Consider the following 56,568-nt stretch of genomic DNA (forward strand, 5'->3'; position numbering starts at 1 on the left):
TCCCAATCCTCGGACGGTCGCCTGTCGCCGGGACTGCGGGCTGTGAAGGGCCCGCAGTCCCGCACCGACAATAACCTCAGAACAACAAACAATCCTCGGGCTTGTCCCGAGGATCCATGACCCTTTGAATTCATTGATAAGGATGGATCCTCGGGACAAGCCCGAGCATGACGGAGCAAGAGTTTCGCTTCCGCACATACCGTCACAGAACTCAACCCGACCCCAGATTTAAACTTTTTAAGAAAAATCCAAAAGTTTCAAACGATTGAAATCATTTCAATCGTTTCAATGAGTTAGCCTGCCATTTTCCTGCCTTGGAACATCTGGTATCCCGAATTTATTGTGCGTTAGGGAGAATGGAAATGACTGAACGTCTTGAAGATATCGCAGTAAAGATGGTTGCCAATGGCAAGGGCCTGCTGGCTGCGGATGAGTCCACCGGCACGATCAAGAAGCGCTTCGACAGCATTGGACTGGAGTCCACCGAGACAACCCGCCGCGATTATCGCGAAATGTTGTTTCGCACCGAAGACGCGATGACGAAGTGCATTTCCGGCGTCATTCTCTATGAAGAGACCCTGTTCCAGAAGGCTGCCGACGGCACGCCTTTCGTTGACATCATCAAGGCTGCGGGCTCCATTCCGGGCATCAAGGTCGATACGGGCGCAAAGCCGCAGGCCTATTTCCCCGGAGAAACCGTCACCGAAGGTCTGGACGGCCTCGCTGAGCGCTTGAAGACATATCATGATGCAGGCGCGCGTTTTGCCAAGTGGCGTGGCGTGATCGCCATCGGTGAAGGCCTGCCGACATGGGGCTCCATCAAGGCGGATTCGCAGGCGCTTGCCCGTTATGCAGCGCTTTGCCAGCAGGCAGGCATCGTACCGATCGTCGAGCCGGAAGTGCTGATGGATGGCGTTCCCGGCACGCACAGCATCGACCGTTGCGCGGAAGTGACCGAATGGGTCCTGCGCACCGTCTTTACCGACCTGTATGATGCCCGCGTCAACCTTGAGGGCATGATCCTCAAGCCGAACATGGTCATCGACGGCAAGAATGCCCGCAAGGCTTCCGTTGCCGAAGTGGCGGAAAAGACGGTCAAGGTTCTCAAAGCCACCGTGCCTTCTGCCGTCCCGGGTGTCGCTTTCCTTTCCGGCGGTCAGTCGGCAGAAGAAGCCACCGCGCATCTCTCCGCCATGAATGCCGGTTACGACTTGCCGTGGGGTCTCACCTACTCCTATGGCCGCGCGCTTCAGGATACGGCGCTCAAGGCATGGGGCGGCAAGCAGGAAAACGTCGCAGCCGGTCAGCGCGCCTTCCGCCATCGTGCCGAAATGAATACGGCGGCAGCTCTTGGCAACTGGACGCAGGAACTCGAAAAGGCTGCCTGAGAGGCCGTTCTATAACCCTGAAAAAGCCGTTCTTCGAGAGCGGCTTTTTTCGTTTGAGATCAAGGCCGAAGAAGCAGTACGGCGCTCCACAAAACAAAGGCGACCACGGCAATCTTCCAGAAATCCGCTCGACGCTTCATCCCCGGCAGGCCCAGCGGACGGATGATTTGTATGCCCATGGCCAGGAGCAGGAAAAGGCCGATCGCCTTCGTCATCTTGAAACCTTCTGGCTGTTTTCCGCGCGATGTGCCGGACACATCGACGAAAGCCCGCAATCTTTAAAGACCATTAGCAATATTCCGCATCCGGTGACATTTTTAATCCCGGATTTGATCGGGGGGCTTGTCGCATCCTCAAGGCAAATGTCAAATTCATTCCGCAACCGTCATAGGGCGGACATTTTTATGTTCACCAATGGCGGCCAACCTGTTCGCGCGCATCCCATCGGGTTTTGATATCGAGACCCGAAAGCATTAGCATGAGAGTGATTTTATGAGCAGAAATATTCTACCCGTATTCGCTCTTCTCACCAGTACGCTGTTCCTCTTCCTTGGCAATGGGCTTCAGGGATTGCTATTGCCCGTTCGCGGCTCGGAGGAAGGTTACTCCAACGAAATCCTCGGCTTTCTTGGTACATCGTGGGCGGCGGGCTTCGTCATCGGCTGCTTCGTGGCACCGGCAATCGTCCGGCGTGCCGGACACATTCGCGCCTTCGGCAGTTTCGTGGCATTGATCTGCCTCACCGTACTCCTCACCGGCCTGTTCATCGATGACGTATCCTGGGTGGCGCTGCGCGCATTGACCGGCTTCTGCACTGCCGGAACGTCGATGATCATCGAAAGCTGGCTGAACGAGCGCGCCACGAACGAAAGCCGTGGCGCAATCTTTTCGCTCTACATTGCCATTACCCTGTTCGGCGTGGTGGCGGGCCAGCTCGTCGTTCCTTTTGGAACGGTCAGCAACACGTCGCTGTTCATGGTATGCGCGATCATCTACTGCGTCGCCATCATGCCCGCCATGCTCTCGAAAGCGGAAAGTCCGCAGCCTTTGAAGAAGGTGAAACTGGACTTGCCGGCGCTTTACCGCAACTCGCCGGTCTCTTTTGTGGGCATCCTGCTGGTCGGCATTGCCAATGGCGCTTACGGTACTCTCGGGGCTGTCTTCGGCGCGCGCGCGGGGCTTGATCCCACCACCATCGCCATCATGGTCAGCGTCACCATCTTTATCGGTGCATTAGCGCAGTTTCCCGCCGGAAAGCTTTCGGACAGGATCGATCGCCGCTTCGTGCTTGCGGGTCTCTCAGGCGTTGCAGCACTCGCCGGACTGGCCGTCACACTTATTCAGCCCACACATATTTATCTCCTGATCGGCATGATCGCGGTCTATGGCGCAGCGGCAAATGCGCTTTACCCGATTGCCGTTGCCCACGCCAACGACTTCGCCTCCTCCGACGATTTCGTCAAAGTCTCTGGCGGCCTTTTGCTGCTCTACGGTATCGGCACCATCATCGGCCCGACACTTGGCGGCCCGATCATGACGTCCTTCGGGCCTTACGCACTGTTTCTCGTCACGGCGGTTTCCCACCTCCTCATCACGGCCTATGCTATGTTCCGCTCAAGGCAGCGCGCAGCGCTCACCACGGAACAGAAAGACAACTTCTCCACCATGGCCACCGCACCCGCGCCGCTACAGACACCTGAGAGCGCGTCGCTCGATCCGCGCGCGCCGCAATACCCGGAAGATGAAGCCGACTTGCAAAAGGGAGCAGGCATATGAGCATTTTCGATGACGACCAGCCAAAGAAATCAGTCTCGACTCACGTCGTAGGCAGCGACCTCAGCCTGCTTTCTGTAGATGACCTGACTGCCCGCATCGATATCCTTCTGACGGAAGTAAAAAGGCTGGAGGAAGAACGGGACAAGAAGTCCGCAGGTCGCAAGGCAGCGGAAAACCTGTTTCGTTCGCGGTGAAGCTTCAAAATTCTGTTAACCTTACGACGCGGGTCAGTTTTTCGTTTACCATTAATAAAAAATTAAGCTTTCTAAGAGATTACTATACATGTTCAGTTCTTCTGGACCTCAGGCAGTTTCTCCTATCGGCGAATTGGTCTGATTTTTCTCCCTGTTTTACCTTGAGAGCCGCTTTTGCGGCTCTTTTTTTGTCTTGCCACAAATTCTTCAAAACTGTGGGTATTAACCTTTCTTTAATAATCAGCTTGCGCATTTGCGCTATTGATATCATCCTGAAAATACAGACAGGCCGGAACAATTAACCCGCTAAGTCCGTTGCCTGATAGTATTGTGCGTGAGCAGGGATTTAAAGAAATGTCGGAACAGGTTCTCAATACAATCAGCTTTGCTGGTCGCGCTGCCGCATCGAACCAATTCAAGACCCTTTATTCCGAAGGCATGGGCCTGGTGGAAGAAACGGCGAGCTATCTCGATGGCTCCGGTCGCGCAGCCTCGAAGGTGCTGCCGCGCATGGCGTCCGTTCTTTACGCAGCAGAGTCCATGCGCCTGACCACCCGCCTGATGCAGATGGCATCGTGGTTGCTGCTCCAGCGCGCCGTCAACAATGGCGAGATGAGCCGTGATCAGGTTCTCAACGAAAAGAACAAGGTCCGCCTCGACAACTTCAATGTTGACCGCAATGCACCGGGCTGGAACGATCTGCCGGAATCCTTCCGCGAACTGGTCGAACGGTCGCTTCGCCTCCAGAACCGCGTTGCCCTGCTCGACCGCGAGATTTACCGCCCTGCGGAAGCCGCGAAGGTGCCGGACAACGAGAACAGCGTTCAGGCCCAGCTCAACCTGCTGCGGACCGCGTTTTCCAGCAACTGAGATTTTCCAGCATTTCGATTTTTTAAAAGCAGGCTTCGGCCTGCTTTTTTGTTTGCGCCCCTCTCCCCTCAATCCTGTCCTTGTCGCAGGAACGAAGCAGAAACCGGTGAAGTCGAAGCCAACGAGGCAAACACCAGACAACAAAAAACCCCGGATCGCTCCGAGGTTCTTTTATTCTCACATATCCAGCAAGGATTAGAGGCCGAGGCCGCCGAAACGCTTGTTGAACTTGGAAACGCGACCGCCACGGTCCATCAGCTGCTGGTTGCCACCAGTCCATGCCGGATGAGAGCTGGGATCGATTTCTAGGTTCATAACTGCGCCCTCGGAACCCCAGGTGGAGCGGGTTTCGTATTCGGTGCCATCGGTCATGACCACTTTGATCATGTGATAGTCTGGATGGATTTCAGCCTTCATGACAAACTTCCTGCGTAAGTGACCTGCGGACCATTTGCCGCAATTGCGTCAACTGAGCCGATTCAATAAATGAAACCCGGCCCGATTGGCCATGGCTTCCCAATTTGATGCGGAGCCTATACATGAAGGGCGCCGAGATAACAAGTGCCTGCCGGTGGATGGCTTCACACTGCGCACGGCGGAATTCATGACATATATCAAAGAAGCGGAATTCTCGTTCGTGATAAAGCTTCGGCTGGTTCATGACGATAAGCAAGGGTATTGAACGTGGCAGAGTTGCAGGAACAGAAATCGGCAGGTCGCAGAACGCTGAAGCCGCTCGGAAGCCTGTTCCCCTATTTGAAGCGCTATCGCGGTCTCGTGGCCGCCGCCCTCTTCGCGCTCATTTTATCTTCGGCCACCACGCTTGCCTTGCCGCTGGCCGTTCGTCGCATCATCGACCATGGCTTCGAGGCAACGGATGGCGCGATGATCAACAGCTATTTCGCCATGCTTTTGGGCATTGCCGTGGTTCTCGCGCTGGCCAGCGCCATGCGCTATTACTATGTCATGACCATTGGCGAGCGCGTCGTGACCGATGTCCGCCGCGATGTTTTCGCACACCTCACGTCGCTATCACAGGCGTTTTTCGATAGCAATCATTCCGGCGAACTCACGTCGCGCCTGACGGCGGACACCGTGCAGATCCGCTCCGCCTTCGGTTCTTCCGCATCTGTTGCGCTGCGCAACATCCTGCTCTGTCTCGGCGCTGTCGTCATGATGGTCTATACCAGCCCCAGCCTTGCAGGCCTTGCGTTGCTTGCCATACCCTTCATCGTTTTCCCGCTTATCGCCTTCGGTCGCTCGGTCCGCTCACGCTCCAGAACCACGCAGGACACACTCGCCGCCTCCTCCGCCTTCGCCACGGAAACGATTTCCGCCAGCCGCACAATCCAGTCTTTCAATGCAGAGCGGCTAGCCAATGCCCGCTACAGCGATGCGGTGGAGAAGGCGTATCGAGGTGCTCGCTCGGCCATCAGCGCCCGCGCAATCCTGACCGCCGTCGCCATCAGCCTGGTCTTCGGCAGCGTCGTCGCAATCCTCTGGTATGGCGCGCACGGCGTTCTGAACGGCACGATTTCCGGCGGCACGCTTAGCCAGTTCGTATTATATGCAGTCATTGCCGCAAGTTCGCTCGGCCAGCTTTCCGAGGTCTGGGGAGAGCTCGCCCAGGCAGGCGGTGCGGCGGAACGCCTTTCCGAACTGCTGGCCGAACAATCGCCGGTCGAGAACCCGGCCGCACCTGTTCCCTTGCCCACTCCGGCCCAGGGCGAAGCCAGCTTCGAGAACGTCGCGTTCCATTATCCTAAAGGTGCGGGAAAGCCGATCATCAGCGACCTCTCCTTCAATATCTCGGCTGGCGAAACCGTCGCCATCGTCGGTCCGTCGGGTGCGGGCAAAAGCACGGTCTTCTCGCTGCTCATGCGCTTCTACGATCCGCAGTCGGGCCGCATCACCGTGGACGGTTGCGATATCCGCTCCGTGACGCTGGAAGATTTACGCTCGCGCCTGTCCATCGTGCCGCAGGATGTGGCAATCTTCGCCTCATCCATTCATGACAACATTGCCTTCGGCAAGCCGGATGCCTCCCGTGAGGACGTCCGCGCCGCAGCCATCGCTGCACAGGCGGACGGTTTCATTGCGAAACTGCCGGAAGGCTACGATACGGTTGTCGGCGAACGCGGCGTGACGCTCTCCGGTGGCCAGCGTCAGCGCATCGCCATTGCCCGTGCCATCCTGCGCAACGCGCCGATCCTGCTTCTCGACGAGGCGACATCGGCCCTGGATGCAGAAAGCGAAACGCTGGTGCAGAAGGCGCTGGACGAGCTCATCTCCAAACGCACCACCATCGTCATCGCCCACCGCCTCGCCACCGTCTTGAAAGCCGACCGGATTCTGGTGATGGACGACGGCCGTATCATCGAGGAAGGCACGCACCAAAGCCTGATCCGTGAAGGCGGGCTCTATGCCAAGCTGGCAAGGCTGCAGTTCGAAACGGCTGATGAAGGTGTGGTACCGCTGGTGAAGAGCGTGTAGTTTTTCCGACTTCCGTTAAAAGTCAATGAAAACCCCTCACTTGCAATTTCTAACACTTAGCTAAAGCTAAGATGTTGAAATTGCTTTCTCTCCCACAAGGGTAGAGATATCCAACCGCAACGTACTGCCCTCTTCAGACGCTTTAGAAATGTGCCTAAGCGGTGCCGCGCATTACCTCTCTCCCTGTGGGAGAGGATAGAAAACCTCGATCTTCGCAAAGCGAAGTCATAGGTTTTCTTGGTGAGGGGTTCAGCTACCGGTTACCCTCACCCACCAACACTCCTCCCCGCCACGCGCCCTGAAAACAGACACCCACCAAGGAACGTCCCCTCCAGCGCGTTGTACCCATGCATGCCACCTCCACCGAAACCGGCAACCTCCCCCGCTGCATAAAGCCCCGGCACCGGCTGCCCCTGCGCATCCAGCACGCGCCCCTGCAAATCCGTATGCAGACCGCCTAGCGTCTTTCGAGTGAGGACATGCAATCGAACCGCAATCAGTGGCCCAGACTCAGGATCGAGCAGACGATGAGGCTTTGCCGTTCGCATCAATTTGTCACCGAGATAGTTGCGCGCACCGCGAATGGCCGTGACCTGAGCGTCCTTGCTGAAACCATTCGTAATTTCCCGGTCCCGCGCTTCGATCTGGTGGCGGATATGTGCGGCATCCAGCCGCCCGTCACCGATCCCGTTCATCGCCTCGACAAGCTCTTCCAAGGTATCGCGCACGACGAAATCCTCGCCCAGATCCATGAATGCCTTCACCGGACCCGGAGGCTCCTTGCCCAGCCGTTTCAAAAGCAGGCGGATGTTCTTGCCCGTCAGATCCGGGTTTTGCTCCGAGCCGGACAGCGCAAACTCCTTCTTGATGATCGCCTTTGTGAGAATGAACCAGCTGTAATCGCTGTTGCGCTGCCGCAGCATCTTGAGTGTGCCAAGTGTATCGAAGCCGGGCATGGCGGGCGGCTCGAGCCGGTTTCCATGCGCATCGCACCAGAAGGATGAAGGCCCGGGCAGGATGCGAATGCCATGGTTGGGCCAGATCGGGTCGTAATTCCTCACGCCCTCGGTATAGTGCCACATGCGGTCTCGGTTGATGACTGCTGCGCCCGCCGCTTCGCTGATACCGATCATCCGCCCGTCCACGTGGGCAGGCACGCCGCATACCATGTCTTCAGGCGGCTGCCCCAACCGGTCCACCGGCCAGTTTTGCCGCACAATATCAAGATTGCCGCCGATCCCGCCAGACGTGACGATGACGGCTGACGCCTCCATGCGAAAATCATCAACCACATCACGGCTACTCTCCTCGCCGCGCTGTATGGAATGCTCCGCCAGCACCGCGCCCGAAATGCCGTTTATCGCGCCGTTCGCCGCTTCCAGCGCATCGACCCTATGGCGAAAGCGAAAGGCGATCTGCCCGCGTTGCTCAAAATCGAGCGCCTTTTTAACGAACGGTTCCAGCACCGCCGGACCCGTTCCCCATGTGACATGGAAGCGCGGCACCGAATTGCCGTGACCATCCGCGTGGCCGCCGCCGCGTTCGGCCCAGCCGACCACGGGAAACCAACGCATGCCGAGACCATGCAGCCAGGCGCGTTTTTCACCGGCCGCAAATTGCAGATAGGCCTCCGCCCATTGCCGAGGCCAGTGATCTTCCGGGCGATCAAAACCAGCGGAACCCATCCAGTCCTGCCGGGCGAGATCGAGACTGTCGCGAATACGCATGAACCGCTGCTCCGGGCTATCGATGAAGAAAAGCCCGCCAAGCGACCAGAACGCCTGCCCGCCTAGATTTTGCTCCCCTTCCTGATCCACCACGCAGACCTTCAGCCCGCGTTCGGCAGCCTCCGTCGCAGCAACCAGCCCAGCCAGACCGGCACCCACGACAATCACGTCAGATCGCTCCATCAATCCCCTCCCGGATTTGTTGGAGTTACTTTTACGCGAAGGTCAATGGCTTGCAATGGTGCCGCGCAACTTAAGCCGCATCACGCGCAACGAAGACGTCACGTTAATGTCGGAAACTCGGTTCACGTTTCGGATATGTCAGAGGTTCGGGAGGCTGGAAATGACGATCACGATAACCGCATTCGAACGTTCACCGGATGGCGGCAGGGGTTTGGCCCGCGATATGCGGGTTCGCTGGGCGCTGGAGGAAGTGGGGCAACCCTACGAGGTTCGCCTCGTCTCGTTCAGGGATATGAAGGAGCCTGCCCACATGGCGCTTCAACCTTTCGGCCAGATTCCCACCTTTCAGGAGGGCGAGCTGTCGATCTTTGAATCCGGCTCCATCATTCTCCACATCGCACAGAATTATCCCGGCCTGCTACCCGCCGACGAGAACGGCAAAGCCCGCGCCATCACATGGATATTCGCCGCACTGAGCACTATTGAACCTCCCATTATCGAATGGGGGATGTCAAAACTCTTCGAGAGCAAGCAAAGCTGGTATGCCGAGCGTATGCCGATGCTGGAGGAACGCGTTCGTGTCAGGCTCCTGCAACTCTCCAACCACCTCGGCGACGCAGAATGGCTGGATGGAGATTTCAGCGCCGGTGATCTTCAGATGATATCGGTGCTGTTGAGGCTGAAGTCTTCGGGCATGCTGGAGGAGTTCCCCAACATTGCCGCCTTTGTAGCGCGAGGAGAGTCAAGACCGGCCTATGCCCGTGCATACGATGCCCAGCGGGCGGTCTTTCTGGCGAGATCGAGCAAAGCCTGAAAATTGTTGCCGACGCAGCAGGTTACCTTTTCTCAACGCGCTGGGGCGTCGAGCGGGCGAGGTCTTGACCTCACCGCTCCGTCAGCTTCAATTCGATGCGCCGGTTCTGTGATCGGGCCTCTGGTGTGTCGCCTTCTGCGAGAGGCTGGTACTCCCCGAAACCGGCAGCAACGAGCCGGTTGGCCGGGACACCCTTGGAGATGAGGAATTTCACCACAGAGGTCGCGCGGGCGGAGGAAAGCTCCCAGTTGTCGCGAAAGCGTCCCGAACCGGATAACTGAACATTGTCGGTGTGACCATCCACCCTCAGCACCCAGTTGATTTCAGCAGGGATTTCCTTGGCAAGGTCGATCAGCGCGGTGGCCAGCTTCGCCATTTCCGCCTGCCCTTCCGGATTCAAGTCGTTTCCGCCAGAAGGGAAAAGCACTTCCGACTGGAAAACGAAGCGGTCTCCGACGATGCGGATGTTCTCGCGATCCGACAGGATCTCGCGCAGACGGCCGAAGAAATCGGAACGATAACGGTTCAGTTCCTGCACACGTTGAGCCAGCGCCACATTGAGGCGGCGCCCAAGGTCGGCGATCTTCACCTGCGAGGATGCATCCTTGGCCTCGGATGCCTGCAAGGCTGCCTCCACCGATGCGATCTGGGCACGGAGTGCGGCGATCTGCTGGTTCAAAAGCTCGATCTGTGCGGATGCCCGCGCACCGGCCTGACGCGCGTCCTCAAGTTCGCCAGACAATTGACCAACCCGCGCCGTGGTCGCGGAATTGTTGCCAGCACCGGCATCCAGCAGCGATTGCAGGCGCGAACGCTCGCTTTCAGAGGCAGCCAGTGTGGATTGCAGGTTGGCGAGGGTATCTTCGATATCCTGCTTGCTGCCCTTTTCCAGCGCGAGCAACTCTGTCAGTTCGGCAATCTGGTTGTTGAGGCGGGTCAACACCTCGTCCTTGCCGGAGATTTCCCGCGAGAGTACGAACTGCGCCAGCACGAAGACGGTGAGCAGGAACATGATGGCCATGAGCAGGGTCGACAGCGCATCGACAAAGCCCGGCCAGTAGTCGACACCGCGCTCGCGGCGGCGGTTGCGCGCCAGCGCCATGGTCACTCGCTCCCGTTATCGGGACGGACGGGACGGTTCGAGGCCTTCTGATCCGCATCGATGCGCGCCGAAAGCCTGTCCAGCGTACGGCGCAGGGACTTCGATTCCTCCTGCTGCGCTTCGATCCAGTCCCGCAGCATCTGCTGTTCGCCGCGCATGTTCTTCACCAGCCCCTGAATGCCTTCTGCAAGGCTGGTCATGGCGGCAAGCGACCGTTCCGTGCTGACGGTGCCGTAGCTGGCGGACTTGCCGTCGACGACGGTCTCCGTGCCGGGATCGGTAACGGAAGACAGCCAGTTTTCCAGCTCCGTGTAGAACCGGTTCTGGGCACGGCCCGCCTGAAGATCGAGAAAACCGAGGATAAGCGAACCGGAAAGACCAAGCAGCGAAGACGAGAACGCCGTACCCATGCCGGAAAGCGGAGCCGTGAGACCGGACTTCAGCGAGGAGAGAATATCATTGCTGTCGCCCGCGGTGGGGTCCAGCCCCTGAATGACATCGCTGATGGAGCCGATGGTGCCGATCAGGCCCCAGAACGTGCCGAGCAGGCCGAGAAAGACCAACAGGCCGATGAGATAACGAGAGGTGTCTCGGGATTCATCCAGCCGGGTTGCGATGGAATCAAGAATGGAGCGTTGCGTGACGGTCGATACACGGACCTCGCCCCGTTTGCCGATAAGCGAGCGCATCGGTGCCAGAAGCTTTGGAGGTCGACCGGCCTTTTCCGCATCACCGGCGGCCCGAAAATTATTGAACCAGCGAACTTCCGGGCGAAGACTGAGTATCTGCGTAAAAACGAGGATGATGCCGATGACCAGAACGCCGAGAATGAAACCATTGAGGCCCGGATTGGTCATGAAGGCGGTCTGCGCCTGCCGGAACAGGATTGCCGCCAGAAACGCCACGATGATGAGGAAGATCACCATCGTCCACAGGAACGGCGTGGGGCTGGACAACTTGTGATGATAGTCTTTCGTCACCGGTTTCTCGACGCCGAGATCGAGCCGTTCCGTATCCGCCATATTGCCTGTTCCTCTGGTGCTGCCACGGCGTCACTCGAAATAATCGAATGCAATCATGGTTCAAACCGGAAGCTAGTAGAAAATTACGACGAATTGAAGTGAAAAGCCGATCAGTCGGCAATGCTTTTTAAGGAAAGCAAAAAGGGGCGCATAACCGCCCCCTTCAATACCACATTTTTAGAAAAATCGGATCAGCGGCCCGGGACAGGTCTGTTGACGACCTCGACCAGCGCCTTCTGGATATACTCGTTACCCGCAATCACGCTTTTGCTGTCGAAGATGTTCTGTGCGCCGCTCATGTCAGAGACGAAACCGCCCGCTTCGCGGATGAGGACCAGACCGGCGGCCATATCCCAAGGGGAAAGTTCGGTCTCCCAGAAACCGTCGAGACGACCGGCAGCCACATAGGCAAGGTCCAGCGCGGCGGCGCCCATGCGGCGGATACCTGCGGTTTCGCTCATGACGTGGCGAAGCTCGACCAGGAACTTGCCGTGGTTGCCGCGGCCCAGATGCGGAACACCACAGCCAACGACGCAATCGGAAAGCTGCTTGCGCGCCGCAACGCGAATACGGCGGTCGTTGAGGAACGCGCCGCCGCCACGCTCGGCAGTGTAAAGCTCATCCGTGGCCGGATTGAAGATGACGCCCGCGACGATTTCGCCGTTTCGCTCCAGCGCGATGGAAACCGCGAACTGCGGAATCCCGTGCAGGAAGTTGGTCGTGCCGTCCAGCGGATCGACGATCCAGCGATGCGCGCCGTCCGTACCTTTTTCCTCGCCACCTTCTTCGCCCAGGAAGTCATAGGTCGGGCGCGCCTTCATCAGCTCGTCACGGACTATCTTTTCCGCCTTGAGATCCGCCTGCGACACGAAATCGCTCGGGCCCTTGACCGATACCTGAAGGTTCTGCACTTCGCCGAAGTCACGCGACAAAGACTTACCCGCCTTGAGCGCGGCCTGAACCATGACATTGAGAAGGGCTGAGCGGGCCATGAAGAAGTTCCTGAAAGGTGGCTGAACCTGCGACAAGACATCGGGCAGGCACGCGAGATTTTGGTTTCTGTCTGAAAGTTTGCGGTTCAAGACCACAAAACGCGCCGGATTTCAAGGCAAAAAGCCCTGAGACCCAGTGGCATATCAGGATGGGCGGAAACGGTTGGCCGCTTCGATGGCCTGACGTTGCTGGTTTTCATCGATACCGAGGTAGAAGTCTTCGAGCGCCATATCCTTAAGTCCGGCGCGGCGGGAAAGCACGTACCACTTTGCAGCCTCCACCGGGTCAGGCTTCGTGCCGAGCGCCTGAATGTAGAGATGCGCCACCTTGTTCTGCGCCACTACATTGCCACGCTGTGCAGCGCCATAGAGCCAGCGGAAGCCTTCTTCCAGATTGCGCTCACCACCGACACCGTTGACCAGCCAGATGCCGAGATCGACCTGCGCCGTATCGAAACCGGCCTTGGCCGCGCGCATCAGCCACTCCCGGGCCTTCGCCTTCTTTTCCGGCGCCACATCGGTCACATTGGCGTAGATTTGCGAAACGGCATATTGCGCATCCGCCACCCCCTTCTCCGCCGATTTCTCATAGAACGGCAGGGCCGCGACGAGACCCTTCGGACCGGGAGCCTGGGAGACGAGGATTTGCGCCCAGTTGAATTCAGCCTCGGCATTTCCAGCCTCGGCGGCGCGGCGCATATAGTCATCGGCCAGCGCCTTGTCGTGCGGCGCAAGCTTGCCCTCCATGACGATCAGCGCATATTTGAACATGGCGACGGGATCGCCACCCTTGGCCGCCTGCCCGTACCAGAACGCAGCGGTTTTCTGATCGCGCGCAATGCCAAGGCCCCTGCTCATCATCTCGGCCACCAGCGTCTGCGCCGGGGCGTCACCGTTCTGGGCGCGCTCCAGAGCCTTGTTCAGCGCCTGCACATATTCGCCACGCTGATAATGCCCGTAAGCCTCATCGACCTTGCCGGTAAATTCTTTTTCTTTTGGCAGAGGCGGAAGCTCCGCGCCCATGCGCTGGTAGACATTCACCCCTTGGGACGGCTGCAAATCCTGCTGCTCGCCACCCGTCACACGGCCTTTGCGAATGGGTTCCGCGCCGCTATCGGCCGGGCGTGACAGCACCTCCGGACCTTCCGTTGGGGCTGCGCCGAAATCCGTGCCCTCTTCTTCCTCACCCTGAGCGTCCGTCGTTTGCGGTTGCAGGCCGGGCAACAGTTCCTGCTGTGGCGGCTGATTTTGTGCAAAACCGGCATGCGGAAACGCAGCCAGCATCAGGGCCAGCGCAGAAAAGGACAGAACAAGGCGGGACGAATAAGCGGTCATTGCCCGTATCAACCGTCAAACCGTGGCGCTTTTTCGTCAAGCAGGGCATTGGCTTCAGCCACCGCCTGCGCGGCCCCGCCCGCATGGGCAAACACAGCCTGGCGCAGCGCCACGAACTCCACGCCGCTTTCGGCGACGACGACGACGGAGGCGACATCCGAACCACCCATGACGATGGCCGGAATTTCGATCATGGACGCCCACCACTCACCCAGCGCGACGTTCTTCGGGTGCGCCTCCGGCTTGATATCGCCATCCAGCTTGCCGAAGAAGATATAGTCGGGGCCGACTTCGCCCAGTTCAAGCGCCTTATGACGATCATCGGCATTACCGCCGCCCACGATCAGCTTCGGCGTGAATTTTTCCAACGCTTCCGCCAGCGGCTCAGGCCCACCAACGATGTGAAGACCGTCTGCCTTTGCACGACCCGCCACACGGGTATCGCCTGCGACCAGCGCGGCAGCTCCCGCCTCCTGTACGATGGAGACCAGCGCTTCCGCCCGCTTCTGAAACGCGCCGTCATCCAGCCCGTATTGCGGGATGATGACAGAGGCGACATCACCGCCACGCAGCGCATCTTCCAGGGACTTCGCCTGTCCGGCAGCATCTTCGTTTTCAGGAACGATCAGAACGAGGCGGCAGCGATCTTCGGGTGCACTCATGGCGTTTCCATTCCTGGCAAGGTTCATTTCATGCAGATGAGGACGTTTCACCGTCAATCTGCACTCGTTTTCGTATCCTATTTCCGATAAACCGGACTGCCCAAAGGATCAACCGTCCATCTCAAGTCTGTGGCCATGCTGCTCGATCTCAATTTCTTTCTCGTCGCCATTCCCGCAGTCGTCCTCGTCGGCCTGTCCAAAGGCGGGCTCGGGGGTGCTCTGGCTTTGATGGGCGTGCCGTTGATGGCGCTTGCCGTACCACCCGTCCAGGCCGCGGCCATCTTCCTGCCGATCCTCATCGTCATGGATCTGGTCGCGCTGTGGGCCTGGCGGCACCATAATCATCGCGAAACCCTGCTTCTGATGTTACCCGGCGCCATCGGCGGCATCGTGCTGGGCTGGGCGACATCGAGCCTGATCTCACCGGATGCGATGCGTCTTGTCGTTGCCTCCGTTACCATCATATTCGTGCTTCGCTATTTCTACGACACGTTCCGGTCGCGAAAAGGGCAGGAAGTCCCCCCAAAGCCACAGAATCCCGCAAAAGCAACGCTCTGGTCCAGCCTGTCCGGCTATGCCAGCTTCGTCGCCCATGCCGGTGGCCCGCCCTTCCAGATTTACGTGCTGCCGCTGAAGCTCGATCCGAAGACCTATACCGGCCTCAGCGTGCGCTTCTTCGCGATCATGAACGCGATCAAGCTCATTCCATATTTCGCGCTCGGAGCTCTGGACGCCACGAATCTGACCACCTCCGCAACGCTGTTGCCCGTCGCGATGCTGGCGACATTTGCAGGAGCAAAGGTGGTGAAATACATGAAGCCTGCCGTGTTTTACCCGCTGATGTATGTGATGGCGTTTTTTGCAGCGCTGAAATTACTCTGGGATGGCTTGCCGGTTTAAGTGATGAGCGTACCCCCGAAAAAGCGAAAGGTTCTGATCGCGTAACGATCAGAACCAGAATTGAAAGCCTGCTCTCAAGCGTTAATGACGCCGGGCGGCTAGGTTATCCGAGAGAATTCAATGTCTCGTCGTGGCTTTAAGCCTTTGCAATTCATCTTTCAGGCGCAGTTTTCTACGTTTGATATCTGCAATTTCCTGATCGTCCGAAGACGGGGAAGCAAGAATGACTTCGAGCTCTTCCTCCAGAGCACCGTGTTTCTTTTCGAGCGATGCAATATGAGCCTGAATGGTCATGCGGCACGTCCTTCCTTGTTGAACCTACCTCCAGCGCTCCATCGCTGGAGTTTCAGGTTTACGACAGCACTGTGACATGGAAAGCCAGTCTTGTCGAAGGCGAAATCTAGGCAATAGTTGGGCAAAATGGTCGCAAGGGAAACTTCCCGTTACCGCCATTTGGTGTTACAGGCACCAAGACCGACAACAAAAAGGCCGGATGGCGGTCCGGTTGCATCAAATGGGGATTAAAGAGATGCCCGATCAGGAAAACGCAGATGTCAGGCTCAGTCTGGCACGGTTGCGGCAGGAGCATGAGGATTACGACGCGGCGATCAACGCGATGATCCAGACCAATTGCGATGCCTTGAGAATACAGCGGATGAAGAAGAAGAAGCTGGTCATCAAGGACAAGATGACCCAGATCGAAGACCAGATCATCCCGGATATCATTGCCTGACACGGAGAGCCGCGTGAGCACCGAAACCCCGCCCGTCGCCATCATCATGGGTAGCCAGTCCGACTGGGAAACCATGAAGAATGCCGCAGATACGCTGGATGCACTCGACATCGAATATGAAGCGCGCATCGTTTCCGCGCATCGTACACCGGAACGGCTGTTCAACTTTGCGACAGGCGCGCGTGGAGAAGGCTTCAAGGTCATCATCGCCGGAGCAGGCGGTGCCGCTCACCTCCCCGGCATGGCCGCCGCCATGACGCCGCTCCCCGTATTCGGCGTTCCGGTCCAGTCGAAAACCATGTCAGGTCAGGACAGCCTCTATTCCATCGTGCAGATGCCCGCCGGAATTCCGGTCGGCACGCTTGCCATCGGCAGGGCAGGCGCCATCAACGCCGCCCTTCTGGCCGCAGCGGTTCTGGCGCTGTCCGACGAAGACCTTGCCGACCGTCTGGATGAATACCGCGCCCGCCAGACGGCCTCCGTTGCCGAATACCCCATGGATAACCCGCAATGACCTCTGGAAAGATGGGGAAATCTGGAACGATCGGCATCATCGGCGGCGGTCAGCTTGGCCGCATGCTGGCCATGGCCGCAGCCCGCCTCAACTTCCGTACCGTGGTGCTGGAACCGCAGGCGGATTGTCCCGCAGCGCAGGTCTGCAACCGCCAGATCGTCGCAGCTTACGATGACGAGAAGGCGCTGGCGGAACTGGCAAGCCTCTGCGATGTCGTGACCTACGAGTTCGAAAACGTCCCCGTGGTTGCCGCAGAAACGCTGGCTGCTTCCGTTCCGGTCTATCCGCCCGCGCAGGCGCTCAGCGCCTCGCAGGATCGCTTGACGGAAAAGCGCTTCCTCAATGATTGCGGCATTCCGACCGCTGACTTTCGCGCCGTCGACGATCAGGCCGGGCTTGAAGCCGCTCTTGCCGATTTCGGTGACAAGGGCGTGCTGAAGACCCGCCGCATGGGATACGATGGTAAAGGCCAGCGTGTTTTCAAGGGCAGCGAGGATCTGAGCGGCGCATTCGAAGCACTCGGCAATGTTCCGCTCATTCTGGAAAGCTTCGTGCCGTTCGAGCGTGAAATTTCCATCATCGCCGCACGCTTTCAGGACGGCACCGTTACCTGTTACGATCCAGCGGAAAACGTGCATCTGAACGGTATTCTGCACACATCCACCGTTCCCGCCCAGCTTTCCGATGCGGCAAGAGCTGTGGCAGTCGAATCGGCTGAAAAGCTGCTGGGCGCGCTGAATTACGTCGGTGTCGTCGGCATCGAGTTCTTCGTGCTGCCGGATGGCTCGCTGGTCGCCAATGAAATGGCCCCCCGGGTTCACAATACAGGTCACTGGACAGAGGCCGCCTGCGTCGTATCGCAGTTCGAACAGCATATCCGCGCCGTTGCCGGTCTCGCACCGGGCAGCACGCAGCGCCATTCGGATTGTGTGATGACCAATCTGATAGGCGACGACATGAACGATGTGCCTGAATGGCTCAGGAAAAACGATTGTCTCGTCCATCTTTACGGCAAGACGGAAGCGCGTGCGGGCCGCAAAATGGGGCACGTCACGCAACTCGTCAACGCCGGAAACCTTAGAGTTTCCCGGCAAAATGACTCTTAGCGTGTTGACAGGCAAGGGCTGACACGGTATCTGCCTGCCAACCGAAAAAGGCGCGCCCCCGTTGCGCGCTTTTGATTGTTTAGATTACGCGTGGCGAAAGCCTCGCCAAACTGCGGACCAGAAAAATGAAGATCAAGAACTCGCTTAAAGCGCTTAAGGCTCGTCACCGCGACAACCGTCTGGTTCGCCGCAAGGGCCGCGTCTACATCATCAACAAGCAGAACCCACGCTTCAAGGCTCGTCAGGGCTGATTGCGGGTTGAATGTCATCTGCTTTACGTGAAGCGGATCACATTGTTGATAGCAGACAAAAATCGATTTCAAAATTGGCGCATGCAGATTATCGTGATCCGCATGCGCCAGTTTCGTTTTTGCACCCTTCTCATCGCGTCACTGATCCCGGCCCCTTTGGCCCTAAGCTCGATAGCGAGCGCGGCTGAGACGGTAACCGAGGCGCCCGCCGCGCCGCAGCAACAGCCGCAAGACACCGTTACCAATCTGTTTTCCAGCCTCAAGAAGGAACGCGACGCCAAAAAGGCACGCGTTATCGCTACCGAAATCGCTGGCGAATGGAGCGATTCCGGCAGCGCCACCATCAATCTTCTCATGAAATGGGCAGAGGAAGCCGCCGAAGAAAAACGCATGGCAGCGGCCTATGATTTTCTCGACCAGGCCATATTCCTGAACCCTGACTACGCTGGCGCATGGTATCGCCGCGCCATGGTTCACTTTGCCGATGGCGATCCCCGCAAGGCCATGGTGGACCTGAACAAGACACTGGAAAAAGAGCCGCGATACTTCCCCGCTCTTGCCAGCCTTGCCAATATTCTGGAAAGCACCGACCGAAACGAACTGGCGATGAAGGTGTGGACACAGTACCTGGCGCTCTATCCCGGTGACACGGATGCGCAAAAGGAAGTCAGCGATCTTTCCGAAAAACTGGCTGGCACCCGCAGTTAAGGCCGAACCGGCTGCGAAGAGCCTGCCCGCAGTCTCGTTCGGTGCGATAGGCCGCGGCTCCTGGAACGCTTCATTGATGCAGATTTGCCACGTTGCCGGTTTTGTCATGCTGACGAGGAACAGGTGAATACCAAATGTCGTTGGCTTGCAATACATCCAAACTCAAGCCATGGTCTGGCATAGGACATCGACAAGAATCGCAGGAGATGACGTCATGAAGTTCAAGACAAGCGCAGCTTTGTTAATGGCCGCAATTGCTGCATCTTCCTGCGCTCCCGCATCGAACGCGCCGCGCCCCATGCCTTCGGTTTCGCAGCGTCCAGCGGTAGACGGTCGCTGGATCGACCGCAACGGTATCGTGTCCACGTTCCAGAGTGGAGCCTTCTCCACGCGGTCCACCGACACCAATACCCTGCTGGCCTCCGGCACCTATGTCGCACTTTCGCCGACGCTGTATGAGATCAACATGACCTCCCTGGTCCGCAACACACAGTCTCGCGTCAACTGCGCCCTGATCTCGCCCGGTCAGCTCAACTGCACGACGGACACGAACAGCCAGTTCACGCTGACACGCCAAGGCTGATATCAGCGAAATCGACTTCTCTTCAACGCGCGCGTGTAGCGCGCGTTTTTTATTGCCTGAACACTGTCATAATTCCACTTGCGGCAGATGCCGTGAGATGAAAACATGTGGCCGGAACGGATGTCATAATTTTCTAATAATGCTTCGGATGGACGAGCCGCGAGCCCGATCGACAGGTAAAACAGGAGAGAAACTACGATGAACAGAGTTTTGAGATTTGGTCTGATGACGGCATCGGCCATGGCACTTTCGGCAGGTGCGGCGCTTGCCGACTATCAACTCAACATTCTCCACATCAACGACCTTCATTCCCGCCTCGAGGCGATCAATAAATCCGATTCGACCTGCTCTTCCGCAGATGCCCAGAAAAACGAGTGCTTCGGTGGCATTGCCCGCGTAAAAAGCGCCATCGACGCGCGCCGCTCCGAGCTCGGCGCGAACGCCAATATTCTGGTTCTCGATGCAGGCGACCAGTTTCAGGGTTCGCTCTTCTACACCCAGTACAAGAGCGGCCCCGTTGCCGAATTCATGAACGGCATAGGCTTCGATGCCATGGCCATCGGCAACCATGAATTCGACGATGGCCCGACAGAACTGCTCAAGCTCATCGAAGCCGCAAAATTCCCGATCATTTCCGGCAACACCAAGGCAGCAGACGGCTCCGAGGTGAAGGACAAGTTCAAGGGCTACATCATCAAGGAAATGGGTGGCCAGAAGGTTGCCGTCGTTTCCGTTCTCGCCACCGACACCAACGAAACGTCCTCGCCCGGCGACAAGATCACCTTCGAGGATGAGGTCGAGTACCTCAATGGCGCGGTCAAGGAAATCCAGGATCAGGGCGTCAACAAGATCGTCGTGCTTTCGCATGTCGGCTATGTCCGCGATCAAGAAATCGCCAAGGCCGTGGACGGCATCGACGTGATCGTTGGCGGCCACAGCCATACGCTGCTTTCCAGCACCGACCCGAAGGCCGCAGGCCCCTACCCGACGCTGGTCAAGAACCCATCGGGCGTCGATGTCCCAATCGTCACCGCCTATGCCTATTCGAAATATGTCGGCGACCTTACCGTCACATTCGATGACAATGGCGTCGTGAAATCCACCAGCGGCGCACCGAAGCTGCTCGACGCTTCCGTTACGCCGGATGAGGCGTTCACCAAGCGCGTGGCTGAACTGGCCGCTCCTTTGGAAGAAATGAAGGCCAAGGAGATCGGCAGCAGCGAGGGCGCCATCGATGGCTCCCGCGAAGTCTGCCGCGCCAAGGAATGCTCCATGGGCAACCTTGTGTCCGACGCGCTTCTCGACCGCGTGAAGGATCAGGGCATCACCATCGCCATCCAGAACGGCGGCGGCTTGCGCGCGTCCATCGATGCAGGTCCGGTCACCATGGGCGAAGTGCTGACGGTGCTGCCGTTCCAGAACTCCATTGCCACCTTCCAGATCAAGGGTGCCGACCTGAAGGCCGCGCTTGAAAACGGCACAAGCCAGATCGAACAGGGCGCGGGCCGCTTCGTTCAGACCGCTGGCCTGAAATACAGCTTCGACCGCTCCAAGCCTGCTGGCAGCCGCATCGTGTCCGTGGAAGTCAAGGAAGGCGACAACTTCGTAGCCCTCGATCCGGAAAAGACCTATGGCGTCGTGACCAACAACTACACGCGCACCGGCGGCGACGGCTTCAAGGTCTTCAACGATAAGGCCATCAATGCCTATGACTTCGGACCAAGCCTCGAAGATGCAGTTGCCGCCTATATCGGCGCAAACAGCCCTTACAAGCCATATACCGATGGCCGCGTAACGGACGTGACGCCTGCCGATTACGTCGCACCGCCAAAGGAAGCGGCCGCACCTGCTGCTGCTCCCGCAGCACCAGCCGCTCCGGCACCAACCGCTCAGGCTCCAGCGCCTGCCCCAGCCGCCCCAACATCGGCAACGCCTGCCCCGGCAACCACCGCTGCTGCGGCTGCGAAATACGTCGTTGCCCGTGGTGACTCGCTCTGGAAAATCGCCGTGGAAAAATATGGCGACGGCCTGCAGTGGAAAAAGATCGCCGAGGCCAACAAGTTGAGCCGCCCGAACCACATCGAAGTGGGTGAAGAACTGAACGTTCCAGCGAACTGATCTTCATCATCTGCATCATCGAGAAGCCGGCTTACATGGTGAGCCGGCTTTTTATTGTGCTCATGCCCCCCAACGCCCGATGCCTGACAAAAAAATCGCCGCAGTTGCGGCGATTTCGTTCAATCCGAATATGGCTTCCCTCATTGAGGAAAAGCGAAATTATTCCATGCCGAGCGCGGCCATATAGGTCTGGAGAATAGTCTCTTCCTCGATACGCTCATTGGCATCCTTCTTGCGCAGACGGATGATGGTGCGGATCGCCTTGGTGTCGTAGCCACGGCCCTTGGCTTCACCCATCACGTCCTTGATATCGCCCTGGATCGCGGCCTTTTCTTCTTCGAGGCGCTCTACACGTTCGATGAACTGGCGCAGTTCGGCGGCGGCTACGGTCTCGGTTGTGGCTGTTTCATCCATCGTTCAATCCTTCGTGGTGGCGGCTCCTGGCAGAGCCCTGTTCGTTTCATGGCGTTATCATCGCCCTGCGGTCCGTTCCGGCCCGCGCAAATTCCCAGCTGGTGAACTGCCCGCCTGCGAGCCTCACGTCAAGCCGATTCAACACAGCGGGCTTATTCCTGCGGACGGTTCCGCTCAAAGGCGGCTTTCTGCGCATCACCCGCTTCGCTTTGATGCAGACGCTTCCAGTCTTCGTAAGGCATTCCATAAACGATTTCGCGGGCCTCGTCCTTGCCGATCGGCCTGCCTGCTTCCTTTGCCGCATCGGCATACCAGTTGGACAGGCAGTTGCGGCAAAAACCGGCCAGATTCATCATGTCGATGTTCTGCACATCCGTCCGTTCACGAAGATGCTTCACAAGCCTGCGGAAAGCGGCGGCTTCGAATTCCATCTGCTGCTGTTCGCTCAATTGCGTCATCCCGCTCTCCACTTTTCAATAGGGCCCTGTTCGCGAGGCAAACTGGTGATAGTCGTGCAGCGTGGGATCGTCATTCATTGCGGCAAAAATGGGAGCGAGACGCTCAGCCCAGCTTTCGATCCCCGCTTCATCCCCGATCAAATCCTGCCGCACCTCCAGAAGCGCGTGGGGAATACCCTTCACCATGCAATGGCGATACATGGTGTCGCCTTTCAGCGCTCCGTCGTAAGGCTCATTATCTCCCACCAGAATGTCACCGCCGGCACGAAGATGCGCAATCAGCGGCAGAACGGCGCGGTGATCGGTATCCCACAGCACCGCAGCGTGCCACGGGCGCGGCACCGTCTTCCAGAACGGCGTGTAGGAATGCAGCGAAAACACCAGCGGCGCTTTTGCAGATGCTTCGGCAGCCTTTGCAAGCACCCTGTCCACAGCCTTGTGATAGGGCCGGTGATAGCTGTTGAGCCGCAAATCCCATTCCTCGGCACTGATCGGATGATTGCCGGGGACGACTGCGCCATCGGAAATCTTCATGATCAGCGTCGGGTCATCCTCGCCACGATTGGGATCGATCAGCAGTCTTGAGAACCGGCTCATCACCGCTGGAACGCCAAGCCGGGCAGCCAGCTTTCGCGTTAGCCCTTCGATACCGATGTCATAAGCGATATGACGGTGAAAAGCGGTTTGCGGAAGACCGAGATTGCCGTAAGCTTGTGGTAGAAGGTTGGTGGCGTGGTCTGCAATAAGAACCATGCCTTTGTCATAATCGCCTTCTATGATTTCGTATGGCTGGAAGTCTGACATATTGGATTTCTGAGGCCGATAAGGGAGAGACGCTTGATGGCATGGCTCGACGCCAGGCGCAAGTTTGGACGCTTAAACAGCCATCGTCAGCACCGCACAAGAGACCCCACCAGAAATATAATCGATTGAAGTCGCGTTGACATTCTTGGGCGTCCGCGCCAAGAAGTGTTTTCATTATAACCATGGAATCCGGATGGACGCCGTGACACAGACATTCTCCGCTCTCCTTGCGAAATACCGGCGCGCGATCCGCTATCTTTCCGCAGCCGCCGTTCTCAGCTCTCCCCTCTTCATTGCCCAGCCCGCGCTGGCCGATTTTCGCGTCTGCAACAGCACGCAGAACCTCGTCGGCGTCGCCATCGGCTACCGTGCGCAGGAAGGCTGGGTCAGCGAAGGCTGGTGGCAGGTTCCGGCATCGACCTGCGCAACGCTGATCGAAGGCGAGCTGCAGTCGCGCTATTATTATCTCTATGCCGAAGATGCTGCCCGTGGCGGCCGCTGGACTGGCGACGTCAACATGTGCGTGGCGGAAAACGAGTTCAAGATCAACGGCGTCGATGATTGCTATGCCCGCAGTTTCCAGCGAATGGGCTTCAAGGAATACGATACGGGCCGACAGGGAAGCTGGATGGTCCAGCTTTCAGATACACCAGGCACACAGGAAAGTCAGAACTGATGAAGCGTAATCGCAAAGTCAAAATCCTTGCAACTCTCGGCCCAGCTTCGGCAGAAGAGGCGATGATCGAGAAGCTCCATCAGGCAGGCGCCGATCTTTTCCGTATCAACATGAGCCACGCCAGCCATGACGTGATGCGCACCCTCATCCAGCGCATCCGTTCGGTTGAAAGCCGCAATGGTCGCCCCATTGGAATTCTGGCAGACCTTCAGGGCCCGAAGCTGCGCGTCGGCAAGTTTGCAGAGACGAAGGTCGATCTCGCTCCCGGCCAGACCTTCACCCTCGACAACAACGAAGCCCCCGGCGACAAGAACCGCGTTTTCCTGCCGCACCCGGAAATTCTGGAAGCCGTAAAGCCTGGCGACCGCCTGCTGATCGATGACGGCAAGCTGCATCTGCGCGCTGAAAAATGCGATGGCAAGAGCATCGTCACAACTGTGGTCTCCGGCACCAAGATTTCCGACCGCAAGGGCATCAGCCTTCCTGATACGCTGCTCGGCGTCGGCGTGCTGACCGATAAGGATCGCGCCGACCTAGATGCAGTTCTCGCCACCGATGAAGTCGACTGGGTTGCGCTTTCCTTCGTTCAGCGCCCGGAAGATCTGGTCGAAGTACGCAAGATTGCAGGCGGCCGTGTGGGACTGATGTCGAAGATCGAGAAGCCGCAGGCCATCGAGCGCATTGAGGAAATCATCGAGCTTTCCGATGCGCTGATGGTGGCCCGTGGCGACCTTGGCGTGGAAATGCCGCTTGAAGCTGTTCCCGGCATACAGAAGCAACTGACTCGCGCTTGCCGCAAGGCTGGCAAGCCGGTCGTCGTTGCAACACAGATGCTGGAATCGATGATTTCTGCACCTGTCCCGACCCGCGCCGAAGTCTCCGACGTGGCGACTGCCGTGTTCGAAGGCGCGGATGCGATCATGCTGTCTGCCGAATCCGCATCGGGCGACTATCCGGTTGAAGCAGTGTCGACCATGGCGTCGATTGCGCACACCGTGGAGCAGGACCCGCATTATTCCAACATCATCTACGCGCAGCGCGCCCAGCCGGAAGCAACCGGTGCCGACGCGATCTCGCTCGCAGCCCGCCAGATCGCCGAGACGCTGAGCCTGTCGGCCATCGTGACGTACACCTCTTCCGGCACCACCGGCCTTCGCGCCGCCCGTGAGCGCCCGCAGGTTCCGATCATCGCGCTCTCGCCAATCATCCAGACCGCACGCCGCCTGTCGGTCGTCTGGGGTCTGCACTGCGTGGTTACAGGCGATGCCAGCGACCTTGACGACATGGTCAACCGTGCATGTCGCATTGTCGTAGCCGAAGGCTTCGGCAAGCCGGGCGACCGCATCATCATCTCCGCTGGCGTCCCCCTCGGCACCCCCGGCGCCACCAACATGGTCCGCATCGCCTCCATCGGCTCGGACGGCCAAAGCGGCGTTTGATTTTCAGGACGTTTCCAACAAACAAAACCCGCCAGCGATGGCGGGTTTTTTGTTGCCCGAGACGCTATACCCGTACTCGTTTTGCTTTTATTTCTTACGGAATAGCCGTCGATTTATACCTGAGACCATTTATTTATTTTAATTGAAATAGTGCGTCAAATGCACTATTTAGAGATTGTAACGGATGCCTTTGATCGTAAAGCTCGGAAATATCAAAATCCACATCTATGCCGATGACCATAACCCACCGCATTTTCATGTATCGACGCCTGATCATGATGCGCTGGTACAGATTACTGACCTTTCCGTTCTGCAAGGCAGGATAACGAGGCGGGCTTATGACGCCGTTGTCCTTTGGGCGTCGGCCAAAGGCAATAAAAAGGTGCTCGAAGACGAATGGAGACGGCTTAATGAACGATGAGCTTATTTCGGTCGGCTCCCCTCTTCCGCGAATATCGAAAGCCGAGGCGCTGGAGCGGAGGCTGGTTCGCGTGACGTGGGCGTCAGGAAAAGTGCAGATCGTCGATCTTGCTCCCGCCCTGTTCAGTCGGCGCGTTTATATTCCTCTGCGCGAGGATGATGGTTTGTTTTCCGAACTCCGGGTCAGCGATTACGGCACTGCGATTGAGTGGCCGGGTGATCTTGATTTCTCCGCCCTTTGGCTAAGCAAACTGCCATCCGTTGATTTTGATAATCAGGCATTTCGTGAAGCAATGGATGATCTAGGCATGACATTGGAGGGCATGGCAGCAGCGTTGGAAATCTCCAGAAGGCAGGTTGCCGATTATCGCAAGGAAAAGCCCATCCCCAAATCCATTGCCTATGCCACGCGATATCTCATGGAAATTCGCCACGGCAAATAAAAAGCCGGATCGGGATGCCCGATCCGGCTTTAAATCTGTTACCGGCGGCGGAAAACCTGCCGTCGCACTTAAATCACGGCATCTTCACCGGCGTGCTGAAGCGGCTGGAGTCGATGGCGGCGGCACCGGGGCGGAAGCTCGCGGTGGCGGCGGAGGCCGACATGTCGTGGCTCAGCATGCGGTTGTTGTTGACGCGAGGCGCCTTTACCGCACGGCCTGTTGCACCCTTGTCCTGTGAGAGCGCCCAGTCGGAAATCGACTCCTGCGTCAGGCGACCGCCACCGACCATGGCCTGACGGGAAACGGCTGCATCCTTGCTGTCGGGACGACCACCCTTGGTCGGAATACCTGCGTTGAGTCCACCATTATTGACAGCAGGCTTTGGATCGAATGCATCGCCGTAACCATTGCGGTTTGCAGAACCGGATGACGGTTGCACACTGGCAACCTGACGGGCAGGTTCGGCATGCTTAGGCGCGGCATAGGCTGAAGCAGATGCCGGAAACGCAGCAGCACTCGGCATTGCAGCCGCAGTAATCGCAGAACGCGCATTCTGGCCGCTCTGTTCGAGAGCCGCGACAACCATTGGAGACAGGGCTGCCTGCTTATCCGCCTCGTCGTCCTGACCTTCCAGATCCGTATTGGCGGCAGCAAGCAAGGCTTCGGCGACCACCGGGCGGTTTGCCGGAACCGGAATATGCGCAGCCAGAGCATCGGCAGGCATGTTTTCTGGATCGACAGCCGCCGTCATCACCGAGCCCTGAGCATCGCCACGCATACCGCGTGGTCCAAGCAGGGTCGGAACGGGAACCGAAACCTCGGCAAGATCGGCAAACTTCTGTTCCGCCGGCGCCGCAGTCGGCGTCGGTGTGGTTGCAGCCTGCAAGGCATCTTGGGCGGCGTTACGCGCTGGCGAATAGAGTGCCGTTGCAAGCGCCGTGGAGCCTTCCTGACCACGGAATGCCGGGCGTGCGGTCGGCAGCGGCGCATCGGTCACACCCGGAAGCGGCTGGGCAGATGCCACGGCAACCGGTGCCTCTTCCGGTTCCTGCGCCACAGGGGCAGGAGCGGAAGGACGGGCTGCGGGTTCTGGCGAAGCAATGCCTTCGGCATCTTCATCCTCATCACCCCCACCAAAGAGAGCGGCAAGAAGTGTCTTGGGCTTGGAGCCGGCAGACGACGAACCGGCAGGACCAGCGCCTGCCGTGCTTGCTACCTGAATGGACGAAGAGCTGACGCGCTTCTTGTAGTCTGCCAGTGCCTGATCGTAACCCGGCAGCGGCTTGCCATCGGCAGGCAGGTGAATGGTATTCCCCTTCGGGAAAATCCGCACGAGTTCCTGACGGCTCATCCGCGGCCATGCGCGAACGTTGCCGACATCGAGATGCACGAATGGCGAACCGGAGGTCGGATAGAAGCCCACGCCGCCAATCTGCATCTGCATGGCAACTTCACGAAGGCGGGAAAGCTTTACGCCCGGGATATAGAAGTCCATGGCCTTGCCCAGCGTGTGCTGGCTGCTTTTTGCGACACCCTTGGTACGCGAGCGCAACATGCCATTGGTTTCTGGCGAGCGGAACGCGGAAACGACGTTGATATAGTCGGTGGCACCGGAGCGGCGATAGACTTCCCACACCAGATCGAAAAGACGCGGATCCATCTTGGTCGGCTGGTTGCGACGCCAGTCACGCAGGAAGCGATTGAGCTCCTGCAGACCCTTCTGGTCGTACTTGCCGTTTCGCTTGAATGTGATGACGGCTTTTTCGCGTGTGTGGATATAATAAAGCTTCAAACTGCGTGTTTCAGCGGCGGCTTCCGTCGCTGAAACTCCAAGTACGGGCATTGCGGCCAGCATCAGACACGCGATGGTCACAGCGCGCGCCGATAGCTTCGTGCATATATCTTTGATCAAGCCGCGCGCAGCCTTGCCCGATTGCGCGTTATTGCGATGCAGATATGGCAATGTCATCCCCGCCTGGCAGACAATTTTGTCAGATTGTCCCAATGAACCTCAATTACGGTGACACGATGGCAAATTTGCCACACATATTCAACCTTCCTCTATATAGTGAACAGCTCGCTAACAAGAGGTTTATAGACCGTAAGTGAATATCCTTGCCCAGGAGTTAACGAAAACGCCCTTTTGCTAATCTACAAACCCGAAATCCGCTATTAAGCGGCATCGCGCAGCGGATCATCGGGATCGATGCCATAATCCTTCAGCTTGCGATAAAGGGTGGAACGACCGATGCCGAGCTTGCGCGCCACCTGGCTCATCTGCCCGCGATAGAAACGAAGGGCGAAGCGGATCAGCTCTTCCTCGATTTCGGCGATCTTGCGCACATTGCCGCTATCGTCAGTGCTGGCGATAAGACTGCCGCCGGGGAAAACGGATGACGGCGAGCGGTCGTCGTCGCTCGCCATGGCTTCCATGACGGACATGATTTCTGCCGCCGAGCTTCTGCTATCGACAGGCGGCGGCGCCACCAGCAGCGAACGTTCGGTCGGACGCGGCGGAACTTCGCGGTCCTCGACCTCTCCGGAAAATTCCGGAACCTGCAAGGCGATCTGCGGGAAATCCTGATCCGTCAACTCATCGCCCTGCGCCAGCACCACGGCGCGGAACACCGCATTTTCCAGCTGGCGGATGTTTCCCGGCCAGTCATAGGCGGTCAGAAGCGCAAGTGCGCCAGCATTGACGCCGAGCGGATGCGGCAGTTTCTGTTCCACCGAGAAACGCTCGGCAAAAACACGGGCCAGATAGGGAATGTCTTCCTTGCGGCGGCGCAATGCCGGAATGGTGATGGGGAAGACGTTGAGGCGATAGTAAAGGTCTTCGCGGAAGCGGCCTTCCTTCACCTCGTCGATCAGGTTCTTGTTGGTGGCCGAAATCAGCCGCACATTGACCTTCTGAACCTTGGTCGAGCCGACCGTCTCGATCTCGCCCTGCTGCACGGCGCGTAACAGCTTGACCTGAACCTCAAGCGGCAGATCGCCGATCTCATCGAGAAACAGCGTACCGCCATCGGCCTCCATGAACTTGCCGACATGCTTTTCAGTCGCGCCGGTAAAGGCACCCTTCTCATGGCCGAACAGAATGCTCTCGACCAGATTGTGCGGAATGGCGCCGCAATTGACGGTGATGAACGGCTTGCCAGAGCGATCGCCGCCGGACTGGATGGCGCGTGCGATCATTTCCTTGCCGACGCCGGATTCACCTTCCAGCACGACAGGAATGTTGGACTGCGCTGCCCTCTGGGCCAGTTCGATGACGCGCAGCATCGCGGGGCTCGCCGAAACGATGTCGTTGAAACCAACAGCATGATTGCGTGAACGGCGACCCGTGCGGGCCTTGGCCTCGCGCTGGTCGAGCTTCAGGGCATTGGCGATGGCAGCGCCGATCCGCTCCGGAGAAACAGGTTTCACCACGAAGTCGAAAGCGCCCGCGCGCATGGCCTGCACCACGGTATCGATGCCGCCCTGCCCCGTCTGCACGATGACCGGAACATCCAGCCCATGCTCGCCCAGCGCCTTGAGGAAGGACAGGCCATCCATTTCAGGCATCATGAGATCGAGAACGACGACGCTGATTTCGCCACTGTGCTGTTTCAACAGCTCAAGGCCCGCCCTGCCGTTTTCGGCCAGCAACGGCTGGTGTCCGTAACGTTCCACCGCTTGTCTAAGCAGGCGGCGCTGAACGGGATCGTCATCGACAACGAGAACTTGCGCGGTCATCTTTAGGCTCCGGTTTCCGGGTTAGGAAGCTGCGTCATGCAGACCCTTTGAGCCGAATGTGACATGCAAGGCTTGAACATCCAGTTTTGAGATTTGCTTGCATTTTAAGCATTGCCGCAAGAAGCAAACCAACCCATATGCTTTGCCAGAGAGAAAAGAGGACGCCCGCAATGAGCTTCAAGACATCGCTTCCCAAGCCAGCTTTTTCCCCCGCAGATGCAGCGACATCCGCCGCACTTGGCAATCTTCCAGTATGGAAACTGTCCGATCTTTACCCTTCGGCGGACTCTGCCGAGTACAAGGGCGATCTGGAAAAAGCGGCGCGCGATGCCACGGCCTTCGAGGAAAAGTGGAAGGGAAAGCTGGAAGCGGCCACCAGGCTTGCAGGCGCAGAAGGCATCGGTGCTGCGCTGAAGGAATATGAGGCGCTGGACGATATTCTCGGTCGCATCGGTTCTTTCGCAGGACTTACCTATTTCTCCGACACATCAAATCCCGCCAACGGCAAGCTCTATGGCGATGCGCAGGCAAAGCTGACGGACATCGCCGCGCACCTGCTGTTTTTCCCGCTGGAACTGAACCGCATCGACGACGCGCTGATCGAAGCCAGCATTGCAAACGATCCACTTGCCGCGCACTACAAGCCCTGGCTGATCGATCTGCGCAAGGACAAGCCGCACCAGCTGGACGACAAGCTGGAACAATTGTTCCTTGAAAAGTCCATGACCAGTGCGGCAGCCTTCAATCGTCTGTTCGACGAGACGATGACCGATCTGCGCTTCGAGATCGACGGCGAGAGTTTACCGCTTGAGCCGACCCTGAACATGCTTCAGGAGCCTGATCCCGAAACCCGCAGAAAGGCGGCTGAGGCGCTCAGCGCAACTTTCAAAAACAACTTGCGCGTCTTCACGCTGATTACCAACACGCTGGCCAAGGACCGGGAGATCGCCGACCGCTGGCGCAAGTTCGAAGACATTGCCGACAGCCGCCATCTGGCCAACCGCGTGGAACGTGACGTGGTGGATGCGCTGGCCGCTGCCGTGCGCGATGCCTATCCACGCCTTTCCCATCGCTATTACAAGATGAAGGCGAAGTGGCTGGGCATGGAACAGATGAATTACTGGGACCGCAACGCGCCCCTGCCGGATACGTCCAACGCCATTATTCCGTGGGATGAGGCGAAGGATACGGTGCTATCCGCCTATGGCGCGTTTGCGCCGGAAATGGCCGATATTGCCCGCCGCTTTTTCGATGAAGAGTGGATCGATGCCCCTGCCCGCCCCGGCAAGGCACCGGGGGCCTTCGCGCATCCAACCGTCCCCTCCGCGCACCCATACGTGCTGGTCAACTATCTCGGCAAACCGCGTGACGTGATGACGCTTGCCCACGAACTCGGCCACGGCGTGCATCAGGTTCTGGCCGGTCAGCAGGGCGCGCTGATGTGCGCAACGCCGCTGACCCTTGCCGAAACCGCCTCCGTCTTCGGCGAAATGCTGACATTCCGCAAACTACTGGAAGCCACCAAGGACACACGCGAGCGCAAGGCCATGCTGGCGCGCAAGGTGGAAGACATGATCAATACAGTCGTGCGCCAGATCGCCTTCTACGAATTCGAGCGCAAGGTGCATACGGCCCGGAAAGAGGGTGAACTGACGGCAGAGCAGATCGGTGAGCTATGGCTCTCCGTGCAGGAGGAGAGCCTCGGCCCGGCAATCAAGATTTCCGAAGGTTATGAGACGTGGTGGGCCTATATCCCCCACTTCATCCACTCGCCTTTCTACGTTTACGCCTACGCCTTCGGCGATTGCCTCGTAAACTCGCTCTATGCAGTCTATCAGAACGCCGATGCCGGTTTTCAGGACAAGTATTTCGAGCTGCTGAAAGCAGGCGGCACCAAGCACCATTCCGAACTGCTGAAACCTTTCGGCCTCGATGCCACCGACCCGTCCTTCTGGAGCAAGGGCCTGTCGATGATCGAAGGTCTAATCGATGAGTTGGAAGCCTTGGACAAGGCTGGGCAGTAACCATATCGCAAAGAAATCCGGCGAGGCTCCTATTTCGGACAAGCTTCGCCGGTTTGTATGGTCGTCTTGAATGGAATCGCAAGACGGACCGAAAGCATGAAGCGCAAACCCGCTGATCTGACCTTGAGGGAAACTTTGCGCTGGGAGCCCGATAGCGGCTTTCAGCGGCTGGAACAGCATCTGCGCCGGTTGCTTCGCTCTGGCGATGCGCTGGGTTTTCGTGCGCCAGCGGATGCGGCAAAGGCCCTCAACGCCGCCGTCAGCGGCACGCAATCGCTGACCGTGCGCGTGGTCATGAACTACAAGGGCGAATTGGACATCACCTCCGAGCCTTATCTGCCGCTCGATCCGAATGCCGTCTGGCGTGTGAAGATTGCCGAAAAGACGCGCCTCGATTCCAGTGACACTTTCTACCGTCACAAATCCTCCCGCCGTGAGCCTTACGAGGCGGCGCGGGCGGAATTTTCGGAAAAAGAGGCCGACGAGGTTCTGCTTCTCAACGAACGCGGCGAGATTTGCGAGGGTTCCAGCACCAGCATTTTCGTAGAGGGCACGGACGGCCAGCTTCTGACACCACCGCTCGACAGCGGCATCCTCCCCGGCGTGCTTCGCGCCGATCTCATCCGCGAACGCAAGGCGCGTGGACAGGCCTTGAGACCCGAGGATTTGGGTGAACGAAAGCTGTTTGTGGGGAACTCGCTACGCGGGCTGGTGGCTGCAGAGTTGGTTTAGTCATCTCCCTCCCTCATTCCTGTGACAAGCACAGGAATGAGGGAAAAGACTACTCCAGCAGCCACTCGACCCGCGCGCGTCCATTCTGCTTGGCAATATAGAGCGCCCGGTCCGTCCGCTGGTAAAGCTCGTTGCCTTCCTCACCCGGTTTGAACAGCGATACCCCTGCCGAACAGCTATAGGAAAAATCAGGATCGCCCAAAGGCCGGGACTCTCTGACTTTCGTCAGCAGGCGATCAACGATGCCGACGCATTCCTGCAAAGAGGTGCGCGGCATGATGAGCATGAACTCTTCCCCGCCAACGCGGCCGAAGCAATCGGACCGGCGGATCGTCGCATGGGATATCTTCACGAAATCCCGCAGCACCGCATCGCCACCTTGATGGCCGAAGCGATCATTGATCGCCTTGAAGAAGTCGATATCGATCACGGCGGCACCGAAAGGTTCTTCGACGCCCTTGTCGACGATGTCGATCTGCGCTGCGAGCTTGGCAAAGACGAAGCGGCGGTTGGCCGTGCCGGTCAGTTCGTCCGTCTGGGCTGCGCGAAGGGCGATGTCACGGTCCTGTCGCAGGCTCCGCTGGTTCTGACGCAGCGCAGTAATGTCGGTGCCGACGCACATCATCCATCCATCGGTCTGCACCGTCTCCGTCATCCAGATCCAGCGACCATCATGCATGTCGAGTTCCAGACCGCGAAACGGCAGCTTGCCGCGACGCGACTGTGCCGACAGCAGCCAGGCCTCGAAATCGCTGGTGGTGATGATCAGGCCTTTTTTGTCCTGGTAGTTGTTGCGGATGATTTCCAGCCAGGTCGGGAACTGGTCTTCGGCGATATGAAACGCATCCCGAAAGGCACGGTTGGCGTGGCGCAGGCGGTCTTCGGTATCGTAGAGGGCGATCAGGACAGGCGTGGCATCCTGTAGCGCGATGACGCGCTCGACAAGGCCATCCAAACGATAGGTCTCCTCATGATGACGCAACATTGTGATGCCCCCGCTCCGCAGCACATCATGCACCCCGGCCTAATCCAACCATTATAAAGCGGAATGGCAAAATTGCGATTGTAAGAAAAGACACGTCATTAACAGTAGTTCATTCGATATGGCGAAAGTGTTTCATATCCGCGTCATCTCGTTGCCCTTTATTGTTTCTGGCTAATCATCTAGCTTAGGCATTGTCTTCAAAGGAGAAAACGGAATGGCAGAAGCAGAGTACCCGATCTACGGCGAAATTACCGGTCCAGTCATCATGATCGGTTTTGGCTCTATCGGGCGCGGAACGCTTCCGCTGATCGAGCGGCATTTCAACTTCGACATGTCGAAACTCATCGTCATCGACCCGCGCGACGACATCGCCCCTTTTCTGGAGGCGCGGAACATCCGTCACATCCGCACCCACCTGTCCAAGGACAACTTTCGCGACGTGCTGAAACCGTTGCTGAAGGGCGTCCAGGGACAGGGCTTTTGCGTCAATCTTTCGGTCGATGCATCCTCCGTCGATCTGATGAGGCTCTGCCGCAAGCACGGCATGCTTTACATCGATACGGTCGTCGAGCCCTGGCCGGGCTTCTACTTCGATGACAAGGCCGACAATTCGGCGCGCACCAACTACGCGCTGCGGCAAACAATGCTGAAACAAAAAGCCAAGCGACCCGGCGGAACGACGGCGGTTTCCACCTGCGGAGCCAATCCCGGCATGGTATCGTGGTTCGTCAAGCAGGCGCTGGTCAACCTGGCGAAAGACACCGGCCTCGACATCGAAGAACCCGCCGCCGATGATCGCGACGGCTGGGCGAAACTCATGCATCGGCTGGGTGTAAAAGGCGTCCACGTCGCGGAACGCGATACACAGCGGGCGAAGGAACCGAAACCGTTCAATACATTCTGGAACACCTGGTCCGTAGAAGGCTTCATCGCCGAGGGCCTGCAACCGGCCGAACTCGGCTGGGGCACCCATGAAAAATGGATGCCGAAGAATGCGAAAAAGCACAAGAAGGGCAACAAGGCGGCGATTTATATCGAGCGGCCGGGTGCCGACACCCGGGTGCGTACATGGTGCCCGACGCTTGGGGCACAATACGGTCTGCTCGTCACCCATAACGAGGCAATCTCGATTTCCGACTATTTCACCCTGCGGGACGAAAACGACAAGCTCCTCTTCCGCCCGACCTGCCACTATGCCTACCACCCATGTAACGACGCGGTGATTTCGCTCTACGAGATGTTCGGCAAGGGTGGGCAGGCGCAGCCCGTGCAGCATGTCTTAACCGAAGATGAACTGGTGGACGGTGCCGATGAGCTTGGCGTCCTGCTCTACGGCCACGAAAAGAACGCCTATTGGTACGGCTCACGCCTGACGCTGGAAGAAGCCCGCAAGCTCGCCCCGCACCAGAATGCCACCGGCCTTCAGGTCAGCTCCGCCGTGCTGGCCGGCATGGTCTGGGCTCTGGAAAATCCTGAAGCCGGTATCGTCGAGGCGGACGAGATGGATTACCGCCGCTGCCTCGAAATCCAGAGACCTTACCTCGGCCCGGTCGAGGGACACTATACCGAATGGACGCCACTTCAGGACCGGCTTGAATTTTTCGAAGAGGATCTGGACAGGGACGATCCCTGGCAGTTTCGCAACATCCTCGTGCGCTGAGACCGCGGACAGGGGCCGAAACCGGTCTTTCTGCGCTACCGGTTCCTTCCATGGCGCAAAACTTCCTCTACGCGTTGAAATGCCGCGTATCCATTGTCAAATATCAATTCAGATCAAGGGGTCGATGCATTACACATTGATCCATGAGGCGCGCGTTCCCGTAGTTCGTCGCGCAATATGAAAGCTCAGGACAGGTTTATGGCCGCAGACATCAGTGTACTTCCCGCCGATCATCCCCCCGTCACCTTCGGCAAGGTCGGCGTTCTCCTCGTCAATCTCGGCACGCCGGATGGAACCGATTACAAATCGATGCGCCGTTATCTGGCAGAATTCCTGAGCGACAAGCGTGTCATCGAGTGGTCTCGCCTGTTCTGGTATCCGATCCTTTATGGCATCGTCCTGAACAAACGTCCTCAGAAGGTCGGCAAGGCCTACGAGGAAATCTGGAACCACGAGAAGAACGAGAGCTACCTGCGCACCTATACCCGCAACCAGTCGGACCTGATGGCTGAGGCGCTGAAGGATTTGCCAAATGTGGTGGTGGACTGGGGCATGCGTTACGGCAAGCCCAGCATCGCTGAAAAGATCGACGCACTGAAAGCGCAGGGCTGCGAAAAAATTCTGCTTTTCCCGCTTTATCCGCAATATGCGGCGGCCACGACTGCCACGGTGAACGACAAGGCGTTCGAACATCTGATGAAACTGCGCTGGCAGCCTGCTCTGCGCACCGTGCCGCCCTATCACGACGATGAAACCTACATCGACGCCTTGGCCAATTCGGTCAAATCGCATCTGGCGACACTGGATTGGGAGCCAGAAAAGATCATCGCGTCTTTCCACGGCATTCCGCAGTCCTATTTTAAAAAGGGCGATCCCTATCATTGCCAGTGCATGAAGACCGGACGCCTGCTGCGCGAAAGACTGGGGCTGGAAAAGGACCGTTTCCTGATCACCTTCCAGTCCCGCTTCGGACCGGAAGAATGGCTGCAACCCTACACGGACAAGACCGTCGAAAGGCTTGCGTCCGAAGGCGTCAAGCGCATCGCGGTCATGAACCCCGGCTTTGTTTCCGACTGTCTGGAAACGCTGGAAGAAATCGCCGGTGAAGCGGCGGAAAGCTTCCTTCACCATGGGGGCGAGAAATTTACCCATATTCCTTGCCTGAACGATAGCGCGGAGGGTATGAGAGTTCTCGAAAAAGTTGTACGCAGGGAGTTGCAGGGCTGGGTGTAACAACCTCGCCTCACACATTTTAGAGGGAGTCATATGGTCGACTTGAGCGGATTCGATATCTTCGTCATTGCCGTGGTGGTGCTGGTCATCCTGACGCTGTTTGCCGGTATCAAGACGGTGCCGCAAGGCTATCGCTACACCGTGGAGCGCTTCGGCCGTTACACCCGCACGATGGAGCCCGGCCTCAACATCATCACGCCCTACATCGAGCGCATCGGCTCGAAGATGAACGTGATGGAGCAGGTGCTGGATATTCCCACGCAGGAAGTCATCACCAAGGACAATGCCAGCGTTTCCGCCGATGCCGTCGCCTTCTTTCAGGTATTGAACGCCGCGCAGGCCGCCTATCAGATCACCAATCTCGAATTCGCCATTCAGAATCTGACCATGACCAACATCCGTTCGGTCATGGGTTCGATGGATCTGGACGAGTTGCTCTCCAACCGTGATGCCATCAACGACCGGCTGCTGCGCGTGGTAGACGAGGCTGTCGGCCCATGGGGCATCAAGGTGACGCGCATCGAGATCAAGGACATCGCGCCGCCGAAAGACCTTGTTGATTCCATGGCGCGGCAGATGAAGGCCGAGCGTGAGAAGCGCGCACAGGTGCTGGAGGCCGAGGGTGCCAGAAACGCGCAGATCCTGCGCGCCGAGGGTGCCAAGCAGTCCGCGATCCTCGAAGCCGAAGGCCAGCGCGAAGCCGCTTTCCGCGATGCCGAAGCGCGCGAGCGTCTGGCGGAAGCTGAAGCCAATGCAACCCGCTTCGTGTCGGAGGCCATTGCAGCGGGCGATATTCACGCGATCAACTACTTCATAGCCCAGAAATACACCGAAGCGATGGCATCGATCGGTACGGCGAAAAATTCCAAGATCGTCCTGATGCCGATGGAAGCCTCGGCGCTGATCGGTTCACTCGGCGGCATCGGCGCGATTGCGAAAGAAGTCTTCGGCAACAATGGCGACAATCCGACCCCGCCAGAACAGCCGCAGCGCAATACCGGCAGCCGCTCGTCCACGGTTCCGCCCACCGCCCGCCCCAGCGCCCAGACGATCAACGTAACGATCCCCGGCAATCCTTTCGGTCCAAGGGACAGCTGAGATGATCCAGAAACTGGTGGCCGATCTGGGACCGTGGAGCTGGTGGATACTCGCCGCCATCCTGCTTGCCGCCGAACTGGTTGCTCCCGGTGTTTTCCTGATCTGGATCGGCGCTGCGGCGCTGGTCGTGGGTGCCATCTCTCTGGCGTTTTGGGAGTCCGCTCCCTGGAGCTGGCAGGCGCAACTCGTCGTCTTCGCCATACTCTCCGTGATCTTCGCCCTTCTGGGGCGCAGATATTACGAGAACAAAAGCGCCACGGACGAACCCTTCCTCAACCAGCGTGAGGCAAGCCTCATCGGGCGTACGTCAACGCTGCAAGAGCCCATTCTGGAAGGTCGCGGTCGCATCCGTCTGGACGATACATGGTGGCCGGTGCAGGGCGAAGATGCGCCCGCCGGAACGCGCGTCCGCATCGCATCCGCCCATGGCCGCACGCTGACTGTCGAGAAAATCGCGGACTGAAACTGCTGTCTTGTCAGACGCTCGCAAACCCCGATAAATGTCGGATCTGACGCGTCCTGCTATCACAGTGACGCTCCTTTATGGGGAGTAAGACATGCCATCACGCAGCATCCGCATCGCCGCAGCACAGATCAGCAGCGGCCCGGATATCGCGGAAAATCTGGAAGCAGCGTTGACGGCCATCCGGCAGGCGAGCGACGCAGGTGCGGCTCTGGCGATATTGCCGGAAGCGACGAGTTTCTGGTTCGGTGGCGATGTGCGCCAGCACGCACAGCCTCTGGACGGCCATTTTGCCAGCACCATCCGCGCCAAAGCCAGAGAATGCGGCATTGCCGTCAGCGTCGGCATGTTCGAACCCGCCGGAGACGGTCGCGTCTATAACACCCTGCTGATCACCTGTCCCGATGTTGAAAGCGCCTATCGCAAGGTGCATCTGTTCGATGCCTTCGGTGCCAAGGAATCCGACACTGTTGCGCCCGGAAACAGCTATGTGACGACGATGATTGCGGGAGTGAGGATCGGGTTTGCCACCTGTTTCGATCTTCGTTTTGCCGAACAGTTCACGGCTCTCGGTAAGCAGGGTGCGGAGATCATCGCCGTCAGTGCCTCCTGGGGCGATGGTCCGGCCAAGGCAGAGCATTGGGACTTGCTGATCCGCGCCCGCGCCGCCGATGCGCAAAGCTGGCTGGTGGCCTGCGACCAGGCCTGGCGTCCGCCACAGGGTGCCGCCCCACTCGGCATCGGGCGTAGCGCCGTTGTCGATCCAGTCGGCATGGTGCGGGCCCAGCTACCGGGCAATAGCGGTATGCTGGTTCACGATATCGATCTGGATATGGTCGAAGATATTCGCAGACGTATTCCCGTTCTGTCGCACCGGCCCGTGTGATCAGGCGACACCGATCCGCAACAGATCGTGGAAATGCACGAGACCGATTGGCCGATTGTCTTCATCGATCACGATCAGCGCGCCGATGTGATGCTTTTCCAGCGTCGCGAGTGCCGCCGTCGCCAGCACATTCTTCGTCACCGTCTTCGGCGTTCGGGTCATGATGTCATCGACCTGAAGCTCAGAGAGATTGCGCGCGAGATTGCGTGCCATATCGCCTTCGGTCACGATGCCGCACAATCGTCCATCCTCGTCCAGAACACCGACACAGCCGAAATGCTTGCGCGCCAGTTCACCGATCGCCTCGGTCAGAGCCGTACCCTTGCGGACCAGCGGCATACGCTCGCCGCTATGCATGATGTCTCCCACCAGCGTCAGGCTCGCTCCCAGCTTTCCACCGGGATGAAAGACACGAAAATCGCCTGCGGTAAATTTGCGGGCTTCCAGAAGCGCGACAGCCAAGGCATCCCCCAGCGCGAGCTGCAGCATAGTGGATGTCGTGGGTGCCAGACCATGCGGGCAGGCCTCCTGCTCATCCGGGATCAGCAAAACCGTGTCGGCCGCCTTCGCCAGCGAGCCGGACGCGTTGCAGGTCAGCGCAATCAGCGGAATGGCAAAGCGGCGCGTGTAATTGATGATACTGCGAAGCTCGACGCTTTCGCCACCCTTGGAGATCGCCAGCACCACATCGTTGCCGCCAATCATGCCCAGATCGCCATGATTGGCTTCCGCCGCATGCACGAAAAAGGCGGGCGTGCCGGTGGAGGCGAAGGTAGCCGCAAGTTTCGCGCCGATATGGCCGCTTTTACCCACGCCGGTGATGATCAGGCGACCGGCTGAACTCCCGATCTGGTCCACGGCTTTGGCAAAAGGATCGCCCAACCCGTTCGCGAGCGCCTCTTCCAATGCCGCCAGACCGTTTCGTTCTATCGAAACAGTTCTCAGCGCAGATTCGATGGCGTTGTTTTCAATCAGACTGACAGCTCTTGTAATCATATCCGGACAGATACTCCCTTCGGCAAATCCTGTCTATCAAGGATGCGACGTCATCAAGGCCGTCCCATTTTCTTTTTCCCAGGCGCCAGATCGGCGGGGCATTCACCGGCATATCTGGCTTCGATAGTGAAAATCTGCTGCTTTAGTTGACCGTTCAGACCGGCAAACTCCGTTTTCGATTGAAGAACATAGGCAGTCTGAAAATCACCTGCAAAATCGAGCCCAAGCTTGACGTTACCGCCCATGCCATCATCGCAATCAGCAGTGAGCCTTTGCCCGACTGCCGTCCTGGTGATGGATATGCCTTTGCATTCTTTCCTGTAGCCCGTCCAGATATCACTGTTAACGAAGTCGTCGTTGCCGCTTTCGATGCAGGTTACCCAGTTCGCAAACGCATTATCCTCGGACGCGATCACCCACATGCCAGGCTTTCTGGTCGGCAATTCAGAGGCCCCGGCAACACTTGGCAACTGTACCGCTGAAATGGCAAAGGCGACGGCAAGCCGAGAAAATCTGTTCAATGTTCCATTTCCTATAGAGGCATGATCGCGGCGTATAGCCCAGCATGCCGTATACGAAAAGGACTTGTGGAACGAAGATTATAACTCGACCTCGAGCCCCGAGAGTTTTCACCAAATATTAACCATAAAATAACCCCGCGCGTTCAAAGTGACGGCAGATTTGACGGGTATCGATTTGTAGACCGGACACGAGCAGCATGGTTTTCGACAGCACCGCAAGACGTCTGCCGACGTGGCGGAAAGCAGCAGCAATGTTGCTGGCCTGCACCGTGCTGTGCCCGGCCACCCATGGCTTAGCCCAATCACCAGCCCCACAACGGGCAGCACAAAACGGTGGCAATGCGCTGGTCAGCGCCGATCCCTTTCTCGGCCAGAACGATCTCTCCGTTACCGATCCGGCGACGACACCCCTGCGAACGGCTGCACCAAGCGATGCACAGACAGGCGCGACAACGGATACCATCACCACCGGCAGCACGCCCGCACGGCCAAACCCCGGCGAGGCGATCCCCGAGCCGGGCGATGAAGCGGTCGAACCTGTCGATACGCGCGAGAATACCTTCGAAACCACCGTGGATGGTGGCGAAAACCTGTTTATCGATGATGGTACTGCACCCGGCATCCGCATAGGCACGCTGACCTTGCGCCCCTCGATCAGCCAGACGCTGAACCACGAAAGCAAATCGTTTCCCAACACTTCCACCCGCCGCAACTATATGACGACCGGTATTCGCGGCACACTGACGAGCGACTGGGCGCGCCACGCGTTGACTGTAACCGGAGAAGGCGCTTACCAGCGCAACCTCGGTGGCAGCAGTGAAGGTGAGCAACCGAGCGTCAATCTGGCCGCGGACCTGCGGCTGGACCTTAGTGATGGCACACAGGCCAATCTTACCGCCGGATACGCCTTCAGCCGTGAAGACACCAATGATCCCAATGCGATTACCAACGCCACCGTGCAGGGCGGCGAGCATATTTTCAGCGCAGGCGCATCGATTGAACGCAATCTAGGCATTCTCAAAGCTCTCGCCGCACTCGACCTTTCACGAACGGTTTATACGGATGCAAAAGGTGCCAATGGACAATCGATCAGCCTTGCCGACCGGGACCGTTACGGCGCAAACTTGCGAGGCCGTCTGGGCTACGAGCTTTCCCCTGCCCTCGTCCCATTTCTGGAAGTCACGGCGGGCCTGAGCAATTATGACCAGACGCGGGACAACACCGGTTACGCCCGCTCCTCCCAGTCCTATGGGGCAAAGCTCGGCACGCAGATAAATCTTGGTGAAAAATGGCGCGGAGAACTGTCGGCTGGCTATCTACGCCGCGAATATGACGATAGCCGTCTCGCCGCGATCGATGCACTCACGGTCGATGGCAACGTCATCTGGTCGCCGCTGCGCGGTACCGAGGTCAATTTTGGCCTGCGCACGACAATCGAGGATTTCGCAGGCGGCCCACGCGGCGGCTGGGTTTCCCGCCAGTTCACCACCGGCCTTACGCAGCAACTGCGCAGCAATCTCGTCGGTCGCCTGACCGCAGGACTGGAGCGTCGCAGCTACCTGACCTCCAGCCTTCGCGATGAAACGGAATATGCACTGGGCGCCGGGCTGACTTGGAACGTCAACCGCTATTTGGATTTCACCACCGATATCGCCTATGAAACCACGCCCGTGACGGATAACAGCCAGTGGCGGATCGGTGCGGGGCTGGTACTGAAGCGGTAAGCGACCCGCACCCAACACATTCTCCCTCATGCTGAGCCGCTGTGCCCAAAGTGTAAGCCTCGACGCATCCAGATTGAGCGCCATTCCGGACCGCATCATCGTCCTTCGAGGCTCCTGCGAAGTACCTTAAAATGAGGATGCTCACTCCCGCAGCGGGATTGATGCGCCAACGAAAAATCCCGGCACGAGGCCGGGATTTGAATTAGTCTAACTCGTTGCTCACCGGCATCCTCGGGCTTGACCCGAGGATCTACTCACGTCGAAAAAGATGGAATGTCGGCAGATGCTCGGGACAAGCCCGAGCATGACGGAGGCACAAAACAATTACTTCAGCTTCTCAACAAGTCCCTTCAACGGCCCTTCGATCAACGGACGGATATCGCCGCGTTCCAGCGCAAATGCGAGGTTGGCGAGAATGAAGCCGTCCTTCGCGCCGCAGTCGAAGGTCTCGCCGGTGAAGTGGTAGCCCGCGAATTCCTGGGACTTGGCCAGCGTCAACATGCCGTCCGTGAGCTGGATTTCGTTGCCCGCACCGCGTTCCTGATTTTCAAGGATGTTGAAAATTTCAGGCTGAAGAATGTAACGGCCATTGATGTAGAAGTTCGATGGCGCGGTTCCCTTGGCGGGCTTTTCCACCATTTCCGTGATCTTGAAGCCATCACCTACCGTCTCGCCCTTGCCGACGATGCCGTATTTATGGGCCTGATCCGGATCGCACTCCTGAACGGCGATGACGTTGCCGCCGGTCTGGTCGTAGAGGTCGACCATGCCCTTGAGGCAGCTCTTCTGCGAGTGCATGATCATATCCGGCAGAAGTACCGCAAATGGCTCGTCGCCAACGATATCGCGTGCGCACCAGACGGCGTGGCCGAGACCGAGCGGAACCTGCTGGCGCGTGAAGCTTGCCGTGCCTGCCTTTGGCAGGATGTTCGAAAGAAGCGTCAGTTCGGCATTCTTGTTGCGCTCGCGCAGCATCTGCTCGAGTTCGAACTGGATATCGAAATAGTCTTCGATCACGCCCTTGCCGCGACCCGTCACGAACACGAAATGCTCGATACCCGCCTCAGCCGCTTCATCCACCACATACTGGATGACGGGCTTGTCCACCACGGTCAGCATTTCCTTCGGAACAGCCTTCGTCGCTGGCAAGAACCGGGTTCCAAGACCTGCAACCGGGAAAACTGCTTTCCGAATTTTTTTCTGTTCTACCACACATTCCTCCTGAGAGACTCAATTCGTTCAAAGTTCGCGCACGACTTTGTTATCCGAAAAGTGGCAAGTTTTTGTAAAAGGTGACGTTACTTTTGGTTAATGGTAAAGAATTTGTTGACCTTGAACTGATATTCCATCGTGACGACCGATGCGTATCTCGCAATCGAAATGAAATTCGAGAGAAACGAAAGACCGACGATGAAAAAGCTGATCCCTTCCGACGTCCGCAAATTTGGCTGCATGGTGTTTGCGGGTCTCGCAATCACACTTGCCCCGGCCACAGCGAATGCCGACGCAGGCTTCAGACAATGGATCAACCAGTTCTATGCCACCGCTGCCAAGGAAGGCATAAGCAAATCCACCTATCAAAAGGCTTTCGCAGGTGTGACCGAGCCAGACCCGGACGCGCTTCGCAAGGCGACCTTCCAGCCGGAATTCACCACCCAGATTTGGGATTATCTCGATAGCCGCGTGAACCCCTATACGGTGCGCATCGGCCGCGAGATGAAGATGAAGCATGCCAATACGCTCAACTGGATCGAGCGTAATTTCAATGTGGACAAGCACGTCATCCTCGCCATCTGGTCGATGGAGTCCAATTACGGCGCGGTGCTGGAAAAGCCGGAGCGCCTGCACAACATTCCGCAAGCTTTGGCCACACTTGGCTATTCCGATCCGAAACGCGGCAAGTTTGCCCGCACGCAGCTGATCGCAGCGCTCAAGATTCTCCAGAATGGCGACGTCACGCCGAAGCAGCTGACCGGCTCATGGGCCGGTGCGATGGGCCACACCCAGTTCATTCCTACCAGCTACCTGCTTTATGCCGTCGATGCCGATGGCAATGGCAAGCGCGACATCTGGCACTCCATTCCTGATGCCCTGGCGACGGCTGCCAATCTTCTGGCCAAGAATGGCTGGGAGCCGGGCCGCACATGGGGCTATGAGGCAGCTGTTCCGCAGGGCGGCGCGCGTTATGACGGACAGACGAAGACGATGGCCGAATGGCAGAAGCTCGGCTTTGCCCGTCCGAACGGCAAGGGCTTCCCGCGCGGCTCCGACCGCGCCATGCTGAAGATGGAAGGGGGTGCCAATGGCCCCGGCTTCCTGATGACCAAGAACTTCTTCACCATCAAGAAGTACAATGCCTCGGACAGCTATGCGCTTGCCGTCGGCCTTCTTGCAGACGAGATCGCCGGATATGGCGGCATGCAGCAATCCTGGCCGCGCCCGGATGGCACGCTGGACATCAAGGAAAAATTCGAGCTGCAGAGCCGAATGAAGGAACTCGGCTATTACGATGGTGAAGTCGACGGCAATTTCGGCTCCGGCTCCAAGGCTGCCATCAGCGCGATCCAGAAGCGCATGGGCATGGAAAACAGTGGCGAACCATCGAAGATGCTGTTGCGCGCCCTGCGCAATTGACAGCGTCTGCGGGCGGGACCAGAATTAGAGAAACATAAAGAACCGCCCGGGAGGTTCACTTCATGGACAACAGATCGAAAGGCGTAGCCTCGATTTATGTGAAGCGCTACGGCGCAGCGCTTCTGGCCGTCGTTCTGAGCCTGCCTTCCCTGTCAAGCGACGCATTTTCGCAGGAACGCGTGGAACGCCGCACGCTGATGGAAATGCTTTTCGGCGAGCCGAACCGTTACAACGATCGCCTCTATGCGCCCGAACGGCGGGAATACCGCGAGCCTCGGGCGCGACGGGCGCCGCCGCGTGAGAGTAATCGTGCCGTCTCGCGTCCACAGGCACCCCGCCGCACACCCTCCGTCGTACAGATGCGCACGGAAAAACCCGCGCCCGTCGAAAAGCTGGAGAATGCGCGTCGCGTTCTGGTCATCGGTGATTTTCTGGCGACAGGCATGGGCGAAGCGCTTGTGTCGACCTTCGAAAGCTCGCCCGCCATCGCCGTAGATGTTCGCTCCAATGGTTCTTCCGGCCTTGTGCGTGACGATTACTACGACTGGTTCAGCAACCTGCCGCAGTTCATGAAGGAAATCAGCCCCGCAACCATCGTCATCATGATGGGCTCGAACGACCGGCAGATGATGGAGTTCGGCGGGAATAAGGAGAAATACGGCACCGAAGCGTGGTTCAAGGAATATGAACGGCGCATCGACGCGCTCATTGCAATCGCCAGACGCCAGCAGGTACCGGTGCTCTGGGTCGGTCTGCCCGCCTTCCAGTCTCCGTCGCTGACCGCCGATTTCGTCGGGTTCAACCGGCTCTACCGCAGCCACATCGAAAAGGCGGGCGGCGAGTTCGTGGACGTGTGGGATGGCTTCGTGGACGAGGGCGGCAAGTTCGTCACCACGGGTTACGATGTGAGCGGCCAGCAGGTGCGCCTGCGCGAGGCCGATGGCATCGGTATGACGCAGGCGGGAAAGCAGAAGCTTGCCTTTTACGTGGAAAAATTCGTCCGCCGCCATCTGGATGGTGCTGGCCCCGATCTGATGAAGCTCGATGGCAGCAACCTGCCTTCGCTCACCTCGCTCCCCGCGCTCGGCATCGATGCCCAGCAGGTCCGCACCCAGCCGATCAGCCTCACCGATCCTGATCTGGATGGGGGCGACACGCTTTTGGGCGACAAGCCAGTTGCGAAATTCTCCGTCGTGGAAACGCCGCGCGAGAAACTGACCAGGCGCGGCTTGATGGATGACGCGCCGATAGGACGCGTCGATGACTATCGAATGCCTGCACCGGACGAAACTGCCGCAAAGTAAGATATGAGAATAGTAAATCTATAGTTGTCGACATGAAGAGTTTTCATGCGGTATCATAGTATTACTTGATAATCACGAAATATTACATACGGAACGTAATTGGCCTCATGCTGTTTGATCCTCGCAAGGCAATAGACCTTGTGATGATATGAGGAGTAAACATCATGGCCAATCAAGGTGGTTCCCACGAGCAGCACGTCAAAGCTGGTCAGCAGTCGCACAAAAACAGCGACAGCAAGACCAAAAGCGCTTCGTCCAGCTCATCTTCCGATAGCAAGAGCGGCAAGCAGGGCGGTTCTGCAGAACAGCAAAAGATGGCTGGTCAACAGAGCCACAAGGGCAAACACTGATTTTGCCCGAACACAAAACGACCCCCGTGTGATGCGCGGGGGTCGTTTTTTATTGCGTTGATTTTGAACGATCCCGCCTTATCGCGGCAGTACGCTCGAGCCCATCAACGCCTCGTCGATGGCACGGGCGGCCTGGCGGCCTTCGCGGATGGCCCAGACGACCAGAGACTGTCCGCGGCGAACGTCACCCGCCGTCCAGAGCTTGTCGACCGAGGTCTTGTAGTCCTTGTCGTTGGCGACGACGTTGGTGGAGCCACGGCGGTCGGTGTTGAGCGTCAGCTTGCCGTCCAGTTCCTTCAGCACGCTGTCCGTAAACGGACCGGAAAAGCCGATGGCGATGAATGCGAGGTCGGCCTTGATGATGAATTCCGTACCGGCAATCGGCTTGCGGCGCTCATCCACCTGGCAGCACTTCACACCCGTCAGCACGCCATCTTCGTCACCGACGAATTCCAGCGTTGCGACCTGAAACTCGCGGACAGCACCTTCCGCCTGCGAAGAAGACGTGCGCATCTTGGTTGCCCAGTATGGCCAGACGGCGAGCTTGTCTTCCTTTTCCGGCGGCATGGGCCGAATGTCGAGCTGCGTAACCTTCACCGCACCCTGACGGAACGCCGTGCCGACGCAGTCCGATGCCGTATCGCCACCGCCGACGACGACGACATGCTTGCCACCGGCAAGGATCGGATCGGCAGGCCAGCCGACGCTGTCAATGTTTTCACGACCAACACGGCGGTTCTGCTGCACCAGATATGGCATTGCATCGTGAACGCCATGGAATTCCGTGCCACCAATGCCAGCCGGGCGCGGGGTTTCCGAACCGCCGCAATAAAGAACGGCATCGTGATCGGCGATCAACTTTTCGACCGTCAGATCGACGCCGACATTGACGCCATAATGGAAGGTCACACCTTCGCCGCTGATCTGCTCGACGCGGCGGTCGATGAAGTTTTTCTCCATCTTGAAGTCGGGAATACCGTAGCGCAACAGGCCACCGGCCTTGGATTCGCGCTCATAGACATGGACTTCGTGACCGGCACGGCCAAGCTGCTGAGCAGCAGCAAGACCCGCCGGGCCGGAACCGATGATGGCGACTCGTCTGCCGGTGTGAACCGTCGCAGGCTTCGGCACGATGAAACCGAGCTCGTAAGCCTTGTCGGCAATCGCCTGCTCGACCGTCTTGATCGCAACCGGCGTATCTTCAAGGTTCAGCGTGCAGGCTTCTTCGCACGGTGCAGGACAGACACGACCGGTAAATTCCGGGAAGTTGTTGGTGGAATGGAGGTTGCGGATCGCCTCTTCCCAATTGTTGTTATAGACCAGATCGTTCCAGTCGGGGATCTGGTTATGCACCGGGCAGCCGGTCGGGCCATGGCAATAGGGGATACCACAGTCCATGCAACGCGCTGCCTGCTTCTGCACTTCCGGGTCCGACATGGGAATGGTGAATTCCCGGAAATGGCGAATACGATCCGACGCCGGCTGATACTTGCCAACCTGACGATCGATCTCCAGAAAACCTGTAACCTTGCCCATGTCTTTTCCTTACACCTTAATCATTGAGCCAATGGCCCCCAATACCAGTAGGCGAAACCCGGCGCTGTGATCCTTCAGAGCTCACATTAGTAGCTCACTCGGGAGGTTCCAGCTTCTCGGGCCAAGTTCCGTTTTTCCATTCTACAAACGGATTAAACCTGTCCGACATCGCCTTTCTCGCAGATTCCTCGAAAGGGTGGATTGTAATCGTTCCATCTCTTTCTTGTCGGATGATGACTTTCTCCCCTTCGAGAAAGAAATCATCTGGAATTGCGAGGAGACGACAGTTGCCTTCTCTGGTGATTTTTCCTTCGAATTGTTTTGTTACCGGTCCCATCAGCGCCTCCATTATTGAGTGAAACTCATAACATAAGGCGCTGACAGTTTAACTACTCCGCAGCCACACCCATCTTCAACCGTTCCATCTCCTCAAGCGCGCGGCGGTACTCCACCGGCATGACCTTGCGGAATTTCGGGCGGTACTCGCTCCAGCGGTCAAGGATGTCCTTGGCGCGGTTGGAGTTGGTGTAGTGGAAGTGGTTCGAGATCATCTGGTAGAGGCGCTCCTCGTCGTGGCGCGTCATGTCTTCGGAAACGTCGACACGTCCCTTGTGCATGAGGTCGCCGCCGTGGTGGTGCAGCTTTTCCAGCATGTCGTCTTCTTCCGGCACCGGCTCCAGCTCGACCATGGCCATGTTGCAGCGCTTGGCGAAGTCGCCCGTCTCATCCAGAACGTAGGCCACGCCACCGGACATGCCGGCTGCGAAGTTGCGGCCCGTTTCACCGAGAACCACGACGATACCGCCCGTCATGTATTCGCAGCCATGGTCGCCCACGCCTTCGACGACGGCAAGCGCGCCAGAGTTACGAACCGCAAAACGCTCACCCGCCACACCACGGAAATAGCACTCGCCGGTGATGGCGCCATACAGCACCGTATTGCCGACGATGATGGAATTTTCCGCGACAATGCGGGCATTTTCCGGCGGACGCACGATGATGCGGCCACCTGAAAGACCCTTGCCGACATAGTCGTTACCGTCGCCCACCAGATCGAAGGTGATGCCGCGGGCAAGGAACGCGCCGAAGGACTGGCCCGCCGTGCCGCGCAGCAACACATGGATGGTGTCGTCTTTCAGACCCTTGTGGCCCCAACGCTTGGCAAGCGCGCCAGAAAGCATCGCACCGGCAGAGCGGTCGACGTTCTTGATCGGCACTTCGAAGACCACCGGCTCGCGGTTTTCCAGCGAAGGCATGGACTTCTCGATCAGCTTGCGGTCGAGAATGTCATCGATCGGATGCTTCTGCTTTTCTGTCCAGTAGGTCGCTTCCTTGGGAGCTTCGACCTTGTGGAAGATGCGGCTGAAATCCAGACCCTTGGCCTTCCAGTGCGCCAGCATCTCATCTTTTTCCAGCAGTTCTGAAGCGCCGATGATCTCATCCAGCTTGGAAACACCAAGTTGGCTAAGAATTTCGCGCACTTCTTCGGCCACGAAGAAGAAGTAGTTGATGACGTGTTCCGGCGTGCCCTTGAAGCGCTTGCGCAGAACCGGGTCCTGCGTTGCAACGCCCACGGGGCAGGTGTTGAGATGGCACTTGCGCATCATGATGCAGCCCGCCGCAATCAGCGGAGCCGTCGCGAAACCAAACTCGTCGGCACCCAAAAGAGCACCGATGATGACATCACGACCGGTCTTTAGACCGCCATCCACCTGAAGCGCGATGCGCGAACGAAGGCCGTTCAGCACCAGCGTCTGCTGCGTCTCGGCAAGGCCGATTTCCCATGGTGAACCGGCGTGCTTCAGCGAGGTGAGCGGAGACGCACCCGTGCCGCCATCGAAGCCGGAGACGGTGATATGGTCCGCGCGCGCCTTGGCAACACCGGCTGCAACCGTGCCGACGCCAACTTCGGAAACGAGCTTCACGGAAACATCGGCTTCCGGGTTGACGTTCTTCAGGTCGTAAATCAGCTGCGCCAGATCTTCGATAGAGTAGATATCATGATGCGGTGGCGGCGAGATGAGACCGACGCCCGGTGTGGAGTGGCGGGTCTTGGCAACCGTCGCATCCACCTTGTGGCCCGGCAGCTGACCGCCTTCGCCGGGCTTGGCACCCTGTGCGACCTTGATCTGCAACATATCCGCATTGACGAGATATTCCGTCGTCACACCGAAGCGACCGGATGCTATCTGCTTGATTGCGGAACGCTCGGGGTTCGGCTGGCCGTTCAGAAGCGGCAGATAACGGTCGGACTCTTCGCCGCCCTCACCCGTGTTGGACTTGCCGCCGATCTTATTCATGGCAACAGCAAGCGTGGTGTGCGCCTCACGGCTGATGGAGCCGAAGGACATGGCACCGGTGGAGAAGCGCTTGACGATATCGACGGCAGGCTCGACCTCATTGATCGAGATCGGCTTGCGGCCGAGCGCTTCCGCAGACTTGACCTTGAACAGACCGCGAATGGTGTTCATGCGCAGGTTGCTGTCGTTCACCATTTCCGCGAATTCGCGGTAGCGATCCTGGCTGTTGCCACGCACGGCGTGCTGCAAAGTCGCAATCGCGTCAGGGCTCCATGCGTGGTTTTCACCGCGCATACGGTAGGCATATTCGCCACCGATATCGAGCGTGTTGGCGAGGATCGGGTCCTTGCCAAAGGCGTCGGTGTGGCGGGCGACGGTTTCTTCCGCGATTTCCTTCAGGCCAACGCCTTCGATGGTCGTCGCCGTGCCGAAGAAATACTGCTCCACGAAGGACGAAGACAGACCGATGGCGTCGAAGATTTGCGCGCCGCAATAGGACTGGTAGGTGGAAATGCCCATCTTGGACATGACCTTCAAGATGCCCTTACCGACAGCCTTGATGAAGCGGTAAACCACTTCATCGTCCGACACTTCCTTCGGAAACGCATTATGCTTGTGCATGTCCAGCAGCGTGTCGAAGGCGAGATAGGGGTTGATCGCTTCCGCACCATAACCGGCCAGCAGGCAGAAGTGATGCACCTCACGCGGCTCACCGGTTTCGACAACGAGGCCGACCGAGGTGCGCAGACCCTTGCGGATCAGGTGATGGTGCACGGCAGCGGTTGCCAGAAGCGCGGGGATCGCGATGCGATCCGGTCCAACCTGACGGTCGGAGAGAACGATGATGTTGTAACCGCCGCGAACAGCAGCTTCTGCACGGTCGCACAGGCGATCCAGCATCTCCGGCATGCCTTCGGCGCCACGCTCCACCGCATAGGTGAAGTCGAGCGTCTTGGTGTCGAAACGGTCTTCCGTGTGGCCGATGGAGCGGATCTTCTCCAGATCGCCATTGGTCAGGATCGGCTGGCGCACTTCCAGACGCTTGGCACGGGCAGCACCTTCATGGTCCAGAATGTTCGGGCGCGGGCCGATGAAGGAGACGAGGCTCATCACCAGCTCTTCGCGGATCGGGTCGATCGGCGGGTTGGTCACCTGCGCGAAGTTCTGCTTGAAATAGGTATAAAGCAGCTTCGACTTTTCCGACATCGCCGAAATCGGCGTATCGGTGCCCATGGAGCCGATGGCTTCCTGACCCGTCGTCGCCATCGGAGACATCAGAAGCTTGGTGTCTTCGCTGGTGTAACCGAAGGCCTGCTGACGGTCGAGCAGGGATACGTCGCGACGCAGCGCGCGCGGCTCCACCGGCTTCAGGTCTTCAAGGATCAGCTGGGTGCGGTCCAGCCAAGTGCGGTAAGGGTGCTTGGCGGCAAGCTCGTGCTTGACGTCTTCATCCGAAATGATCGCGCCCTTTTCCATATCGATCAGCAGCATCTTGCCGGGCTGCAAACGCCACTTCTTGATGATGCGCTCTTCCGGCACAGGCAGCGTACCGGCTTCGGACGCCATGATGATACGGTCGTCATCGGTCACGAGATAGCGGGCCGGGCGCAGACCGTTGCGGTCCAGCGTTGCGCCGATCTGCTTGCCATCGGTAAAGGCAACGGCAGCAGGGCCGTCCCATGGCTCCATCAGGGCAGCGTGGTATTCGTAAAACGCCTTGCGTTCCTGCGACATGGACTGGTTGCCAGCCCAAGCCTCGGGGATCAGCATCATCACGGCATGCGCCATGGAATAACCGCCGCGCACCAGGAATTCCAGCGCGTTGTCGAAGCAGGCCGTGTCCGACTGGCCTTCATAGGAGATCGGCCAGAGCTTGGAAATGTCGTCGCCAAACAGCGGCGAGGCAACGGATGCCTGACGCGCCGCCATCCAGTTGACGTTGCCGCGCAGCGTGTTGATTTCGCCGTTGTGGGCCACCATGCGGTATGGGTGCGCCAGCTTCCACGATGGGAAGGTGTTGGTGGAGAAACGCTGGTGAACGAGCGCCACGGCGCTTTCGAACCGCGGGTCTGCCAGGTCCTTATAATAGGCACCGACCTGATAGGCGAGGAACATGCCCTTATAGACGATGGTCGAGGAGGACAGCGACACCGGATAGAAATCCTGCGCTTCCTTGCCGCCGCCAGCATCATAGATGCGGTTGGACAGAACCTTGCGGATCAAAAACAGCTGGCGCTCGAACTCGGCATTGGTCGCGGCATCGCGGCCTGCGCCGATGAAAACCTGCACATGGTGCGGCTCGGTTGCGGCAATGTCTTCAGCCTTGGAAAGCGAGGAGTTGTCGACCGGCACATCGCGGAAGCCGAGGAACTGCTGGCCTTCTTCGGCAATAACGTCAGCAATGACCTTCTTGTAATGCTCGATGCGCTCTGGATCACGCGGGAAGAAGATGTGGCCAACGGCATATTCGCCAGCCTTAGGCAGCGTCACGCCCTGCTTCGCCATTTCTTCACGGAAGAAACGATCCGGGATTTGCACCAGAATGCCCGCACCATCGCCCATCAGCGGGTCTGCACCCACAGCGCCGCGATGCGTCAGGTTTTCGAGGATGAACAGACCGTCCTTGACGATCTGGTGCGACTTCTGACCCTTCATATGCGCCACAAAGCCGACGCCGCAAGCATCATGCTCGTTGCGCGGGTCGTAAAGACCCTGCTTTTCAGGAAGACCACCAATCGACGCGCGCACGGAGGCCGTCTCCGCACCGGCTTCACCCGGACAGTCATTGGTCATAACAGCTTCGGCGTTTTCGTCGTCCCGCTTGATGGTCATTTTTCATCCCTCCTGCAAACATGTTGCATGATTTCACGCAGAGAGACGGAACCCGACAAGACCTCCATCCGAGATCAAATCTTTGTCCGCCTATCCGATTTAGGACAGCATTGCTGTCTTAATTCTGATTGCACAATGACAGAAACCCTTAACCTCCGCAAGAGCATCGCTACAATTTATAACCTGACAATATGACGCGAAATTTCGCCAAAACGCGCCAGCGGGTAATTTTCTTGATCGCGAATATGCGAAATGATTGCTTTCGTTACCCGATTTGCCTTCTCGTCTGTAAGTCCATAAAACGGCACTGGTTTGGCCGCAGGCCGTCATGTTCGTCTCACTCATCCCCTCGAAAGCGTTGAACGATGTTTTTTGCTTCTGATAATTGGGCTGGCGCCCACCCTGCCATCAACGAACGGCTGATGAAGGAGTCGACCCGTTTCGCCGCCGCCTACGGCACAAGCGAACTCGACCGCGCCATTGAAAAGCGCTTCAACGAAATCTTCGAACGCGAAGTCGCCGTCTTCTTCGTCGGCACCGGCACGGCGGCAAACTCTTTGGCGCTGGCGAGCGTCGCCCGCCCAGGCGGCATCGCCTTTTGCCATTCCGAGGCCCACGTCATTGAAGACGAGTGCGGAGCGCCCGTCTATTTTTCCAACGCCTCGCGCCTGATGCCGGTCGCTGGCCCCAACGGCAAGATGCTGCCGAAGAACCTCGAAGCTGCCATCGGCCGCTTTCCGCCCGGCTCCATCCATCAGGGCCAGCCGATGCTGGTCACGCTGACGCAGGCGACCGAACAGGGCACAGTTTACAGCCTTGATGAAATCGAAGCCATTTCCACCGTCGCCAAAAATGCGGGCGTCCCCGTCCACATGGACGGCGCACGCTTCGCCAATGCGCTGATGGCGCTCGATACGACGCCTGCCGAAATGACATGGAAACGCGGCGTCGACATTCTCTCCTTCGGCGCCACGAAGAACGGCTGCTGGTGCGCCGAAGCCATCGTCTATTTCGATCCGAAAACGGCAGAAGACCTGCCCTTCATCCGCAAGCGTTCGGCCCAGCTCTTCTCCAAGACCCGGTTTATGGCAGCGCAGTTCGATGCCTACTTCCAGAACGATCTCTGGCTGGACCTCGCCGCCCACGCCAACGCAATGGCCACGCGCCTGCGCGACGGCCTCTCCGCCTCCAACAGCGCCCGCCTCGCCTGGCCGACGCAATCCAACGAGTTGTTCGTCGTTCTCGACAAGGGCAAAGCCAAGGCGGCGAAGGAAGCGGGAGCGGCCTTCTACGACTGGCCCGTGCCGCACGACATGCCGGAACCCGTTGGCGAGAACGAACAGCTCATCCGTCTGGTGACGAGCTTTGCCACGCTGGAGAGCGACGTGGATGAGTTTCTGCGGATCTGTAGTGGGGCGTAATACGCCTAATCCGGTTATAAAATATAAACTTGAAGCTATATAAACTTAAAGCTATATATACATGGAATGGCGAATTGAATTTGATGAGATCTTCGCCAAGGAGTTCAGCACTTTACCCTCTGAGGTAAAGGTTGAACTTCGCGCGCAGGCAAATATTTTGAAAGTGCACGGGCCGTCATATGGGCGGCCCCGCGTCGATACGTTGAATGGCTCGAAACACGCGAACATGAAGGAATTGCGTTTCGATGCGGCGGATGGCGTTTGGAGAGTTGCCTTCGCCTTCGACCCGAAGAGAAACGCAATCCTACTTGTTGCGGGAGACAAATCCGGCAAGGCAGAGAAGCGGTTTTATAAAAAACTTATCAGCACAGCTGATGCCCGTTTCGATGCGCACTTACAAAGATTGATAAACAAGGAGAAATCTTGATGCCGATTTCCGCCGATGACGTTTTTGAAGCAACAATGTCGAAGGACGAGATTGCAGCTTCCGATCTCCGAACGAAAGAATTGTTGGACGAATTCGATACGCTCCAAAAGTTGCGCAAGGCCAGAGCCCTCACCCAAGAGACGATCGCACAGCGCATGGGCAAAAAGCAGGTTTCGGTCGCACAGCTTGAGAAACGTTCGGATCTGCTGCTGTCCACATTGCGTGAATATGTGCAGGCGCTTGGCGGTGAGCTCGACCTCGTCGTGCGCTTCAAGGGACATGACCCAATATTACTGGGAGGCTTTGGCGAAGAGGCGCTACCACAGACACACGCAAAAGCCTCGACCAGACGCTGACAGCTTCATACAAAACTCCCCGGCACCATCCCCTTGGCCGTCACCAGCGCCGAGAGCGCCCGCACCAGTTCCGCATCCGCGCCCTTCCTCGGCTGAAGCACGAACTCCACATCCTCCAGCGAGGGCAATGCGCCGCTCGGCAATTCGCGCAAACCTGATGGCGCCATGCTGCGGGGTTGGACGAGGACGCCCATGCCTGCACGCGCCGCCGCCGTCAGGCCGCTCAGGCTGCCGCAGGTGCAGGTGATACGCCAGGGAATGCCGGCGCGGTCCAGCGCCTCCTGCGCGGCTTTGCGGGTGATGCTCGGTGGCGGGAAGGCGATGAGGGGCAGGGCTTCCTTGCAGGCCAAAACCGCATCGGGGTCTTTCGCCAGCCAGATCAAGGGTTCGCGATAGAGAAAATGGCCCAATTGATCGCCCAGCCTGCGCTTGGCGAGCACGACATCCAGTTCGCCATTATCCTGCATCTGGTAGAGCACGCCGCTCAGCGAAACCGTCAGCTCCAGATCGACAAGGGGATAGGCACGCGTAAAGTCTTCGAGGATAACGGTCAGGCGACTGGCAACAAAGTCCTCCGAAACACCAAGCCGCAGGCGGCCGCGCAGCTTGCTCTCGCCAAACAGTGCCGCGACCTTGTTGTTGATATCGAGCATGTTGCGGGCATACCCCAGAAGCGCCTCCCCCTCCGGCGTCAACCGCACACGGTGCGTATCGCGCGCAATCAGCCTTTGTCCGAGCGCGGCTTCCAGACGCTGAATATGCTGGCTCACCGTCGACTGGCCGATGCCCAGCCGCTCTGCCGCCAGCGTGAAACTCATCGTCTGTTCCAGCGTAACGAAACTGGCGAGGTGCTGCAGGTTCAGCATGCTTATCTCAAAACGTGATAACTGTTAGTCTTTGCATCTCGTTTCATGATGAGCGATAGTGCATGAAACTTCAATCGAAAATCGAAACTTCGAAAGACGCTGCCATGAGCCGCTTCCTGCCAGACCGTTTCACCATGATGCTGGTCGCAACCGTCATCCTCGCCTCGCTTCTGCCGATCAGCGGAGAACCCGCGCATTACTTCTCCATCGCAACGAAGTGCGCCATCGCACTGCTGTTCTTCCTGCACGGGGCAAGGCTTGCGAGAGATGTGGTGGTCGCCGGTTTCCTGCACTGGCGGCTCCACCTCGTCATTCTTCTCGTCACCTTCGGCCTTTTTCCGCTGATCGGTGTGGGCCTCG

General features: G+C 58.2%; 55 protein-coding genes (1 of these 55 only partly in view). 34 read left to right on the forward strand and 21 right to left on the reverse strand.

Annotation, left to right across the window (positions count from 1 at the left end; translation table 11 throughout):
• Positions 1-362: 362 nt before the first annotated feature.
• From G6L28_RS15290 to G6L28_RS15310, 5 genes are all read left to right on the forward strand, one after another.
• On the forward strand, positions 363-1,388 hold the full coding sequence (locus G6L28_RS15290; RefSeq protein WP_174064696.1) for a class I fructose-bisphosphate aldolase: 1,026 nt from the start codon (positions 363-365) through the stop codon (positions 1,386-1,388).
• Positions 1,389-1,441: 53 nt separating this feature from the next.
• A complete protein-coding gene (locus G6L28_RS15295; RefSeq protein ID WP_174064697.1) occupies positions 1,442-1,843 on the forward strand; it encodes a hypothetical protein in 402 nt (133 codons plus the stop codon).
• A 37-nt stretch (positions 1,844-1,880) separates the two neighbouring features.
• Positions 1,881-3,164, forward strand: a complete 1,284-nt coding sequence (locus G6L28_RS15300) for an MFS transporter (protein ID WP_174064698.1) — start codon at positions 1,881-1,883, stop codon at positions 3,162-3,164.
• Positions 3,161-3,358 (forward strand): DUF1192 domain-containing protein, encoded by a 198-nt coding sequence (locus G6L28_RS15305; RefSeq protein WP_174064699.1) that lies wholly within the window; start codon positions 3,161-3,163, stop codon positions 3,356-3,358. The genes G6L28_RS15300 and G6L28_RS15305 overlap by 4 nt, the downstream gene beginning before the upstream one ends.
• A 354-nt stretch (positions 3,359-3,712) precedes the next feature.
• Positions 3,713-4,228, forward strand: a complete 516-nt coding sequence (locus G6L28_RS15310; protein ID WP_174064700.1) for a DUF1465 family protein — start codon at positions 3,713-3,715, stop codon at positions 4,226-4,228.
• 195 nt (positions 4,229-4,423) lie between these two features.
• Here G6L28_RS15310 and rpmE read toward each other — a convergent pair whose 3' ends face one another.
• Entirely contained in the window at positions 4,424-4,645 is a 222-nt protein-coding gene (rpmE, locus tag G6L28_RS15315; protein ID WP_174064701.1) for a 50S ribosomal protein L31, read from the reverse strand.
• 267 nt (positions 4,646-4,912) lie between these two features.
• Between rpmE and G6L28_RS15320 the strand changes: the two genes are divergently transcribed.
• Positions 4,913-6,721 (forward strand): ABC transporter transmembrane domain-containing protein, encoded by a 1,809-nt coding sequence (locus G6L28_RS15320; protein WP_174064702.1) that lies wholly within the window; start codon positions 4,913-4,915, stop codon positions 6,719-6,721.
• A 266-nt stretch (positions 6,722-6,987) separates the two neighbouring features.
• Here the strand turns inward: G6L28_RS15320 and G6L28_RS15325 are convergent, their stop codons facing one another.
• Positions 6,988-8,631 carry an FAD-binding dehydrogenase gene (locus G6L28_RS15325; protein ID WP_174064703.1) on the reverse strand — a complete coding sequence of 548 codons (1,644 nt, stop codon included), beginning with the start codon at positions 8,629-8,631 and terminating at the stop codon, positions 6,988-6,990.
• A gap of 160 nt (positions 8,632-8,791) precedes the next feature.
• Here G6L28_RS15325 and G6L28_RS15330 point away from each other — a divergent pair, with 160 nt between their 5' ends.
• The gene (locus G6L28_RS15330; RefSeq protein WP_174064704.1) at positions 8,792-9,445 is read left to right on the forward strand and encodes a glutathione S-transferase family protein; all 654 of its coding nucleotides are present in this window, start codon (positions 8,792-8,794) and stop codon (positions 9,443-9,445) included.
• Between the two features lie 70 nt (positions 9,446-9,515).
• Here G6L28_RS15330 and G6L28_RS15335 read toward each other — a convergent pair whose 3' ends face one another.
• From G6L28_RS15335 to G6L28_RS15355, 5 genes are all read right to left on the reverse strand, one after another.
• Entirely contained in the window at positions 9,516-10,547 is a 1,032-nt protein-coding gene (locus tag G6L28_RS15335) for a peptidoglycan -binding protein (protein WP_174064705.1), read from the reverse strand.
• Between the two features lie 2 nt (positions 10,548-10,549).
• Positions 10,550-11,569, reverse strand: coding sequence for a flagellar motor protein MotA (locus tag G6L28_RS15340; RefSeq protein WP_174064706.1), 1,020 nt, complete (start codon positions 11,567-11,569; stop codon positions 10,550-10,552).
• Between the two features lie 191 nt (positions 11,570-11,760).
• Positions 11,761-12,561: an inositol monophosphatase family protein gene (locus G6L28_RS15345; protein ID WP_174064707.1), complete on the reverse strand. Its 801-nt coding sequence runs from the start codon at positions 12,559-12,561 to the stop codon at positions 11,761-11,763.
• Positions 12,562-12,705: 144 nt separating this feature from the next.
• A complete protein-coding gene (locus G6L28_RS15350; RefSeq protein WP_234902598.1) occupies positions 12,706-13,896 on the reverse strand; it encodes a tetratricopeptide repeat protein in 1,191 nt (396 codons plus the stop codon).
• A gap of 8 nt (positions 13,897-13,904) precedes the next feature.
• Positions 13,905-14,558 carry a thiamine phosphate synthase gene (locus tag G6L28_RS15355; RefSeq protein WP_174064708.1) on the reverse strand — a complete coding sequence of 218 codons (654 nt, stop codon included), beginning with the start codon at positions 14,556-14,558 and terminating at the stop codon, positions 13,905-13,907.
• Between the two features lie 135 nt (positions 14,559-14,693).
• Here G6L28_RS15355 and G6L28_RS15360 point away from each other — a divergent pair, with 135 nt between their 5' ends.
• Positions 14,694-15,458, forward strand: a complete 765-nt coding sequence (locus G6L28_RS15360) for a sulfite exporter TauE/SafE family protein (RefSeq protein ID WP_174064709.1) — start codon at positions 14,694-14,696, stop codon at positions 15,456-15,458.
• A gap of 117 nt (positions 15,459-15,575) precedes the next feature.
• Here the strand turns inward: G6L28_RS15360 and G6L28_RS15365 are convergent, their stop codons facing one another.
• On the reverse strand, positions 15,576-15,752 hold the full coding sequence (locus tag G6L28_RS15365) for a YdcH family protein (protein WP_174064710.1): 177 nt from the start codon (positions 15,750-15,752) through the stop codon (positions 15,576-15,578).
• Positions 15,753-15,987: 235 nt separating this feature from the next.
• Here G6L28_RS15365 and G6L28_RS15370 point away from each other — a divergent pair, with 235 nt between their 5' ends.
• The 7 genes from G6L28_RS15370 (at position 15,988) to G6L28_RS15400 (ending at position 21,471) form a co-directional block, all read left to right on the forward strand.
• The gene (locus G6L28_RS15370) at positions 15,988-16,191 is read left to right on the forward strand and encodes a YdcH family protein (protein ID WP_174064711.1); all 204 of its coding nucleotides are present in this window, start codon (positions 15,988-15,990) and stop codon (positions 16,189-16,191) included.
• A gap of 46 nt (positions 16,192-16,237) precedes the next feature.
• Complete coding sequence (gene purE, locus G6L28_RS15375; RefSeq protein WP_174064790.1) at positions 16,238-16,705, forward strand: 5-(carboxyamino)imidazole ribonucleotide mutase; 468 nt, start codon at positions 16,238-16,240, stop codon at positions 16,703-16,705.
• The gene (locus tag G6L28_RS15380; protein ID WP_174064712.1) at positions 16,702-17,811 is read left to right on the forward strand and encodes a 5-(carboxyamino)imidazole ribonucleotide synthase; all 1,110 of its coding nucleotides are present in this window, start codon (positions 16,702-16,704) and stop codon (positions 17,809-17,811) included. Before purE ends, G6L28_RS15380 begins: the two co-directional genes overlap by 4 nt.
• 125 nt (positions 17,812-17,936) lie before the next feature.
• Entirely contained in the window at positions 17,937-18,062 is a 126-nt protein-coding gene (ykgO, locus tag G6L28_RS15385; protein ID WP_003497670.1) for a type B 50S ribosomal protein L36, read from the forward strand.
• Positions 18,063-18,164: 102 nt separating this feature from the next.
• The gene (locus tag G6L28_RS15390) at positions 18,165-18,770 is read left to right on the forward strand and encodes a tetratricopeptide repeat protein (protein ID WP_174064791.1); all 606 of its coding nucleotides are present in this window, start codon (positions 18,165-18,167) and stop codon (positions 18,768-18,770) included.
• A 214-nt stretch (positions 18,771-18,984) separates the two neighbouring features.
• Positions 18,985-19,353: an outer membrane lipoprotein Omp10 gene (gene omp10 / locus G6L28_RS15395; protein WP_174064713.1), complete on the forward strand. Its 369-nt coding sequence runs from the start codon at positions 18,985-18,987 to the stop codon at positions 19,351-19,353.
• 198 nt (positions 19,354-19,551) lie between these two features.
• Positions 19,552-21,471 carry a 5'-nucleotidase C-terminal domain-containing protein gene (locus tag G6L28_RS15400; RefSeq protein ID WP_174064714.1) on the forward strand — a complete coding sequence of 640 codons (1,920 nt, stop codon included), beginning with the start codon at positions 19,552-19,554 and terminating at the stop codon, positions 21,469-21,471.
• A gap of 159 nt (positions 21,472-21,630) precedes the next feature.
• On the opposite strand, the gene G6L28_RS15405 is transcribed toward G6L28_RS15400, so the two are convergent.
• From G6L28_RS15405 to G6L28_RS15415, 3 genes are all read right to left on the reverse strand, one after another.
• The gene (locus G6L28_RS15405) at positions 21,631-21,885 is read right to left on the reverse strand and encodes a DUF2312 domain-containing protein (protein WP_062427909.1); all 255 of its coding nucleotides are present in this window, start codon (positions 21,883-21,885) and stop codon (positions 21,631-21,633) included.
• 152 nt (positions 21,886-22,037) lie between these two features.
• Complete coding sequence (locus G6L28_RS15410; RefSeq protein WP_174064715.1) at positions 22,038-22,343, reverse strand: DUF1244 domain-containing protein; 306 nt, start codon at positions 22,341-22,343, stop codon at positions 22,038-22,040.
• A 15-nt stretch (positions 22,344-22,358) separates the two neighbouring features.
• Positions 22,359-23,147, reverse strand: coding sequence for an N-formylglutamate amidohydrolase (locus G6L28_RS15415; RefSeq protein ID WP_174064716.1), 789 nt, complete (start codon positions 23,145-23,147; stop codon positions 22,359-22,361).
• A 193-nt stretch (positions 23,148-23,340) separates the two neighbouring features.
• Here G6L28_RS15415 and G6L28_RS15420 point away from each other — a divergent pair, with 193 nt between their 5' ends.
• The 4 genes from G6L28_RS15420 (at position 23,341) to G6L28_RS15435 (ending at position 26,125) form a co-directional block, all read left to right on the forward strand.
• Entirely contained in the window at positions 23,341-23,823 is a 483-nt protein-coding gene (locus G6L28_RS15420; protein WP_174064717.1) for a DUF1036 domain-containing protein, read from the forward strand.
• Positions 23,823-25,262: a pyruvate kinase gene (pyk, locus tag G6L28_RS15425; protein WP_174064718.1), complete on the forward strand. Its 1,440-nt coding sequence runs from the start codon at positions 23,823-23,825 to the stop codon at positions 25,260-25,262. The genes G6L28_RS15420 and pyk overlap by 1 nt, the downstream gene beginning before the upstream one ends.
• Positions 25,263-25,446: 184 nt before the next feature.
• A complete protein-coding gene (locus tag G6L28_RS15430; protein ID WP_174064719.1) occupies positions 25,447-25,683 on the forward strand; it encodes a DUF4160 domain-containing protein in 237 nt (78 codons plus the stop codon).
• Positions 25,673-26,125 (forward strand): DUF2442 domain-containing protein, encoded by a 453-nt coding sequence (locus tag G6L28_RS15435; RefSeq protein WP_174064720.1) that lies wholly within the window; start codon positions 25,673-25,675, stop codon positions 26,123-26,125. The genes G6L28_RS15430 and G6L28_RS15435 overlap by 11 nt, the downstream gene beginning before the upstream one ends.
• Before the next feature lie 73 nt (positions 26,126-26,198).
• Here the strand turns inward: G6L28_RS15435 and G6L28_RS15440 are convergent, their stop codons facing one another.
• The gene (locus tag G6L28_RS15440; RefSeq protein WP_174064721.1) at positions 26,199-28,094 is read right to left on the reverse strand and encodes a DUF882 domain-containing protein; all 1,896 of its coding nucleotides are present in this window, start codon (positions 28,092-28,094) and stop codon (positions 26,199-26,201) included.
• A gap of 203 nt (positions 28,095-28,297) precedes the next feature.
• Positions 28,298-29,860, reverse strand: a complete 1,563-nt coding sequence (locus tag G6L28_RS15445; RefSeq protein WP_174064722.1) for a sigma-54-dependent transcriptional regulator — start codon at positions 29,858-29,860, stop codon at positions 28,298-28,300.
• 170 nt (positions 29,861-30,030) lie between these two features.
• On the opposite strand from G6L28_RS15445, the gene G6L28_RS15450 reads away from it, so the two are divergent.
• The gene (locus G6L28_RS15450; RefSeq protein ID WP_174064723.1) at positions 30,031-31,884 is read left to right on the forward strand and encodes a M3 family oligoendopeptidase; all 1,854 of its coding nucleotides are present in this window, start codon (positions 30,031-30,033) and stop codon (positions 31,882-31,884) included.
• A gap of 96 nt (positions 31,885-31,980) precedes the next feature.
• Positions 31,981-32,616 carry an aminotransferase class IV family protein gene (locus tag G6L28_RS15455; protein ID WP_174064724.1) on the forward strand — a complete coding sequence of 212 codons (636 nt, stop codon included), beginning with the start codon at positions 31,981-31,983 and terminating at the stop codon, positions 32,614-32,616.
• Between the two features lie 49 nt (positions 32,617-32,665).
• Here the strand turns inward: G6L28_RS15455 and G6L28_RS15460 are convergent, their stop codons facing one another.
• A complete protein-coding gene (locus G6L28_RS15460) occupies positions 32,666-33,571 on the reverse strand; it encodes a sensor domain-containing diguanylate cyclase (RefSeq protein WP_174064792.1) in 906 nt (301 codons plus the stop codon).
• A 244-nt stretch (positions 33,572-33,815) separates the two neighbouring features.
• Here G6L28_RS15460 and G6L28_RS15465 point away from each other — a divergent pair, with 244 nt between their 5' ends.
• From G6L28_RS15465 to G6L28_RS15485, 5 genes are all read left to right on the forward strand, one after another.
• Positions 33,816-35,261, forward strand: coding sequence for a homospermidine synthase (locus G6L28_RS15465; RefSeq protein ID WP_174064725.1), 1,446 nt, complete (start codon positions 33,816-33,818; stop codon positions 35,259-35,261).
• A gap of 198 nt (positions 35,262-35,459) precedes the next feature.
• Positions 35,460-36,494 carry a ferrochelatase gene (gene hemH / locus G6L28_RS15470; RefSeq protein ID WP_174064726.1) on the forward strand — a complete coding sequence of 345 codons (1,035 nt, stop codon included), beginning with the start codon at positions 35,460-35,462 and terminating at the stop codon, positions 36,492-36,494.
• 33 nt (positions 36,495-36,527) lie between these two features.
• A complete protein-coding gene (locus G6L28_RS15475; protein ID WP_174064727.1) occupies positions 36,528-37,592 on the forward strand; it encodes an SPFH domain-containing protein in 1,065 nt (354 codons plus the stop codon).
• Position 37,593: 1 nt separating this feature from the next.
• Entirely contained in the window at positions 37,594-38,055 is a 462-nt protein-coding gene (locus tag G6L28_RS15480) for an NfeD family protein (protein WP_174064728.1), read from the forward strand.
• A 94-nt stretch (positions 38,056-38,149) separates the two neighbouring features.
• The gene (locus G6L28_RS15485) at positions 38,150-38,941 is read left to right on the forward strand and encodes a carbon-nitrogen hydrolase family protein (protein ID WP_174064729.1); all 792 of its coding nucleotides are present in this window, start codon (positions 38,150-38,152) and stop codon (positions 38,939-38,941) included.
• Here the strand turns inward: G6L28_RS15485 and G6L28_RS15490 are convergent, their stop codons facing one another.
• Positions 38,942-39,937: a KpsF/GutQ family sugar-phosphate isomerase gene (locus G6L28_RS15490; RefSeq protein ID WP_174064730.1), complete on the reverse strand. Its 996-nt coding sequence runs from the start codon at positions 39,935-39,937 to the stop codon at positions 38,942-38,944. It abuts the gene before it with no gap.
• Between the two features lie 53 nt (positions 39,938-39,990).
• Positions 39,991-40,458: a DUF3617 domain-containing protein gene (locus tag G6L28_RS15495; protein ID WP_174064731.1), complete on the reverse strand. Its 468-nt coding sequence runs from the start codon at positions 40,456-40,458 to the stop codon at positions 39,991-39,993.
• 197 nt (positions 40,459-40,655) lie between these two features.
• Here G6L28_RS15495 and G6L28_RS15500 point away from each other — a divergent pair, with 197 nt between their 5' ends.
• The gene (locus tag G6L28_RS15500; protein ID WP_174064732.1) at positions 40,656-42,182 is read left to right on the forward strand and encodes an outer membrane beta-barrel protein; all 1,527 of its coding nucleotides are present in this window, start codon (positions 40,656-40,658) and stop codon (positions 42,180-42,182) included.
• Positions 42,183-42,506: 324 nt separating this feature from the next.
• Here the strand turns inward: G6L28_RS15500 and galU are convergent, their stop codons facing one another.
• Positions 42,507-43,394, reverse strand: a complete 888-nt coding sequence (gene galU / locus G6L28_RS15505; protein ID WP_174064733.1) for a UTP--glucose-1-phosphate uridylyltransferase GalU — start codon at positions 43,392-43,394, stop codon at positions 42,507-42,509.
• 198 nt (positions 43,395-43,592) lie between these two features.
• On the opposite strand from galU, the gene G6L28_RS15510 reads away from it, so the two are divergent.
• The 3 genes from G6L28_RS15510 to G6L28_RS15520 all read left to right on the forward strand — a co-directional run bounded on the left by G6L28_RS15510 (position 43,593) and on the right by G6L28_RS15520 (position 46,470).
• Complete coding sequence (locus tag G6L28_RS15510; RefSeq protein WP_174064734.1) at positions 43,593-44,816, forward strand: lytic murein transglycosylase; 1,224 nt, start codon at positions 43,593-43,595, stop codon at positions 44,814-44,816.
• 62 nt (positions 44,817-44,878) lie between these two features.
• Positions 44,879-46,120 (forward strand): SGNH/GDSL hydrolase family protein, encoded by a 1,242-nt coding sequence (locus G6L28_RS15515; RefSeq protein WP_174064735.1) that lies wholly within the window; start codon positions 44,879-44,881, stop codon positions 46,118-46,120.
• A 164-nt stretch (positions 46,121-46,284) separates the two neighbouring features.
• Positions 46,285-46,470, forward strand: coding sequence for a hypothetical protein (locus G6L28_RS15520; protein ID WP_174064736.1), 186 nt, complete (start codon positions 46,285-46,287; stop codon positions 46,468-46,470).
• Between the two features lie 78 nt (positions 46,471-46,548).
• Here G6L28_RS15520 and G6L28_RS15525 read toward each other — a convergent pair whose 3' ends face one another.
• The 3 genes from G6L28_RS15525 to gltB all read right to left on the reverse strand — a co-directional run bounded on the left by G6L28_RS15525 (position 46,549) and on the right by gltB (position 53,138).
• A complete protein-coding gene (locus G6L28_RS15525; protein WP_174064737.1) occupies positions 46,549-48,006 on the reverse strand; it encodes a glutamate synthase subunit beta in 1,458 nt (485 codons plus the stop codon).
• Between the two features lie 94 nt (positions 48,007-48,100).
• Positions 48,101-48,343, reverse strand: coding sequence for an AbrB/MazE/SpoVT family DNA-binding domain-containing protein (locus G6L28_RS15530; RefSeq protein WP_174064738.1), 243 nt, complete (start codon positions 48,341-48,343; stop codon positions 48,101-48,103).
• 52 nt (positions 48,344-48,395) lie between these two features.
• Positions 48,396-53,138, reverse strand: a complete 4,743-nt coding sequence (gene gltB, locus G6L28_RS15535; RefSeq protein WP_174064739.1) for a glutamate synthase large subunit — start codon at positions 53,136-53,138, stop codon at positions 48,396-48,398.
• Between the two features lie 365 nt (positions 53,139-53,503).
• Here gltB and G6L28_RS15540 point away from each other — a divergent pair, with 365 nt between their 5' ends.
• The 3 genes from G6L28_RS15540 (at position 53,504) to G6L28_RS15550 (ending at position 55,342) form a co-directional block, all read left to right on the forward strand.
• Entirely contained in the window at positions 53,504-54,559 is a 1,056-nt protein-coding gene (locus G6L28_RS15540) for a threonine aldolase family protein (protein ID WP_174064740.1), read from the forward strand.
• Positions 54,560-54,620: 61 nt separating this feature from the next.
• Positions 54,621-54,986 (forward strand): type II toxin-antitoxin system RelE/ParE family toxin, encoded by a 366-nt coding sequence (locus G6L28_RS15545; RefSeq protein WP_174064741.1) that lies wholly within the window; start codon positions 54,621-54,623, stop codon positions 54,984-54,986.
• Entirely contained in the window at positions 54,986-55,342 is a 357-nt protein-coding gene (locus tag G6L28_RS15550) for a helix-turn-helix domain-containing protein (protein ID WP_174064742.1), read from the forward strand. The genes G6L28_RS15545 and G6L28_RS15550 overlap by 1 nt, the downstream gene beginning before the upstream one ends.
• Before the next feature lie 5 nt (positions 55,343-55,347).
• Here G6L28_RS15550 and G6L28_RS15555 read toward each other — a convergent pair whose 3' ends face one another.
• A complete protein-coding gene (locus tag G6L28_RS15555) occupies positions 55,348-56,208 on the reverse strand; it encodes a LysR substrate-binding domain-containing protein (RefSeq protein WP_174064743.1) in 861 nt (286 codons plus the stop codon).
• Positions 56,209-56,312: 104 nt separating this feature from the next.
• Here G6L28_RS15555 and G6L28_RS15560 point away from each other — a divergent pair, with 104 nt between their 5' ends.
• Positions 56,313-56,568, forward strand: partial view of a bile acid:sodium symporter family protein gene (locus tag G6L28_RS15560; RefSeq protein WP_174064793.1) — the beginning only. It continues 761 nt past the right edge of the window; 256 of the gene's 1,017 nt are visible here — the first part of the coding sequence; the start codon lies at positions 56,313-56,315; its stop codon lies off the right edge, out of view.

The organism is Agrobacterium larrymoorei, assembly GCF_013322225.1.
GTDB classification, from domain to species: Bacteria; Pseudomonadota; Alphaproteobacteria; order Rhizobiales; family Rhizobiaceae; genus Agrobacterium; species Agrobacterium larrymoorei_A.

Coding starts and splice junctions, on each gene's coding strand:
- G6L28_RS15290 (WP_174064696.1), top strand. CDS start 363: ATGACTGAACGTCTTGAAGATATCGCAGTAAAGATGGTTGCCAATGGC.
- G6L28_RS15300 (WP_174064698.1), top strand. CDS start 1,881: ATGAGCAGAAATATTCTACCCGTATTCGCTCTTCTCACCAGTACGCTG.
- G6L28_RS15305 (WP_174064699.1), top strand. CDS start 3,161: ATGAGCATTTTCGATGACGACCAGCCAAAGAAATCAGTCTCGACTCAC.
- G6L28_RS15310 (WP_174064700.1), top strand. CDS start 3,713: ATGTCGGAACAGGTTCTCAATACAATCAGCTTTGCTGGTCGCGCTGCC.
- rpmE (WP_174064701.1), bottom strand. CDS start 4,645: ATGAAGGCTGAAATCCATCCAGACTATCACATGATCAAAGTGGTCATG.
- G6L28_RS15325 (WP_174064703.1), bottom strand. CDS start 8,631: ATGGAGCGATCTGACGTGATTGTCGTGGGTGCCGGTCTGGCTGGGCTG.
- G6L28_RS15330 (WP_174064704.1), top strand. CDS start 8,792: ATGACGATCACGATAACCGCATTCGAACGTTCACCGGATGGCGGCAGG.
- G6L28_RS15335 (WP_174064705.1), bottom strand. CDS start 10,547: ATGGCGCTGGCGCGCAACCGCCGCCGCGAGCGCGGTGTCGACTACTGG.
- G6L28_RS15340 (WP_174064706.1), bottom strand. CDS start 11,569: ATGGCGGATACGGAACGGCTCGATCTCGGCGTCGAGAAACCGGTGACG.
- G6L28_RS15345 (WP_174064707.1), bottom strand. CDS start 12,561: ATGGCCCGCTCAGCCCTTCTCAATGTCATGGTTCAGGCCGCGCTCAAG.
- G6L28_RS15350 (WP_234902598.1), bottom strand. CDS start 13,896: ATGACCGCTTATTCGTCCCGCCTTGTTCTGTCCTTTTCTGCGCTGGCC.
- G6L28_RS15355 (WP_174064708.1), bottom strand. CDS start 14,558: ATGAGTGCACCCGAAGATCGCTGCCGCCTCGTTCTGATCGTTCCTGAA.
- G6L28_RS15360 (WP_174064709.1), top strand. CDS start 14,694: ATGCTGCTCGATCTCAATTTCTTTCTCGTCGCCATTCCCGCAGTCGTC.
- G6L28_RS15365 (WP_174064710.1), bottom strand. CDS start 15,752: ATGACCATTCAGGCTCATATTGCATCGCTCGAAAAGAAACACGGTGCT.
- G6L28_RS15370 (WP_174064711.1), top strand. CDS start 15,988: ATGCCCGATCAGGAAAACGCAGATGTCAGGCTCAGTCTGGCACGGTTG.
- purE (WP_174064790.1), top strand. CDS start 16,238: ATGGGTAGCCAGTCCGACTGGGAAACCATGAAGAATGCCGCAGATACG.
- G6L28_RS15380 (WP_174064712.1), top strand. CDS start 16,702: ATGACCTCTGGAAAGATGGGGAAATCTGGAACGATCGGCATCATCGGC.
- ykgO (WP_003497670.1), top strand. CDS start 17,937: ATGAAGATCAAGAACTCGCTTAAAGCGCTTAAGGCTCGTCACCGCGAC.
- G6L28_RS15390 (WP_174064791.1), top strand. CDS start 18,165: ATGCGCCAGTTTCGTTTTTGCACCCTTCTCATCGCGTCACTGATCCCG.
- omp10 (WP_174064713.1), top strand. CDS start 18,985: ATGAAGTTCAAGACAAGCGCAGCTTTGTTAATGGCCGCAATTGCTGCA.
- G6L28_RS15400 (WP_174064714.1), top strand. CDS start 19,552: ATGAACAGAGTTTTGAGATTTGGTCTGATGACGGCATCGGCCATGGCA.
- G6L28_RS15405 (WP_062427909.1), bottom strand. CDS start 21,885: ATGGATGAAACAGCCACAACCGAGACCGTAGCCGCCGCCGAACTGCGC.
- G6L28_RS15410 (WP_174064715.1), bottom strand. CDS start 22,343: ATGACGCAATTGAGCGAACAGCAGCAGATGGAATTCGAAGCCGCCGCT.
- G6L28_RS15415 (WP_174064716.1), bottom strand. CDS start 23,147: ATGTCAGACTTCCAGCCATACGAAATCATAGAAGGCGATTATGACAAA.
- G6L28_RS15420 (WP_174064717.1), top strand. CDS start 23,341: ATGGACGCCGTGACACAGACATTCTCCGCTCTCCTTGCGAAATACCGG.
- pyk (WP_174064718.1), top strand. CDS start 23,823: ATGAAGCGTAATCGCAAAGTCAAAATCCTTGCAACTCTCGGCCCAGCT.
- G6L28_RS15430 (WP_174064719.1), top strand. CDS start 25,447: ATGCCTTTGATCGTAAAGCTCGGAAATATCAAAATCCACATCTATGCC.
- G6L28_RS15435 (WP_174064720.1), top strand. CDS start 25,673: ATGAACGATGAGCTTATTTCGGTCGGCTCCCCTCTTCCGCGAATATCG.
- G6L28_RS15440 (WP_174064721.1), bottom strand. CDS start 28,094: ATGACATTGCCATATCTGCATCGCAATAACGCGCAATCGGGCAAGGCT.
- G6L28_RS15445 (WP_174064722.1), bottom strand. CDS start 29,860: ATGACCGCGCAAGTTCTCGTTGTCGATGACGATCCCGTTCAGCGCCGC.
- G6L28_RS15450 (WP_174064723.1), top strand. CDS start 30,031: ATGAGCTTCAAGACATCGCTTCCCAAGCCAGCTTTTTCCCCCGCAGAT.
- G6L28_RS15455 (WP_174064724.1), top strand. CDS start 31,981: ATGAAGCGCAAACCCGCTGATCTGACCTTGAGGGAAACTTTGCGCTGG.
- G6L28_RS15465 (WP_174064725.1), top strand. CDS start 33,816: ATGGCAGAAGCAGAGTACCCGATCTACGGCGAAATTACCGGTCCAGTC.
- hemH (WP_174064726.1), top strand. CDS start 35,460: ATGGCCGCAGACATCAGTGTACTTCCCGCCGATCATCCCCCCGTCACC.
- G6L28_RS15475 (WP_174064727.1), top strand. CDS start 36,528: ATGGTCGACTTGAGCGGATTCGATATCTTCGTCATTGCCGTGGTGGTG.
- G6L28_RS15480 (WP_174064728.1), top strand. CDS start 37,594: ATGATCCAGAAACTGGTGGCCGATCTGGGACCGTGGAGCTGGTGGATA.
- G6L28_RS15485 (WP_174064729.1), top strand. CDS start 38,150: ATGCCATCACGCAGCATCCGCATCGCCGCAGCACAGATCAGCAGCGGC.
- G6L28_RS15490 (WP_174064730.1), bottom strand. CDS start 39,937: ATGATTACAAGAGCTGTCAGTCTGATTGAAAACAACGCCATCGAATCT.
- G6L28_RS15500 (WP_174064732.1), top strand. CDS start 40,656: ATGGTTTTCGACAGCACCGCAAGACGTCTGCCGACGTGGCGGAAAGCA.
- G6L28_RS15510 (WP_174064734.1), top strand. CDS start 43,593: ATGAAAAAGCTGATCCCTTCCGACGTCCGCAAATTTGGCTGCATGGTG.
- G6L28_RS15515 (WP_174064735.1), top strand. CDS start 44,879: ATGGACAACAGATCGAAAGGCGTAGCCTCGATTTATGTGAAGCGCTAC.
- G6L28_RS15520 (WP_174064736.1), top strand. CDS start 46,285: ATGGCCAATCAAGGTGGTTCCCACGAGCAGCACGTCAAAGCTGGTCAG.
- G6L28_RS15525 (WP_174064737.1), bottom strand. CDS start 48,006: ATGGGCAAGGTTACAGGTTTTCTGGAGATCGATCGTCAGGTTGGCAAG.
- G6L28_RS15530 (WP_174064738.1), bottom strand. CDS start 48,343: ATGGGACCGGTAACAAAACAATTCGAAGGAAAAATCACCAGAGAAGGC.
- gltB (WP_174064739.1), bottom strand. CDS start 53,138: ATGACCATCAAGCGGGACGACGAAAACGCCGAAGCTGTTATGACCAAT.
- G6L28_RS15540 (WP_174064740.1), top strand. CDS start 53,504: ATGTTTTTTGCTTCTGATAATTGGGCTGGCGCCCACCCTGCCATCAAC.
- G6L28_RS15545 (WP_174064741.1), top strand. CDS start 54,621: ATGGAATGGCGAATTGAATTTGATGAGATCTTCGCCAAGGAGTTCAGC.
- G6L28_RS15550 (WP_174064742.1), top strand. CDS start 54,986: ATGCCGATTTCCGCCGATGACGTTTTTGAAGCAACAATGTCGAAGGAC.
- G6L28_RS15555 (WP_174064743.1), bottom strand. CDS start 56,208: ATGCTGAACCTGCAGCACCTCGCCAGTTTCGTTACGCTGGAACAGACG.